Annotated in this window: 52 protein-coding genes and 17 tRNA genes (2 of these 69 only partly in view); 31 read left to right on the forward strand and 38 right to left on the reverse strand. The window is 51.2% G+C overall.

Annotated features, from left to right (window positions below; all coding sequences use genetic code 11):
• The 5 genes from flgJ to E6C74_RS00595 form a co-directional block, all read left to right on the forward strand.
• A protein-coding gene (gene flgJ, locus E6C74_RS00575; protein ID WP_136482364.1) for a flagellar assembly peptidoglycan hydrolase FlgJ crosses the window boundary here: on the forward strand, positions 1–604 show its 3' portion. It extends 332 nt beyond the left edge of the window; only the last 604 of its 936 coding nucleotides appear in the window; its start codon lies off the left edge, out of view; the stop codon is at positions 602–604.
• A gap of 236 nt (positions 605–840) precedes the next feature.
• A complete protein-coding gene (gene flgK, locus E6C74_RS00580; protein WP_136482366.1) occupies positions 841–2775 on the forward strand; it encodes a flagellar hook-associated protein FlgK in 1935 nt (644 codons plus the stop codon).
• 13 nt (positions 2776–2788) lie between these two features.
• Positions 2789–3982, forward strand: coding sequence for a flagellar hook-associated protein FlgL (flgL, locus tag E6C74_RS00585; RefSeq protein WP_136482368.1), 1194 nt, complete (start codon positions 2789–2791; stop codon positions 3980–3982).
• 535 nt (positions 3983–4517) lie between these two features.
• A complete protein-coding gene (locus tag E6C74_RS00590) occupies positions 4518–5657 on the forward strand; it encodes a flagellin (RefSeq protein ID WP_136482370.1) in 1140 nt (379 codons plus the stop codon).
• A 525-nt stretch (positions 5658–6182) separates the two neighbouring features.
• Positions 6183–7316 carry a flagellin gene (locus tag E6C74_RS00595; RefSeq protein WP_136482372.1) on the forward strand — a complete coding sequence of 378 codons (1134 nt, stop codon included), beginning with the start codon at positions 6183–6185 and terminating at the stop codon, positions 7314–7316.
• 244 nt (positions 7317–7560) lie between these two features.
• On the opposite strand, the gene E6C74_RS00600 is transcribed toward E6C74_RS00595, so the two are convergent.
• The 22 genes from E6C74_RS00600 to lolB all read right to left on the reverse strand — a co-directional run bounded on the left by E6C74_RS00600 (position 7561) and on the right by lolB (position 14402).
• A tRNA-Leu gene (locus E6C74_RS00600) sits at positions 7561–7645 on the reverse strand.
• A 49-nt stretch (positions 7646–7694) separates the two neighbouring features.
• Positions 7695–7769, reverse strand: a tRNA-Gln gene (locus tag E6C74_RS00605).
• A gap of 15 nt (positions 7770–7784) precedes the next feature.
• Positions 7785–7871, reverse strand: a tRNA-Leu gene (locus E6C74_RS00610).
• A gap of 124 nt (positions 7872–7995) precedes the next feature.
• Positions 7996–8080 (reverse strand) — tRNA-Leu (locus tag E6C74_RS00615).
• A gap of 54 nt (positions 8081–8134) precedes the next feature.
• A tRNA-Met gene (locus E6C74_RS00620) sits at positions 8135–8211 on the reverse strand.
• Positions 8212–8247: 36 nt separating this feature from the next.
• Positions 8248–8332, reverse strand: a tRNA-Leu gene (locus E6C74_RS00625).
• A gap of 49 nt (positions 8333–8381) precedes the next feature.
• Positions 8382–8456: transfer RNA gene (locus tag E6C74_RS00630), tRNA-Gln, on the reverse strand.
• 15 nt (positions 8457–8471) lie between these two features.
• Positions 8472–8558: transfer RNA gene (locus E6C74_RS00635), tRNA-Leu, on the reverse strand.
• Positions 8559–8600: 42 nt separating this feature from the next.
• Positions 8601–8675: transfer RNA gene (locus tag E6C74_RS00640), tRNA-Gln, on the reverse strand.
• 31 nt (positions 8676–8706) lie between these two features.
• Positions 8707–8791, reverse strand: a tRNA-Leu gene (locus E6C74_RS00645).
• A gap of 26 nt (positions 8792–8817) precedes the next feature.
• Positions 8818–8902, reverse strand: a tRNA-Leu gene (locus tag E6C74_RS00650).
• 46 nt (positions 8903–8948) lie between these two features.
• Positions 8949–9025 (reverse strand) — tRNA-Met (locus E6C74_RS00655).
• An 82-nt stretch (positions 9026–9107) separates the two neighbouring features.
• Positions 9108–9182 (reverse strand) — tRNA-Gln (locus tag E6C74_RS00660).
• Between the two features lie 15 nt (positions 9183–9197).
• A tRNA-Leu gene (locus tag E6C74_RS00665) sits at positions 9198–9284 on the reverse strand.
• 43 nt (positions 9285–9327) lie between these two features.
• A tRNA-Gln gene (locus E6C74_RS00670) sits at positions 9328–9402 on the reverse strand.
• Between the two features lie 30 nt (positions 9403–9432).
• Positions 9433–9517, reverse strand: a tRNA-Leu gene (locus E6C74_RS00675).
• A 53-nt stretch (positions 9518–9570) separates the two neighbouring features.
• Positions 9571–9647, reverse strand: a tRNA-Met gene (locus tag E6C74_RS00680).
• Positions 9648–9976: 329 nt separating this feature from the next.
• Positions 9977–11068, reverse strand: a complete 1092-nt coding sequence (gene ychF / locus E6C74_RS00685; protein ID WP_136482374.1) for a redox-regulated ATPase YchF — start codon at positions 11066–11068, stop codon at positions 9977–9979.
• Between the two features lie 11 nt (positions 11069–11079).
• Positions 11080–11670 (reverse strand): aminoacyl-tRNA hydrolase, encoded by a 591-nt coding sequence (pth, locus tag E6C74_RS00690; RefSeq protein ID WP_136482377.1) that lies wholly within the window; start codon positions 11668–11670, stop codon positions 11080–11082.
• A 259-nt stretch (positions 11671–11929) separates the two neighbouring features.
• A complete protein-coding gene (locus tag E6C74_RS00695; RefSeq protein WP_136482379.1) occupies positions 11930–12874 on the reverse strand; it encodes a ribose-phosphate pyrophosphokinase in 945 nt (314 codons plus the stop codon).
• Positions 12875–12903: 29 nt separating this feature from the next.
• Entirely contained in the window at positions 12904–13806 is a 903-nt protein-coding gene (ispE, locus tag E6C74_RS00700; RefSeq protein ID WP_136482381.1) for a 4-(cytidine 5'-diphospho)-2-C-methyl-D-erythritol kinase, read from the reverse strand.
• Positions 13788–14402 (reverse strand): lipoprotein insertase outer membrane protein LolB, encoded by a 615-nt coding sequence (gene lolB / locus E6C74_RS00705; RefSeq protein ID WP_136482383.1) that lies wholly within the window; start codon positions 14400–14402, stop codon positions 13788–13790. Before lolB ends, ispE begins: the two co-directional genes overlap by 19 nt.
• 174 nt (positions 14403–14576) lie before the next feature.
• Here lolB and hemA point away from each other — a divergent pair, with 174 nt between their 5' ends.
• From hemA to ybaK, 8 genes are all read left to right on the forward strand, one after another.
• Entirely contained in the window at positions 14577–15836 is a 1260-nt protein-coding gene (hemA, locus tag E6C74_RS00710) for a glutamyl-tRNA reductase (RefSeq protein ID WP_136482385.1), read from the forward strand.
• Positions 15837–15868: 32 nt separating this feature from the next.
• A complete protein-coding gene (gene prfA, locus E6C74_RS00715) occupies positions 15869–16957 on the forward strand; it encodes a peptide chain release factor 1 (RefSeq protein WP_136482387.1) in 1089 nt (362 codons plus the stop codon).
• A gap of 3 nt (positions 16958–16960) precedes the next feature.
• Positions 16961–17812: a peptide chain release factor N(5)-glutamine methyltransferase gene (gene prmC / locus E6C74_RS00720; protein ID WP_136482389.1), complete on the forward strand. Its 852-nt coding sequence runs from the start codon at positions 16961–16963 to the stop codon at positions 17810–17812.
• Positions 17813–17838: 26 nt separating this feature from the next.
• Positions 17839–18222, forward strand: coding sequence for a SirB2 family protein (locus E6C74_RS00725; protein WP_136482391.1), 384 nt, complete (start codon positions 17839–17841; stop codon positions 18220–18222).
• Between the two features lie 101 nt (positions 18223–18323).
• Positions 18324–19133, forward strand: coding sequence for a SirB1 family protein (locus tag E6C74_RS00730; RefSeq protein ID WP_136482394.1), 810 nt, complete (start codon positions 18324–18326; stop codon positions 19131–19133).
• 20 nt (positions 19134–19153) lie between these two features.
• Entirely contained in the window at positions 19154–20005 is an 852-nt protein-coding gene (gene kdsA, locus E6C74_RS00735) for a 3-deoxy-8-phosphooctulonate synthase (RefSeq protein ID WP_136482396.1), read from the forward strand.
• Between the two features lie 232 nt (positions 20006–20237).
• Positions 20238–21899 (forward strand): bifunctional UDP-sugar hydrolase/5'-nucleotidase UshA, encoded by a 1662-nt coding sequence (gene ushA / locus E6C74_RS00740; RefSeq protein ID WP_136483157.1) that lies wholly within the window; start codon positions 20238–20240, stop codon positions 21897–21899.
• Positions 21900–22108: 209 nt separating this feature from the next.
• Positions 22109–22591, forward strand: coding sequence for a Cys-tRNA(Pro) deacylase (ybaK, locus tag E6C74_RS00745; protein WP_136482398.1), 483 nt, complete (start codon positions 22109–22111; stop codon positions 22589–22591).
• Positions 22592–22680: 89 nt separating this feature from the next.
• Here the strand turns inward: ybaK and E6C74_RS00750 are convergent, their stop codons facing one another.
• On the reverse strand, positions 22681–23928 hold the full coding sequence (locus tag E6C74_RS00750) for a uracil-xanthine permease family protein (protein WP_136482400.1): 1248 nt from the start codon (positions 23926–23928) through the stop codon (positions 22681–22683).
• Between the two features lie 221 nt (positions 23929–24149).
• On the opposite strand from E6C74_RS00750, the gene E6C74_RS00755 reads away from it, so the two are divergent.
• A complete protein-coding gene (locus tag E6C74_RS00755) occupies positions 24150–25385 on the forward strand; it encodes a DUF2066 domain-containing protein (RefSeq protein ID WP_136482402.1) in 1236 nt (411 codons plus the stop codon).
• Between the two features lie 154 nt (positions 25386–25539).
• Here the strand turns inward: E6C74_RS00755 and E6C74_RS00760 are convergent, their stop codons facing one another.
• The 4 genes from E6C74_RS00760 to E6C74_RS00775 are packed head-to-tail and all read right to left on the reverse strand — an operon-like array spanning position 25540 to position 28406.
• Positions 25540–25974, reverse strand: a complete 435-nt coding sequence (locus E6C74_RS00760; RefSeq protein WP_136482403.1) for a DUF2069 domain-containing protein — start codon at positions 25972–25974, stop codon at positions 25540–25542.
• Positions 25971–26546: an NAD(P)H:quinone oxidoreductase gene (gene wrbA / locus E6C74_RS00765; protein ID WP_136482406.1), complete on the reverse strand. Its 576-nt coding sequence runs from the start codon at positions 26544–26546 to the stop codon at positions 25971–25973. Before wrbA ends, E6C74_RS00760 begins: the two co-directional genes overlap by 4 nt.
• Positions 26547–26576: 30 nt before the next feature.
• Positions 26577–26927, reverse strand: a complete 351-nt coding sequence (arsC, locus tag E6C74_RS00770; protein ID WP_136482408.1) for an arsenate reductase (glutaredoxin) — start codon at positions 26925–26927, stop codon at positions 26577–26579.
• Between the two features lie 21 nt (positions 26928–26948).
• On the reverse strand, positions 26949–28406 hold the full coding sequence (locus tag E6C74_RS00775) for a M48 family metallopeptidase (RefSeq protein WP_136482410.1): 1458 nt from the start codon (positions 28404–28406) through the stop codon (positions 26949–26951).
• A gap of 269 nt (positions 28407–28675) precedes the next feature.
• Between E6C74_RS00775 and E6C74_RS00780 the strand changes: the two genes are divergently transcribed.
• The 3 genes from E6C74_RS00780 (at position 28676) to E6C74_RS00790 (ending at position 32079) form a co-directional block, all read left to right on the forward strand.
• Entirely contained in the window at positions 28676–28912 is a 237-nt protein-coding gene (locus E6C74_RS00780; protein WP_136482412.1) for a sulfurtransferase TusA family protein, read from the forward strand.
• A complete protein-coding gene (locus E6C74_RS00785; RefSeq protein WP_136482414.1) occupies positions 28905–29978 on the forward strand; it encodes an AI-2E family transporter in 1074 nt (357 codons plus the stop codon). Before E6C74_RS00780 ends, E6C74_RS00785 begins: the two co-directional genes overlap by 8 nt.
• Before the next feature lie 229 nt (positions 29979–30207).
• Positions 30208–32079: a methyl-accepting chemotaxis protein gene (locus E6C74_RS00790; protein WP_136482416.1), complete on the forward strand. Its 1872-nt coding sequence runs from the start codon at positions 30208–30210 to the stop codon at positions 32077–32079.
• Positions 32080–32136: 57 nt separating this feature from the next.
• Here E6C74_RS00790 and bcp read toward each other — a convergent pair whose 3' ends face one another.
• A complete protein-coding gene (gene bcp / locus E6C74_RS00795) occupies positions 32137–32610 on the reverse strand; it encodes a thioredoxin-dependent thiol peroxidase (protein ID WP_136482418.1) in 474 nt (157 codons plus the stop codon).
• 22 nt (positions 32611–32632) lie between these two features.
• Positions 32633–33175, reverse strand: coding sequence for a glycine cleavage system protein R (locus E6C74_RS00800; RefSeq protein ID WP_136482420.1), 543 nt, complete (start codon positions 33173–33175; stop codon positions 32633–32635).
• A gap of 437 nt (positions 33176–33612) precedes the next feature.
• On the opposite strand from E6C74_RS00800, the gene dapA reads away from it, so the two are divergent.
• Entirely contained in the window at positions 33613–34491 is an 879-nt protein-coding gene (gene dapA, locus E6C74_RS00805) for a 4-hydroxy-tetrahydrodipicolinate synthase (RefSeq protein WP_136482422.1), read from the forward strand.
• Between the two features lie 57 nt (positions 34492–34548).
• Positions 34549–35577: an outer membrane protein assembly factor BamC gene (bamC, locus tag E6C74_RS00810; RefSeq protein ID WP_136482424.1), complete on the forward strand. Its 1029-nt coding sequence runs from the start codon at positions 34549–34551 to the stop codon at positions 35575–35577.
• Between the two features lie 77 nt (positions 35578–35654).
• Here the strand turns inward: bamC and E6C74_RS00815 are convergent, their stop codons facing one another.
• The 4 genes from E6C74_RS00815 to E6C74_RS00830 are packed head-to-tail and all read right to left on the reverse strand — an operon-like array spanning position 35655 to position 38083.
• Complete coding sequence (locus tag E6C74_RS00815) at positions 35655–35897, reverse strand: DUF2897 family protein (protein ID WP_206208368.1); 243 nt, start codon at positions 35895–35897, stop codon at positions 35655–35657.
• 4 nt (positions 35898–35901) lie between these two features.
• Positions 35902–36582: a M15 family metallopeptidase gene (locus E6C74_RS00820; RefSeq protein WP_206208369.1), complete on the reverse strand. Its 681-nt coding sequence runs from the start codon at positions 36580–36582 to the stop codon at positions 35902–35904.
• Positions 36582–37718 (reverse strand): succinyl-diaminopimelate desuccinylase, encoded by a 1137-nt coding sequence (gene dapE, locus E6C74_RS00825; protein ID WP_136482430.1) that lies wholly within the window; start codon positions 37716–37718, stop codon positions 36582–36584. The genes E6C74_RS00820 and dapE overlap by 1 nt, the downstream gene beginning before the upstream one ends.
• A 17-nt stretch (positions 37719–37735) precedes the next feature.
• Positions 37736–38083: an ArsC family reductase gene (locus E6C74_RS00830; protein ID WP_136482432.1), complete on the reverse strand. Its 348-nt coding sequence runs from the start codon at positions 38081–38083 to the stop codon at positions 37736–37738.
• A 202-nt stretch (positions 38084–38285) separates the two neighbouring features.
• On the opposite strand from E6C74_RS00830, the gene E6C74_RS00835 reads away from it, so the two are divergent.
• From E6C74_RS00835 to galK, 4 genes are all read left to right on the forward strand, one after another.
• Entirely contained in the window at positions 38286–38573 is a 288-nt protein-coding gene (locus E6C74_RS00835) for a helix-turn-helix domain-containing protein (protein ID WP_136482434.1), read from the forward strand.
• A 362-nt stretch (positions 38574–38935) separates the two neighbouring features.
• Positions 38936–39952, forward strand: coding sequence for a UDP-glucose 4-epimerase GalE (galE, locus tag E6C74_RS00840; protein ID WP_136482436.1), 1017 nt, complete (start codon positions 38936–38938; stop codon positions 39950–39952).
• Positions 39953–39981: 29 nt separating this feature from the next.
• A complete protein-coding gene (locus E6C74_RS00845) occupies positions 39982–41037 on the forward strand; it encodes a UDP-glucose--hexose-1-phosphate uridylyltransferase (RefSeq protein WP_136482438.1) in 1056 nt (351 codons plus the stop codon).
• Between the two features lie 54 nt (positions 41038–41091).
• A complete protein-coding gene (gene galK / locus E6C74_RS00850) occupies positions 41092–42252 on the forward strand; it encodes a galactokinase (RefSeq protein WP_136483159.1) in 1161 nt (386 codons plus the stop codon).
• Between the two features lie 296 nt (positions 42253–42548).
• Here galK and E6C74_RS00855 read toward each other — a convergent pair whose 3' ends face one another.
• From E6C74_RS00855 to E6C74_RS00875, 5 genes are all read right to left on the reverse strand, one after another.
• Complete coding sequence (locus tag E6C74_RS00855; RefSeq protein WP_136482440.1) at positions 42549–43559, reverse strand: substrate-binding domain-containing protein; 1011 nt, start codon at positions 43557–43559, stop codon at positions 42549–42551.
• Between the two features lie 64 nt (positions 43560–43623).
• Entirely contained in the window at positions 43624–44352 is a 729-nt protein-coding gene (locus E6C74_RS00860) for an exonuclease domain-containing protein (protein WP_136482442.1), read from the reverse strand.
• A 1-nt stretch (position 44353) separates the two neighbouring features.
• Entirely contained in the window at positions 44354–46210 is a 1857-nt protein-coding gene (locus E6C74_RS00865; protein ID WP_136482444.1) for a DUF294 nucleotidyltransferase-like domain-containing protein, read from the reverse strand.
• Between the two features lie 93 nt (positions 46211–46303).
• Positions 46304–47935, reverse strand: coding sequence for a sodium/sugar symporter (locus tag E6C74_RS00870; protein WP_136482446.1), 1632 nt, complete (start codon positions 47933–47935; stop codon positions 46304–46306).
• 337 nt (positions 47936–48272) lie between these two features.
• Positions 48273–48623: a DUF2956 domain-containing protein gene (locus E6C74_RS00875; RefSeq protein WP_136482448.1), complete on the reverse strand. Its 351-nt coding sequence runs from the start codon at positions 48621–48623 to the stop codon at positions 48273–48275.
• Positions 48624–48765: 142 nt separating this feature from the next.
• Here E6C74_RS00875 and E6C74_RS00880 point away from each other — a divergent pair, with 142 nt between their 5' ends.
• The 8 genes from E6C74_RS00880 to E6C74_RS00915 all read left to right on the forward strand — a co-directional run.
• On the forward strand, positions 48766–49230 hold the full coding sequence (locus E6C74_RS00880) for a DUF2919 domain-containing protein (RefSeq protein ID WP_136483161.1): 465 nt from the start codon (positions 48766–48768) through the stop codon (positions 49228–49230).
• Positions 49231–49361: 131 nt separating this feature from the next.
• Positions 49362–50267, forward strand: a complete 906-nt coding sequence (locus E6C74_RS00885; RefSeq protein ID WP_136482450.1) for a Dyp-type peroxidase — start codon at positions 49362–49364, stop codon at positions 50265–50267.
• 191 nt (positions 50268–50458) lie between these two features.
• Entirely contained in the window at positions 50459–51595 is a 1137-nt protein-coding gene (locus tag E6C74_RS00890; protein ID WP_136482452.1) for a flagellin, read from the forward strand.
• 362 nt (positions 51596–51957) lie between these two features.
• A complete protein-coding gene (locus E6C74_RS00895) occupies positions 51958–53091 on the forward strand; it encodes a flagellin (RefSeq protein ID WP_136482454.1) in 1134 nt (377 codons plus the stop codon).
• 229 nt (positions 53092–53320) lie between these two features.
• On the forward strand, positions 53321–54451 hold the full coding sequence (locus tag E6C74_RS00900; RefSeq protein ID WP_136482456.1) for a flagellin: 1131 nt from the start codon (positions 53321–53323) through the stop codon (positions 54449–54451).
• 68 nt (positions 54452–54519) lie between these two features.
• The gene (gene flaG / locus E6C74_RS00905; protein ID WP_136482458.1) at positions 54520–54978 is read left to right on the forward strand and encodes a flagellar protein FlaG; all 459 of its coding nucleotides are present in this window, start codon (positions 54520–54522) and stop codon (positions 54976–54978) included.
• A gap of 21 nt (positions 54979–54999) precedes the next feature.
• Positions 55000–56988: a flagellar filament capping protein FliD gene (gene fliD, locus E6C74_RS00910; protein WP_136482460.1), complete on the forward strand. Its 1989-nt coding sequence runs from the start codon at positions 55000–55002 to the stop codon at positions 56986–56988.
• 1 nt (position 56989) lies between these two features.
• Positions 56990–57072: the beginning of a flagellar protein FliT gene (locus tag E6C74_RS00915; protein WP_136482462.1), read on the forward strand. The gene runs 223 nt beyond the window's last position; only the first 83 of its 306 coding nucleotides appear in the window; the start codon lies at positions 56990–56992; its stop codon lies off the right edge, out of view.

A 57072-nucleotide genomic window follows, 5' to 3' on the forward strand; every position in this document is an offset into this window, starting at 1 on the left:
TGATCAGGGTGATAATTTTGACCAGGCGATGCGCCGTGTCGAGCGTGCCCGTGAGCAGGCGGCAATGCAACCGGCAACGGAGCCGGCGCAGGTTGCCGCAGCGGCAAGCCCGGTTGCCAGTGAGAAAGCGGATAAATTTGAATCACCGCAGTCGTTTGTCGCTTCGCTCAAGCCGTACGCGAATAAAGCGGCCAAAGCCCTGGGTATTGATGCCTCACTGCTATTGGCTCAGGCGGCACTGGAGACGGGGTGGGGGCAGAAAGTGGTCAAAAATGCGCGTGGCAGCAGCCATAACCTGTTTAACATTAAGGCTGACCGCAGCTGGCAGGGTAATAAAGTCGCGACTCAGACGCTGGAATATTACAACCATACGCCAGTGATGGAAAAAGCGGCATTTCGCTCCTACGGCACCTATCAGGACAGCTTTAATGATTATGTGCGCTTTTTAGAAAATAACCCACGTTACAATACCGCGCTGCAGCATGGCGGTAATGATGAAGCCTTCATTCGTGGTATTCATCAGGCCGGTTATGCAACGGATCCTGAGTATGCCGACAAGGTGTTGCGGGTGAAAAGCCAGATAGAGCAGATGGACGCGCTGTAAGCGTGGTTGCAATGTCGCATCGTTCCCTTATTGCTAAGCCGGCATTGTTGCCGGTTTTTTTACCGCTGCCGGATGAGCCTTCTTTGCTTTACCTTGTTACCAATCACTTATTTACCTTGTTACCAATCCCTTATTTATCTGTAGCTTAGTTCGATTTTATCTTTTGGCATACATATTGCTTTTACCTTAACAGGTGCTGTATTACTGCGGCAATTTTCTTGGTTTTTGGGGGCATTATGGCGTCTGATCTGCTGAATTTGGGTGCGCAAAGCGTACTGACAGCTCAGAGACAACTTAACACCACTGGTCATAACATTTCTAATGTTAATACAGAGGGTTACAGCCGTCAGTCTGTCATCCAAGGCACCAATACACCGCGCCAGCTTGGCGGTGAAACCTATGGTATGGGCGTGCACGTGGAAAATGTTCGCCGCTCATGGGATCAGTTTGCCGTCAAAGAGCTTAACCTTGCCACCACCGACTACTCCTTTAAACGCGACAGCGAAGAAAATCTCGATATGCTTTCCAAGCTGCTGTCGTCAGTCGCATCGAAAAAAATCCCGGAAAACCTCAATGAATGGTTTGATTCAGTCAAAAGCCTGGCAGATTCTCCCAATGATGTCGGCGCACGTAAAGTGGTGCTGGAAAAAGCGGATTTAATTACTCAGAACATGAATGACTTCCATGAGACCGTGCGGCGTCAGTTTGATGTGACGAACAAAGGGCTGGATGTCGGCATTAAACGCATTAACCAGCTTGGTCTGGAAATCCGCGATCTGCAGCGTCTGATGATGCGTACTCCGGGGCCGCACAATGACCTGATGGATCAGCACGAGAAGCTGGTTAAAGAGTTGTCTGAGTACACAAAGGTCACCGTGACGCCGCGTAAGAACGCTGAAGGGTTTAACGTTCATATCGGTAACGGTCACACTCTGGTTTCCGGTACCGAGGCCAGTCAGCTGAAGATGATTGACGGTTATCCGGATGTGAAACAGCATCGCCTGGCCATGGTGGAAGGCAACGGTATCAAGCCGATTACCGCACGCGATATCGGCGGTAAGATCGGCGCACTGATGGATATGCGTGACAAGCATATACCTGGCCTGCTGGATGAACTGGGCCGCATGGCAACTTCATTCAGTTATGAAGTCAATAAATTACAGCATCAGGGCCTGGATCTGCGCGGCGATGTCGGCAGCGATATCTTTATTGATGTGAACTCGGACGAAATAGCCAAGGCTCGCGTTGTCACTGGCAGCGATTCCCAGGCGGACATGGCGGTGTATATTCAGGACATCAGCCAGTTGCAAGGTGGCGAGTACTCACTGAGCTATAACGGGGACGATTACATCATTACCCGCCCGAACGGTGAACAGAGCACTGTGGTGCCTGTACGCGACCATATCGATCTGGATGGTTTCCGTATCCAGATCAATAACGAGCCGCGCGCCGGCGAACGGGTGATTATCCGCCCTACCCGTGACGGGGCGGCCAATCTGCGCATGGCCACCGATGATGCGTCAAAAATTGCCGCTCAGAGCTATGAAGCCTCGACCGCTTTTGCTCAGGGGACCGCCAAATTCAATATTGAGCAGGCGGGGGACGTGCGTGAATTTGAAGCTTATGTGATTCAGCCGCGCGATGGGGACGGCAATCCAAGCGGCGGCCTGCAACTGCGGGTGCAGGATAAAGCCGGCAATATCCTGGTCAACGAACCTTACCAGTTTGACGACAATCAGGAGCAACTGACCATTACTATTCCGGAACAGGAGAATGACGGGCGCGAGACCATCTTCACCCTGAGTCGTGGTGCCCTGCGTGATGATAAGTTTACCGCCAACCTGGTTCCGTCCGATGGTGACAACGGTAACCTGCGCAAAATGATTGATATTCAAAGCGATAAAACCGTGGATGACAACAACTCGACCATTATCGATGTCTACCACAATCTGAATACCGAATTTGGCCTCAAAATGTCGACCGCATCGCGTCTGACCGATGTGGCACGCTTAGAAAAAGAGTCTGCAGAATCACGGGTAGCTTCTGTCTCCGGGGTTAACCTGGATGAAGAAGCGGCCAATATGATGAAGTTTCAGCAGGCTTATATGGCATCGTCGCGCATTATGCAGGCGGCCAACGATACCTTTAACACTATTCTGGCACTGAGATAGGGGGAGCAACTGAATGTTTAATCGTATTTCCAGCTTCCACAATTATCAGTCGGTGCAAAATGATTTGCGTCGTCAGGAATCGAAAGTTCATCACAATCAGGCTCAGCTGGCTTCCGGTAAGAAGTTGTTGTCGGCGGCGGATAATCCGCTGGCGACTCACTATATCCAGAATGTGTCACAGCAGGAAGAGCAGCTGCGCCAGTACATTGATGCCATTACTCTGGTCCGTAACCGGCTTGAGCATCAGGAAGTGATTGTCTCCAACACTGAAGATTTTGCCGATAAGGCGAAACGCAACGTGATGGAAATGATCAACGGCTCACTTTCTCCTGAAGACCGGGCTGCTAAAGCCCGTGAGCTGGAGGAAATTTCGAACAACATGCTCAGCCTGGCCAATGTGCAGGACGAATCGGGTAACTATATTTTTGCCGGCACCAAGCCGACCACTCAGCCGTTCTTTCGCGATAATGCCGGCAATGTGTCGTACGCCGGAGATGATTACCAGCGCAAGATGAAGATCTCTAACAGCCTGGAAGTACCGTTTAATACTCCGGGCAGCAAGATGTTCATGGAGATTGAAAACCCGTTTGGCGATTACGCACCGGATTATCAGTTGCAGGAAGGATCAGAATTGTTGCTTGAGAGAGCGACCAACAGCGATCCGGATGACGATGGTCAATACACGCTGACCTTTGTCGATATGCAAAACGGCCAGTTCGGTTATCAACTCGAGCGCAATGGCTCTGTGGTGGCGGCAGATGATTTTTACCCGAAAACCGGTATTGAATATGAAGGGCTGACTATACACGTCAAAGGCCAGCTGACTGCCGGCGACAGCATGTCGCTGACGCCACGCGATAGCTACAGTATTTTCGATACCTTCAGAGATGCCATTGAGCTTTCTAAAGGGTCAGTGTCTGATGCTTCAACCACAGCCAAGTTGCAGCAGATGACCGAAGAATTTCATACCGCTTTTATTCATCTTAATAAACAGCGGACTGATATTGGTGCCCACCTGAGTACTCTGGATATTCAGGAAGAGCAGCATGAAGATTTTAAAATCAGCCTGGCGAAGTCGAAAAGCCAGTTTGAGGATCTCGACTACGCGGACGCGGTGATCGAGTTTAATGAGAATTCCCGTGCGCTGCAGGCTTCTCAGCAAGCTTTTGGTAAAACCAAAGATTTGACCCTGTTTAATTATATTTGATCACGCCTGGCGCTGATTAGCACGATAGGTGGTGGTTGTTCTTTATCTGCTCGCAACTGCATCGTACTTCCCTGCCATATGAGCTATGCCATATGTGCGAAGTGAGATGACAGCAGCGAAATGAAAAAGGCACGCAGGCGAAGTCGGAGGGCCGCGCTACGTCAACGCTTTACCTGATGGGCATTTTTTTGCCGCGTTGGCAGGGCAGGGGTTGCCGCCTCGGGTGGTGAATAAATAAACGGCAATGATTGTTTGCCGCTCAGGGTAATGGTTAACAGCTGATAGGCCTTTAAAGCACAAGGTGTTAATTAACTCATTGAAAAATGGGTAAATAATTTTTAATTACTTACAGGTTTTAAAGTTGGCACACAATTTGGATTGTTATTAGTAACCTTAAATTATTACCACAGTTTATAAATACGGTTCTAAAACGCGCAGTGATGCGTGTTTGGCAAGTTATTCACGGTCAGTGCTTCCAAAAGAGTCCAGCTGACCGCTTCGCATAAAGCTTGCGAACTCGATAGGAGAGCAAACTATGACCATTAACGTCAATACCAACGTGTCGGCGATGACCGCACAACGTTATCTGAATAAGTCGTCTAACGAGCTGAACACCTCGATGGAGCGTTTGTCGTCAGGTAATCGTATCAACAGTGCGAAAGATGATGCGGCCGGCCTGCAGATCTCAAACCGTCTGACAGCTCAGTCTCGCGGTCTGGATGTGGCAATGCGTAACGCCAACGATGGCATCTCAATTGCGCAGACAGCGGAAGGGGCGATGAATGAGTCTACCTCGATTCTGCAACGTATGCGTGACTTGTCACTGCAATCGGCGAACGGCACCAACTCAGACTCTGAACGTGGCGCGATTAACGAAGAAGTAAAAGCTCTGCAGGACGAATTGAACCGTATTGCTGAAACCACCTCTTTCGGTGGCCGTAAGCTGCTGAACGGCTCATTTGGTGAAGCTTCGTTCCAGATCGGCGCTAGCTCAGGTGAAGCGGTGATCATGGGCCTGACCAGCATTCGTGCTGATGACCATCGTATGGGCGGTGTGTCGTACCTTGCTGAACAAGGTAAGAGTCAGGACTGGGGTGTACCAGCGAATGCCAACACGATGCAGTTAGAGTACACCGGAGAAGACGGTGAGCCTGTGACGATTAATATCAATGCCAAAGCTGGTGATGATATTGAAGAAGTGGCGACGTACCTCAACGGCCAGACTGACATGTTTAAAGCCTCGGTTGATGATGAGGGACGTCTGCAAGTTTTTGTTGCGGAACCTAATCTGGCCTCTGGTTTGAGCATCTCTGGTGGCCTGGCCAATGAACTGGGTCTGAGTACCGATAACGGTGTTTACACCACAGTGCAGGACATTGATGTGACCTCGGTCGGTGGTTCACAAAACGCAGTCGGTATCCTGGATGCAGCACTGAAATATGTTGACGCACAGCGTGCAGATCTGGGGGCAAAGCAAAACCGTTTGAGCCACAGTATCAGCAACCTGGCTAACATCCAGGAAAACGTGGAAGCTTCGAAGAGCCGGATTAAAGATACCGACTTTGCGAAAGAAACCACGCAAATGACCAAAGCACAAATTCTGCAACAGGCAGGGACTTCGATTCTTGCCCAAGCAAAACAGTTGCCTAACTCTGCAATTTCACTATTGCAGTAAGATAGGGAGCCTTTATTTCCGGCTCAGACGTGAGCTTACGATGAAGGTCCCCTGGCAAAGTATGATAACCGGAGATTGGCAAGCTCTCTCACCTAAACCTGCTTGTTAAGCAAACGTTGTCATACACAATCTGGTAGCCAAAATGTGTTCATTTCTCTGATCTCCACATTGGCGTTGGCTTCCAACCCAGCCCCGGTTCTCTCAAAGGAAAGGGGCTTTTCTTTTGCCTGCTATTTACTCACGTCTGATTGATACCCCATTTACTTGCCCTGATGTGCACTGTGTTGCACCGTCCGTTTTTGATTAATCTTTAGCCTTTTTTGTTCGGGTTGTTTACTTTTGCGTCTTATCTCGCACTTCTTGCATCCATTGTTCGTTTTTTAACTTATTCGCTGCGTTTGTCTAAAGCTAAATTTAGCCGGGTCGCTATTAGAGATAACTTTGAGAGAACACTTTGGATTTCCGAGACGTCGGAAACCGTTCGTTAAGTTCCGCTACGTCTGAAAATCAACAGGAGATAATCTTATGGCGGTTAATGTAAATACTAATGTGTCAGCAATGACAGCTCAGCGTTATCTGAACAGTGCGACCAACGCCCAACAGGCTTCTATGGAACGTTTGTCGTCAGGTTACCGAATCAACAGCGCAAAAGATGATGCGGCCGGTCTGCAAATATCTAACCGCCTTAATGTCCAGAGCCGTGGCCTGGATGTAGCGGTGCGCAATGCCAATGACGGCATCTCGATGGCGCAGACCGCGGAAGGTGCAATGAATGAAACCACCAACATTCTGCAACGTATGCGTGATTTGTCCCTGCAATCGGCCAACGGCTCTAACTCGAAATCAGAGCGTCAGGCTATTCAGGAAGAAGTGACGGCGTTGAATGATGAACTGAACCGGATTGCGGAAACCACTTCATTTGGTGGTAACAAGCTGCTCAATGGTACCTTTGAAACCAAAGCGTTTCAGATCGGTGCTGACAGCGGTGAAGCCGTCATGCTGACCCTGAACAACATGCGCAGTGATAACCGCATGATGGGCGGCACCGGCTACCAGGCGTCACAAGGCAAAGGCAGTGACTGGGGCGTGGCAGCCGATGCGAATGATCTGACCATTACCCTCAATGACCGTTTTGGTGGTGAGCAGACCATCTCAATTAACGCCAAAGAAGGTGATGATATTGAAGAGCTGGCCACTTACATCAATGGTCAGACCGACATGGTCAAAGCCTCCGTGGATGAAGAGGGCAGGCTGCAACTGTTTGCTGACAATAACAAGGTCACCGGACCGGTGAGCTTTGGGGGGAGTCTGGCTGGCGAGTTGGGGATGCAGGATGGCCAGGCGCTGACTGTTGATACGATTGATGTTACCTCTGTAGGTGGCGCTCAGCAATCAGTGGCAGTGGTGGATGCCGCGTTGAAGTTTGTGGATAGTCACCGAGCTGAACTGGGTGCATTCCAGAACCGCTTTAACCATGCGATCAGTAACCTGGATAACATTAACGAGAATGTGAATGCGTCGAAGAGCCGTATCAAGGATACGGACTTTGCCAAAGAAACCACGGCACTGACCAAATCTCAGATCCTGGCCCAAGCTTCCGGCTCGGTGCTCGCTCAGGCAAGACAAGCGCCAAATACCGCGTTGGCGTTACTGGGATAAGTGCAGTGACTCAATAGTTGCTTCACAAACAGCTTCGTTGGCTTATGAACTGCGTATTGGCTTAGGATGGATTTAGTGAGTGGGTAGACTAATGCCTGAGCGCGTAAACTAAATCGTGAATTTGAACATGAGACAGTGACTAACAGATCCCGCTTAGGTTGGATTTTTTAGTACCCAGACAGTAGGGAAATATAGGAACGACAGATAAAACAAAACCCAGCCGAGGCTGGGTTTTGTCAATCTATGGTGCGGAAGGAGAGACTTGAACTCTCACACCTTGCGGCGCCAGAACCTAAATCTGGTGCGTCTACCAATTTCGCCACTTCCGCAACTTGATTTGTGGACAACCCGACTTGGTATATCGAATCATCGTTGTAATGGCAGGTCTACCTGGATTCGAACCAGGGAATGGCGGCATCAAAAGCCGCTGCCTTACCGCTTGGCGATAGACCTACAAGATACTAAATTTGGTGCGGAGGGAGGGACTTGAACCCTCACGTCCTAACGGACACTAGCACCTGAAGCTAGCGCGTCTACCAATTCCGCCACCACCGCAAAATTTAGTATTACTCTGTTAAGCTATCTTGTGACAACCTGCTCTGGAATACTAACCGGAACTTAAGCTGTTGTCACGCAGCTTTTTGATAATATTGAAAAGTTTTTCATATTATCGTCAACATGGTGCGGAAGAAGAGACTTGAACTCTTACACCTTGCGGCGCCAGAACCTAAATCTGGTGCGTCTACCAATTTCGCCACTTCCGCATGTTTCCTAACTACTCTCGGTTCAGATGTTCTGATCTAAAAGCGTTTAGGAAATGGTGGCTACGACGGGATTCGAACCTGTGACCCCATCATTATGAGTGATGTGCTCTAACCAGCTGAGCTACGTAGCCACTCTGTTATTCTTATGTATTAATACTTAAGAATAATGGTGCGGAAGGAGAGACTTGAACTCTCACACCTTGCGGCGCCAGAACCTAAATCTGGTGCGTCTACCAATTTCGCCACTTCCGCATCATGTTTTGTAGATAACCCGACTTGGTATATCGAATCATCGTTGTAATGGCAGGTCTACCTGGATTCGAACCAGGGAATGGCGGCATCAAAAGCCGCTGCCTTACCGCTTGGCGATAGACCTACAATCTACTGAATTTGGTGCGGAGGGAGGGACTTGAACCCTCACGTCCTAACGGACACTAGCACCTGAAGCTAGCGCGTCTACCAATTCCGCCACCACCGCAAATTCAGTATGTTGTCTGATAACCTCAGACAAGGTGTAAAATGGCAGGTCTACCTGGATTCGAACCAGGGAATGGCGGCATCAAAAGCCGCTGCCTTACCGCTTGGCGATAGACCTACAGCGGATAACGTGTCGTTATCGCAAATTATGGTGCGGAAGAAGAGACTTGAACTCTTACACCTTGCGGCGCCAGAACCTAAATCTGGTGCGTCTACCAATTTCGCCACTTCCGCAAAACAGTTTCAGAATATCGGGATGATGGTGCGGAAGGAGAGACTTGAACTCTCACACCTTACGGCGCCAGAACCTAAATCTGGTGCGTCTACCAATTTCGCCACTTCCGCGTCCCGGTATTCTAAGCCAATCAGAAAAATGATTAACTTGAATAAGTGGTGGCTACGACGGGATTCGAACCTGTGACCCCATCATTATGAGTGATGTGCTCTAACCAGCTGAGCTACGTAGCCAACAATTTTGAGCGAGAAACTATAATACAATCTCGCATTCAGTTCCAATGGTTTTTAAATCGCATTGAAATCTAAAGAATTATGGCAGGTCTACCTGGATTCGAACCAGGGAATGGCGGCATCAAAAGCCGCTGCCTTACCGCTTGGCGATAGACCTACAATCTACTGAATTTGGTGCGGAGGGAGGGACTTGAACCCTCACGTCCTAACGGACACTAGCACCTGAAGCTAGCGCGTCTACCAATTCCGCCACCACCGCAAATTCAGTATTCTGCCTGATAACCTCAGGCAAGGTGTAAAAATGGCAGGTCTACCTGGATTCGAACCAGGGAATGGCGGCATCAAAAGCCGCTGCCTTACCGCTTGGCGATAGACCTGCAGGCGATAACTTACGTTATCTTAAATAATGGTGCGGAAGGAGAGACTTGAACTCTCACACCTTGCGGCGCCAGAACCTAAATCTGGTGCGTCTACCAATTTCGCCACTTCCGCATTATTTCCTAATTACTCTTACTTAATCAAGTTAAGCGAAAGCATTTAGGAAATGGTGGCTACGACGGGATTCGAACCTGTGACCCCATCATTATGAGTGATGTGCTCTAACCAGCTGAGCTACGTAGCCAACAATTTTTCATTTTCGTTGCTCGCTTCAAAGTTGCCTTATCGCTGAGAACGGAGCGCATTATGCGGATATGGCTCAGGAGCGTCAACAGTTTTTTTGAATAAATTCCCTGAAATTGACTGTTCGGGTTATTTTTAATCAAAGAGGCGTGTTTGTGATCAAAAAGCGCTAGTAAAACAACAGATTCATTACCTTTGACCTGAGCGAATTTCTCATATTTAACAGCCGTTAAAACAAAAAAGCCAACCGCTTGGTTGGCTTTTGTTCAACTGCCTGATTTTGCCTCAGGCGAGTTGAATGTTATTTAAACGGATAGGTCAACGCAGAGCTTAAACGTTGAAGCGGAAGTGGATAACATCGCCATCTTTTACGATGTAGTCTTTACCTTCCAGACGCCATTTACCGGCTTCTTTGGCGCCACTTTCACCGTTGAATTCGATGTAGGCATCGTAACCCACAACTTCAGCACGGATGAAGCCGCGTTCGAAGTCGGTGTGGATCTTACCGGCAGCTTGCGGAGCCGTTGCGCCGACAGGGATAGTCCAGGCACGTACTTCTTTAACGCCGGCGGTAAAGTAAGTGTGCAGGTTCAGCAAATCGTAACCAGAACGGATAACCCGGTTCAGGCCCGGCTCTTCGATCCCCAGATCGGCCAGGAATTCATCACGCTCTTCTTCTTCCAGCTCAGACAACTCAGATTCGATCGCGGCACAAACCGGAACCACCACGTTGTTTTCTTTGGCGGCGAATTCACGTACAGCATCCAGGTACGGGTTATCTTCAAAACCGTCTTCCGCCACGTTAGCGATGTACATGGTCGGCTTCAGAGTCAGGAAGTTGAGGTAACCAACGGCTGCCAGCTCTTCTTTTGACAGTGTCACCGTGCGGGCAGAACCACCTTCAGTCAGTACTGGCAGCAGTTTTTCCAGTACGGTCAGCTCGAATTTTGCGTCTTTGTCGCCGCCTTTGGCACGTTTGGCCTGGCGCTGGATGGCACGCTCACAGCTGTCCAGGTCAGCCAGAGCCAGTTCCAGGTTGATCACTTCGATATCTTCAATCGGAGAGACTTTACCCGCAACGTGAACGATGTTTTCGTTCTCGAAGCAGCGTACAACGTGACCGATTGCGTCAGTTTCACGGATGTTAGCCAGGAATTTGTTCCCCAGACCTTCACCTTTTGATGCACCTGCAACCAGGCCCGCGATGTCAACGAACTCCATCGTAGTTGGCAGAATACGCTCCGGGTTAACAATGTTTGCCAGTGCGTCTAGGCGCAAATCCGGTACCGGAACGACACCTGTGTTTGGTTCGATGGTACAAAACGGGAAGTTTGCCGCCTCGATACCTGCTTTTGTGAGTGCATTAAAAAGTGTTGATTTACCAACGTTTGGTAGACCAACGATGCCACATTTAAAACCCATGACTGTAAACCTTATTCAGCTTTGAACGTGTGTAAGCGGTTTTGCGCTTTCGTTAGGCCATCTTTGATTAAGATGTCGAGACAGCGAACGGATTCGTCCACCGCTGCATCCAGACACTCCTGCTCTTTAGCCGGAGCTTTACCCAACACATAGCCTGCTACTTTATCTTTATGCCCGGGATGGCCGATGCCAATCCGCAGGCGGTAAAATTCTTTGTTATTACCCAGTTTACTGATGGTGTCTTTCAGGCCATTGTGACCGCCATGACCACCACCTTGTTTAAACTTAGCAATGCCCGGAGGAAGATCGAGCTCATCGTGCGCGATCATGATCTCTTCCGGCTTTATCTGGTAAAACTTGGCCAGTGCGGCCACGGCTTTACCGGATAAGTTCATAAAGGTCGTTGGGATCAGCAGACGCAGATCTTCGCCGTTGACGACGATTCGACCGGTTAAACCAAAGAATTTTGGTTCATTTTTGAGTACCACATTATGAATGCGCGCGAGTTCTTCGACCACCCATGCACCCGCATTGTGGCGTGTCCTGGCGTATTCTGGTCCCGGATTGGCCAGACCGACCAGTAATTTAATTGGTTGACTCAAGGCTAGGATCCCTTCGGAAACAAAAAGCGCGGTATGATAGCACAGAAAAGCGCCGTGGGGCGATACTCTGCATTTTCGTGCGCGATGCGGGTAAATGACATGATGAGTATCAACGAGACCAGGGGTATCAGTGCGATAATAATGGGTTGCTCATGAAATAAGCCGCGCCAGGCGTAAATCTCACACCGTCAGCAAACAAAAAGCGCCTCATCCGAAGATGAAGCGCTCAATTTAGAAGAGATAATCTGAGCGAAGCTACTTAGTTGAACATCGCTGAGATAGATTCTTCGTTGCTGATACGACGAATCGCTTCAGCCAGCATGGTCGACAACGTCAGTTGAGTCACTTTACCGGTCGCAGCCATCTCTTTTGACAGAGTGATTGAGTCAGTGACGATCACTTGGTCAAGCACAGAGTTTTTGATGTTCTTAGCAGCATTGCCTGAGAACACCGCGTGAGTGGCGTAGGCAAATACACGTTTCGCACCGCGCTCTTTCAGCGCTTCTGCTGCTTTACACAGAGTGCCGCCGGTATCGATCATGTCATCAACGATAACACAGTCACGACCTTCAACGTCACCGATCAGGTTCATCACTTCAGATACGTTAGCGCGTGGACGACGTTTGTCGACGATCGCGATATCGATATCGCCCAGAGCTTTTGCAGTAGCACGTGCACGTACTACGCCGCCCAGGTCAGGAGAAACGACTACCGGATCTTCCAGGCCGCGCACTTTCATATCTTCCAGCAGTACCGGTGTACCGAAGATGTTATCTACTGGTACATCGAAGAAGCCTTGGATTTGCTCTGCATGCAGGTCGATGGTTAGCACGCGGTCAACGCCGACGTTAGAAAGGAAGTCTGCAACAACTTTTGCAGTAATTGGCACACGGGATGAACGCACGCGGCGATCTTGACGAGCATAACCAAAGTAAGGGATAACAGCAGTAATACGGCCTGCTGAAGCACGGCGCATTGCATCAATCATGACCACCAACTCCATCAGGTTATCGTTGGTTGGTGCACAGGTTGATTGAATGATGAATACGTCGCTACCACGAACATTTTCGTTGATTTGTACTGCGACTTCGCCGTCAGAGAAACGGGATACAGTTGCATCACCAAGGGAAATGTAGAGACGTTCAGCAATACGTTGGGCTAGTTCAGGTGTGGCGTTACCAGCAAATAGCTTCATATCAGGCACGGTGGAAACCTCAGGGTTGCGTCCAGTTTTTAAATAGGTTGGGTGTAGGCCAATTGGTAATCAGCCAGCGTCTCTTTCAGCGGTGAAACATTGCGCCCATAGGCAATAAACGCAGAGACGTTGTCAGGTAATTTGGCAAGGACAGCTTCCGCTTCTTTCTTGCTCAAAAACTCAGCAAAAACGCAAGATCCCGTCCCAGTCAATCTTGACGGCGCGTATTGTAGCAGCCAAGAAAGTTGCTTATCAACCTCTGGGTAAAGCATTCGGACAATTTTTTCGCAATCGTTTTCGTAACCAGTGTCAACCAGCGTTGCCAGATCACGCTTGGGGGTGTCGCGCGTCAGCTGCGGATGAGTGAAAATATCCTTGGTGGCAATGCTCACATTCGGGCGAACCACCAGGTACCATTTTTGCTCAGGTTCCACCGCGACTAACTGTTCACCCACGCCTTCGGCAAAGGCGGCAAAACCGCGTACAAACACTGGTACATCTGCGCCGAGCGCTAAACCAATCTCAGCCAGTTGCTCATCACTCAGGCCGGTTTGCCATAAAAAATTCAGTGCCACCAACACGGTGGCGGCATTCGACGATCCTCCGCCGATCCCGCCGCCCATCGGCAGAACTTTGTTGAGTTCTATCTCAGCACCTAACGAACAACCGGTTGCTTGCTGCAGGGCCGTAGCCGCTTTCCAGATCAGGTTATCTGTGGTGGCCACGCCCGGCAAAAGCGGCGAAAGGTCTATCTGACCACTGTTATTGGCTCGAATAGCCAGGGTGTCACCATGGTCGAGAAACTGGAAAAGAGTTTGCAGTTCGTGATAACCGTCCGCGCGGCGGCCGGTGATGTACAAAAACAAATTCAGTTTAGCCGGTGACGGCCAATGGGTGGTTTGATCAACAATCGGGCCTTGGATCATGGGGTCAGAGTCCATTTAGATACCACCAGATTAATCGCGGTCTGGCGTTGGGTCAGTTTCAGTTTGTCCGGCAGAGGCAGGGCAGTGCTTTGCCACGGATATTCGCGGTAGCGGGCATAATCGACGTGCCAGCTGCGATTACCGGCGGTTTTGTCCAGGCTCTGCAGGGTGTTATTGCTGTTGAGCTGGTACTGATCGGCCTGAGACGGTAAGCCGAGGATCCAGTCCTGGAGCAGGTTGATCGGAATATCAAGTCCGGTCAGTTGCCAGATCAGTTGCTCTGCATTATCGGCAGTGTAGACCTGATCATCATAGGTTTCGACCCGAGCACCCTGGGCAGAAATGGTCAGGTTGAGAATCGTCTGGCCAAGAAAGTTGGTCAGGCGCAGCTGACTGCTGTCGGCCTTTTTCTGCCATTGGAAATTAAATGATTCGCGTTGTTCCGGAGAGATATAGCCCATTTTTCCGGACAGACGGAATTGCGAAATATTAGCCAATCTGGCCTGGTGTGACTGCCATTGCACTTCACTTACCGGTTCAGGGGCCATGCTACAGCCAGCCAGAATCAGTAAAAGGGCAAAGATCAGGTAAATACGTGGCTTAAAAGTCATGATTTGCTCGTTATTTATCCAGTCTGTGTAAGGGAAGCGCTTCACTATACCATTGAAATCACGCTGTCGGGAAAACAAATCCCGGTGACTCTTTTAACATGACCCTTTCAATAAACGGGCCCATCAAGTAAAATTCGGCGCCTAGTCCATTTCATATCAGAGAACCCTCGATAGATGTCCTTGCTTGCTATTGGTATCAATCACAATACGGCTTCGGTTGAATTGCGAGAAAAAGTTGCTTTTGGTCCAGACAAATTGTCTGAGGCTCTGGGGCAACTGTCGGACAGCGCCTATGTGCATGGCAGTGTTATTCTGTCGACCTGTAACCGCACCGAAATCTATTGCGATGTGAAATCGTCGAGCAAGAATAAACTGATCGAGTGGCTGTCTCAGTTTCATCAGGTTAACCCTGAAGATCTCAAACCCAGCCTTTATGTACATGAAGAGCAGGCCGCGATTCGTCACCTGATGCGGGTGTCGTGTGGTCTCGACTCTCTGGTGCTGGGTGAGCCGCAAATTCTCGGGCAGGTGAAGCAGGCTTATGCCGACTCGCGTGAAGAGCGGGCGGTAGACCCGTCACTGGAAAAGTTATTCCAAAAGGCGTTTTCTGTTGCCAAACGTGTACGTACTGAAACCGAAATCGGCGGCAGTGCCGTTTCGGTTGCGTATGCGGCGTGTACGCTGGCAAAACATATTTTTGAATCACTTTCTGATGCGACCGTCATGCTGGTCGGTGCCGGTGAAACCATTGAGCTGGTGGCCAAGCATCTCGCCAGTCACAACTGTAAACGCATTATTGTTGCGAACCGAACTCGCGAACGGGCCATGACTCTGGCTGAGCAGTTTGACGGTGAGGTTATCGCCCTGAATGAAATCCCTGAGCATCTCGCCGCGGCGGACATCGTCATCAGTTCGACCGCCAGCCCGCTGCCTATTATTGGCAAAGGGATGGTGGAGACTGCGCTGAAAGCGCGCCGTTATCAGCCGATGTTGCTGGTCGATATTGCGGTCCCGCGCGATATTGAGGCTCAGGTCGGCGATCTCAATGACGCCTATCTCTACTCAGTGGATGATTTGCAGTCTATCGTCGATAGTAATATAGAGCAGCGCAAGGTTGAGGCGATTCAGGCTGAGGCGATCGTCAGTGAAGAGAGCGCGGCCTTTATGTCGTGGATGCGCTCGTTGCAGGCGGTCGACAGTATTCGTGATTACCGGAAAGCGGCGAATGAAATTCGTGAGGATCTGCTGAGTAAAAGCTTGCAGGCCTTGGCGGCTGGTGGCGATCCGGAGAAACTGCTGACTGAATTGAGCAACAAACTGACCAATAAACTGATCCACACCCCAACGCGTGCAATGCAGGCTGCGGCCGAGCAGGGCGAACCGGGTAAACTGGCGGTAATCAGAGAAAGTCTGGGTCTTGATGACCCGCAATAATTTATCACTCCTTATTCATTAAAGAAGAAACTATGAAAGCGTCGATTTTAGTTAAGCTTGAATCCCTGGTAGAGCGTTACGAAGAAGTCCAGCATCTGCTCGGCGATCCAGCGGTGATTGGTGATCAGGACAAGTTCCGTGCTCTGTCAAAAGAGTACTCTCAGCTTGAAGAGATCACCAAGTGTTTCCAGGCTTATCAGCAGGCGCAAGATGACTTGGTGGCCGCCGAAGAGATGGCCAGAGAAGATGACGCAGAAATGCGTGAAATGGCACAGGAAGAGATCAAAGAATCGAAAGCGGCGATTGAGCGTCTCAGCGATGAGCTGCAAATCCTGCTGCTGCCAAAAGATCCTAACGATGACCGCAACTGCTTCCTGGAGATTCGTGCCGGAGCGGGCGGTGATGAAGCGGGCATTTTTGCCGGTGATCTGTTTCGTATGTACAGTAAATACGCAGAAAAGCGTGGCTGGCGTATCGAAGTGATGTCATCCAACGAAGCGGAACACGGCGGTTACAAAGAGATGATTGCCCGGGTCAGCGGTGATGGCGCCTACGGCGTGCTGAAATTTGAATCCGGCGGTCACCGCGTGCAGCGTGTACCGGCGACGGAATCTCAGGGGCGTGTGCATACCTCGGCATGTACGGTTGCGGTCATGGCGGAAGTGCCAGAAGCGGAAATCCCGGAAATTCGGACTGCGGATCTGAAAATCGACACCTTCCGCTCATCGGGCGCGGGTGGTCAGCACGTCAACACCACGGATTCTGCGATCCGGATTACCCACTTACCAACCGGTATCGTGGTTGAATGTCAGGACGAACGTTCTCAGCATAAAAACAAAGCTAAAGCGATGTCAGTGCTGGCTGCGCGTATTGCCCAGGCCGAAGAAGCGAAACGTGCCGCGGAAATTTCGGATACCCGTCGTAACCTGCTGGGTTCCGGTGACCGCAGTGATCGGATTCGGACCTACAACTATCCGCAAGGCCGTGTGTCAGATCACCGTATCAACCTGACTATCTACCGTCTGAGCGAAGTGATGGAGGGTGAACTGCAGACTCTGGTTGATCCTGTGATTCAGGAGCACCAGGCTGACCAGCTCGCCGCTCTGGCTGAGCAACACTGATTTATGTCTCTGACCATAGAAGCCGCCCTGAAGGCGGCGACTTTGCAATTGAGCGCCAGCGGCAGCGATTCGCCGGCGCTGGATGCTGCTGTGCTGCTGTGTCATGCTCTCGACAAGCCGCGATCTTATCTGCTGACCTGGCCGGATAAAGTGCTGGACAGTGACGTGCAACAAGGGTTTGAGGCCCTGCTGGCTCGGCGCAGCAGCGGTGAACCTGTGGCTTATATTCTCGGTGAGCGGGAATTCTGGTCATTGCCGCTTAAAGTTGCCCCCTCAACCCTGATCCCAAGACCGGACACCGAACGGTTGGTCGAACTGGCTCTGGACAAAGCGGTGACCCTGGAGGGGGATATTCTCGATTTGGGAACCGGGACCGGTGCAATTGCCCTGGCTCTGGCATCAGAGTTACCTCAGCGCCAGGTGGTCGGAATTGATTTACGTCCTGAGGCACAGCAGCTTGCCTGCGAAAACGGCCGCCGGTTAAATATCACCAATGTCACGTTTCTGCATGGCAGTTGGTTCTCGCCATTGGCGGCCGGTACAAAGTTTGCTTTGATTGTCTCTAACCCGCCTTATATTGATGAGCATGATCCTCATCTTGACCAGGGCGATGTGCGTTTTGAACCCAAAACGGCACTGGTCGCTGCTGATAACGGTTTAGCCGATATCAAACATATCAGTCAGGCTGCGCGGCAGCATCTGTTGCCGGGCGGCTGGCTGGCGTTTGAACACGGTTATCAGCAGGGCGCGGCTGTTCGCACCATTATGCAGGATTTAGGTTATCAGTCAGTGAGCACAGAGCTGGATTATGCCGGCAATGACCGCGTCACTCTGGGGCAATTCCCGGCTTGCTGATTACGTTGAAATAAAAGAGGAATAGAATGTACGAAGGATTAAAACATTTTCACATGCTGACCATCGCCCTCAGTGCGCTGTTGCTGACTGTACGCTATGTACTCATGATGCGCGATTCAGCTCTGTTACAACATAAGTTCCTCAAAGTGACTCCCCATGTTGTTGATACCTTTCTGTTGCTGTCCGGCATCGGTCTGATTTCCATCACAGGTTTTATTCCATTTACGGCCGCCGCGCCGTGGATGACCGACAAACTGACCTGTGTACTGGCTTATATTGCCCTGGGTCTGTTTGCTCTTAAGCTAGGTCGTACCAAGCTGATGCGCACCCTGGCCTTCTTTGGCGCACTGGGCTGGCTGGCGATTGCTGGCAAGATTGCAGTGACCAAAGTTCCGATGTTCTTTGGCTGACAGGCTGCCAGTGGTGTCTTGCCATGTCATGTAAAGGCACGCCCTTGCCGCAGGGCGTGCAGACATAACCTGAAGAAATAACCAACCGATAGAGTAGTTTGATGCTGGATTTGTGTGATGAAGATTTTGATGCGATGGAGCTGGTGGACGGTGCTCTGGCGCTGAATAAAGCCATCAATCCTGACACTCAGGTCGCCTGGGCTAAAGTGGAACTTAAGCGTCTGCTGGATGAAGCCGAGCTTGCTCTGTTGCATGAGCGTGATGAGAAACAACGCTTTGAGGCGTTTTTGCGCCTGTTTTATTTCGAGTGGGGTTTCGCCGGTGACAGCGAAGCCTACTTTGATTCCAGTAACGCTTTTATCGATAAAGTACTGGAGCGACGTAAAGGGATCCCGGTCAGTCTGGGGGCTCTGCTGCTTTATTTCGGCCGCCAGCTCGGCTTTCCGCTGCAAGGCGTGACATTCCCGACCCAGTTTATTGTTGAGCTGCACTGGCCGGATGAAGGGCCGCGTTACATCAATCCGTTTTCTGGTGAATATGTCTCGCTGCATACGCTGCAGGCGTGGTTGATTGGCCACAAAGGTCCGCTGACGAAACTGAAAACGGATCACCTCAAACCGGCCGATCACCCGACCATTATCGGTCGCTGGCTGGCGCTGGTGAAAAGTGCTCTGCTGCGTGAAGAGCACTATACTCTTGCCCTGCGATGTACCGATCTGGCCCTGACATTTGTGCCCGATGATCCGTACGAAATTCGCGATCGCGGTTTTATCTACCAGCAGCTCGATTGTCATCAGGTTGCCTTGACCGACTACCAATATTTTATTGAACAGTGCCCGGATGATCCGGCCGCAGAATTACTGAAAACTCAACTTAATGCCCTGAGTCACGATGCCGTGACCCTGCATTAAGCCTAACTAAGAGAAAAAACATGGAACAGAAAATTGTTCACGTAGGTGATATCCCGGTAGCGAACGACAAGCCGTTTACTCTGTTTGCTGGTATGAACGTACTGGAATCGCGCGATATGGCGATGCAGATCTGTGAACACTACGTAAAAGTAACTGAAAAGTTGGGCATTCCCTACGTATTCAAAGCGTCGTTTGATAAAGCGAACCGCAGTTCTGTCCACTCTTACCGCGGCCCTGGCCTGGAAGAAGGGATGAAAATCTTTCAGGAACTGAAAGATACTTTTGGGGTGAAGATCATTACTGACGTGCACACAGAAGCTCAGGCTCAGCCTGTTGCCGACGTTGTGGACGTGATCCAGTTGCCGGCGTTCCTGGCGCGTCAGACTGACCTGGTGGAAGCGATGGCGAAAACCGGTGCGGTGATTAACGTGAAGAAACCACAGTTTATGAGTCCGGGTCAGGTGGGTAACATCGTTGAGAAGTTCGCGGAATGTGGTAACGAGAAAGTGATTTTGTGTGAACGTGGTTCTTGCCACGGTTACGACAACCTGGTGGTTGACATGCTGGGCTTTGGGGTGATGAAAAAGGCGTCGAACGGCAGCCCGATCATCTTTGACGTGACTCACTCTCTGCAGATGCGCGATCCATCTGGCGCTGCTTCCGGCGGTCGCCGTGAGCAAACCGTAGAACTGGCTAAGGCTGGTCTGGCGACCGGTATTGCCGGCCTGTTTATCGAAGCGCATCCGACTCCGGATCAGGCCAAATGTGACGGCCCGTCTGCGCTGCCGCTGGACAAGCTGGAGCCATTCCTGGCCCAGATGAAAGCTCTGGATGATATGATTAAGAGCTTTGCGCATATTGATATCCGCTGATTGCTCTGCGCTGCAAATCTGAAAAACCGCCGTTTGGCGGTTTTTTTATGCGCGGCATCTCTCGAACGTACACGCTAAAACTGGCTTGAGCGCGATTTGTTGCACATACTTGGCGGATAAAGCAGATGCCTTCAGTGGGGACGGCCAGCAAGCGACAGATTTGCACCGGCGTAACATGTTTACCGCTGAAGCGTATCACCGCAGTGGAACCGTATCAGTGGAACGCATTCTCATGAAACAAGGCTTACTCGTAAAATCCGCGCTGGGAAGTGTGCTGGCCGCTGTGCTGGCGGGCTGTGCCAGTTCACCTCAGCCCGCCTGGCAGGAAGATAAAACCTACACTCTGACCATCTTGCACACCAACGATCATCATGGCCGCTTCTGGCCGAATCAGTATGGCGAATATGGCCTGGCCGCACGTAAGACTCTGATCGAACAGATCCGGGCCGAGGTGACCGCGCAGGGTGGCAGTGTGTTGCTGCTTTCCGGCGGTGATATCAATACCGGTGTGCCGGAATCAGACCTGCTGGATGCGGAGCCGGATTTTAAAGGTATGAGTGTGCTGGGTTACGATGCGATGGCGATTGGTAACCACGAATTTGATAATCCGCTGGAGGTGCTGTTTAAGCAGCAGCAATGGGCTAATTTTCCGCTGCTATCCGCCAATATTTATGATAAAGCGACCGGACAGCGTCTGTTCCAGCCGTATCAGATCATCAATAAGCAGGGGATTAAAATTGCTGTGATTGGCCTCACTACCGAAGATACCGCACTGATCGGTAATCCACAGTATATTGAGGGGCTGGAATTTCGTGATCCTAAAACCGAAGCCAAACAGCTGGTGGCTGAACTGCAGCATAGTGAACAGCCGGATGTGGTGATTGCGGTCACCCACATGGGGCACTATCAGGATGCGCAGCATGGCAGTAATGCGCCGGGCGATGTCTCCCTGGCCCGAGCTCTGCCGCATGGTGCGCTGGATATGATTATCGGCGGTCATTCGCAGGAGCCGGTGTGCATGGAAGGCCCGAATGTGATGGTGAAGAACTTTGCTCCCGGCGATGCCTGTCAGCCTGATCAGCAGAATGGCACCGATATCCTGCAGGCCTATGAATGGGGCAAATATGTCGGCCGTGCGGATTACCAGTTCCGCAATGGCGAACTCAACCGGATCAGTTATCAGTTGATCCCGGTTAACCTGACAAAAAAAGTCAGCGTGAACGGAGAGAGCAGCCGGGTTATCGCCACTCAAGCTATCGAGCCTGATCCGGCGCTGGAGGCTTTCCTGCGTCCGTATCAGGAGCAGGGCCAGGCACAGCTGAATGTCAAAATTGCCGAGACCAACGGCAAGCTGGAAGGCGATCGGGATGTGGTGCGTTTTAGGCAGACCAATCTGGGTCATCTGATTGCCACTGCGCATATGCAACGGGCAAAAGCCGATTTTGCCATCATGAACTCAGGCGGTGTGCGCGATTCGATCGCCGCCGGTGAGGTGACCTATAAAGATGTACTTCAGGTTCAGCCGTTTGGTAACTCACTCAGCTATGTCGAGATGGGCGGTGAGGAGTTGCTGGCGTATCTGAATGTCGTGGCGACCAAACCGGTCGACAGTGGTGCGTTTGCCCAATTTGCCGGTATTTCGATGACGATTGCTGATGGTCGGGTATCGAATGTGTTTATCAGTGGCAAACAGTTGCGTCTGGACGGACATTATCGCTTCAGCATTCCGAGTTATAACGCTGCGGGTGGCGACGGTTATCCGGATATTACCCGGCATCCGGGTTTTGTGAACACCGGCTTTGTTGATGCCGAGGTTTTGAAGGATTATCTGCAGGCGATGAGTCCGATTGACGTCAATCTGTATGCCCCATCCGGTGAGATTATTTATAAGTAAGGTGTGTCTATCCGCTGCCGAGGAATATTCCTGACAGTTTGACCGCAGAGATTGACGTTATGCGTGCGATCCCTTTTACTAACCGCTGAGCGGCGCAGTTGCCAGAATTTGTCAGAGCTTGCCAGAATTGAGCCGCTTTTGTGGACAGGCCGGCGGCATTAAGTCCGCCTGTTTTTGTGTTTGTTAACGGGGATAAGGACCTATTTTGCATGACTCCTGCCATTAATCTTGCCAAGAAGAAGAAAATTGCCCACACCATTCACCAGTATGAGCATGATCCCAGCCACAGCAGTTACGGACTGGAAGCGGCGCAGGCGTTAGGTCAGGATCCGAAAACCGTATTTAAAACCCTGCTGTTCTGTCTCAACGGTGAAGCCAAGAATCTGGCCGTGGCTATCCTCCCGGTTGATCAAAAGCTCAATCTCAAGCTGGCGGCCAAAGCGGCAGGCGCCAAGAAAGCAGATATGGCTGATCCGGATATCGCGCAGAAAACCACCGGCTACGTGGTCGGGGGCATCAGTCCGCTTGGCCAGAAGAAAGCGTTACCGACCTTTATTCATCGCAGTGCCGAGACCTTGCCGACCTTGTGTGTCAGTGCCGGAAAGCGCGGCCTGGAAATTGAGCTGGCCCCACAGGATTTAGCCCTGCTGACCCGGGCTAAGTTCGCGGAGTTGTGTCAGCCCGAGGGTTGAGCGGATACGCATCCAATAAAAAACGGCCTCTGCAGAGGCCGTTTTGTGGTGAATTCTTACTGAATTCGCGCTGTGTTCAGACACGCAAATTAGTTGTCTTCTTCCATCTGGGCATTATCGACCACATGGTTTTCACCCAGATCCTGTGGCAGAACCAGGTTAAGAATAATTGCCACAATTCCGCACAAGCTGACGCCCTGCAGGCTGAACTCGCCGATGCCGAAGGCCATGCCACCGATACCAAAGACCAGAGTAATCGCCACAATCACCAGGTTACGTGATTTGTGCAGGTCAACATGGTTTTTGATCAGGGTGTTGAGGCCGACCGTAGCGATTGAACCAAACAGCAGAATCATAATACCGCCCATCACCGGAACCGGGATGGTTTGCAGCAGCGCGCCCAGTTTACCGACCAGAGCCAGAATGATAGCCGTCACGGCAGCCCAGGTCATGATGACCGGGTTGAATGCTTTGGTCAGCATGACTGCACCGGTTACTTCACTGTAGGTGGTGTTTGGCGGCGCACCCAGGAAAGTCGCTGCGATGGTTGCCACTCCGTCACCTGCGATGGTGCGGTGCAGACCCGGTTTTTTGATGTAGTCTTTACCGGTCACGTTCGAAATGGCCAGCATATCACCCACGTGCTCGACCGCCGGAGCAATGGCCACCGGAATCATAAACAGGATCGCATTGATATTGAATTCAGGGAAAGTGAAGTTTGGCAGTGCAAACCAGGCAGCTTGTTGCACCGGTGCAAAGCTGACCACTCCGAAGTAGAGTGACAGTGCATAACCGGCTGCAATACCGCCACAAATCGGCAGTAGTTTAAAGAAGCCTTTGGCAAAAACACTGATGACCACAGTGACCAGCAGCGAGACACAGGAAATCCACAATGCTGCGTCGCCGTTGACCAGCTGGACTGAACCGTCGCCGGTTTTACCCAGAGCCATATTGACCGCAGCCGGAGCCAGGCCCAGACCGATGACCATGATCACCGGGCCAACCACAACCGGTGGCAGCAGTTTATGGATGATGCCAACACCGCGCACTTTAATGACCGCACCCAGAATAATGTACACCACACCCGCGGCCATCAGGCCACCCATGGTCGCCGCAATACCCCAACTTTGGATACCGTACATAATAGGAGCAATAAAAGCGAACGAAGAGGCAAGGAAGATTGGCACTGAGCGGCGGGTAATGAGTTGGAAAAGAAGGGTGCCGACACCAGCCCCGAATAGTGCAACGTTAGGATCCAGACCGGTCAGAAGCGGTACAAGAACCAGAGCACCAAATGCAACAAATAGCATTTGTGCGCCTTGAATGGCATTTTTCATCGTTTTTTCCCTGATGCTGAAACAAAATTCGCGCGATTCTATCACTTTTGCAAACGATTGCCATGCAAACTGGATCAAAGTTTTTGTGGTTTTTATCACTAAGGCGGCAAAAGTACGCTGGAGCGGGCAGAGCCAATTTGACCTGAGACAGTAGGCGCGCCTTGCCCGAAGCGGGAGAGTTGCTTATCATCAGGCTTCACGATGTGGAAGGTAGGAAGAGTATGCGTTATTTAGCTTGGTTGATGATGGGGCTGATGAGTCTGCCCGCGTTTGCCCTGACAAAAGTCAACTTGTATCAAACGGAAGTGGTACTGGATCAGCAACAGGATAACGCCGATGCTGCCGCCCGTGCCGCGGGATTGCAGCAAGTGATCATCCGCGCCAGCGGCAATAAAGATGCGGCCAGTAATAGTGTGGTGCAAAAAGCCCTCGGCCGCACGTCTCAGTATCTCAATCAAATCAGCTATGCCCAGCAGGATGACGCCAAAGTGGTGCGTATGGGCTTTAGTGCGCCTAACGTTCGTGCATTACTGACCCAGGCTCAATTACCATTCTGGCCGCAGGAGCGTGCCAATCTGCTGGTGTGGCTGGTAGAAGAGTCCGATTATGATCGCAGCATCAGCTGGGAACACAGTGATTCAGCGCTGCTTAAACACATCAGGCTTGCCGCTGCTGCCCGAGGTTTGCCATTGACGGTACCGGTGGGTGATTTTGATGATATCACCGGTGCACAGATTTCCGATTTGTGGGGGGGGTTTAGCCGGCCAATCAGCCAGGCCAGCCAGCGTTACGCTACGGATGCGGTACTTGTGGTACGCGCCCAAGGTTCTGATTTACGCTGGACCTTGTATGATCAGCAGGCCGAGAGCATGATTTCCGCACCGAAAACGCCGTTGAACGGCCAAGCATCCGGTGCGGATGCGGCGACCCAGATGGTGGATGAGCTTAGCGATTACTATGCCAAGCAGAATGCGGTTGTGGTCAATGGCGAATCATCGCAAGCTGTACTGGCGGCCTTTAAACCGATTGATGGTGCGATTGCTTTCTTTACTCTGGAAGAGCAGTTACAGCGCCTGAGTTCAGTGGCGTCACTGGACATAGTGAAAATTCAGGGCGATGAAGTCACCTTCAAGGTGAATCTGCTGACCAGTGAAGCTGAGTTTGAACAGGAAGCGCTGCGTATTGGTGCAGTCGGTAAGCGTGAAGCGCCACCAGCACCACTTGTCGCGCCTGTACCTGAGGTGACGTCACAGCCACTGAGTGATGACGCATCTGTGACTGATGAGGCAGAGATTGATGGCGCTGCGGTTCCGGCGCAGGAAAGCAGCGCCGATCCGATATCGCCAACAGACATTACTCCGGTATTGGCAGAGTCAACAGTGGCGCAAGCGCCGCTTGCTGAGCCTGAGCCGCTACTACCTGCACTGCCAGTGTTGTACTTTAGCTGGCAACAATAACCGTCGGCGGCAATAAGAATGAGCAGTGATAACAGCGGCAAATCATGTCAGCGGGAATCAGTCACGATTCGTCATCAGTAAAAAAGCGCCATTAGGCGCTTTTTTAATGTCGTCTGTCTTTACCATCAGCTGCGCTATTTGCGGTGCTGAGGCATTACTTACGTGGCTGATCAAATCGGGCCCGCTCCTGCTTTTCTACCTCTGACAAGCGGGTCAGTTTCAAGCCCAGCTCTTTACCACGGTGACGGGCGTAGAGGATATTGCCGATAAAGGCGGCAAAGGTAAGGACAAGTTCCACCGCCGCCAGCAAGCGTTCACCGTTATCGATGTACAGCAGAGTCAGGGCGTGCAAAAAGTAGAACATCAAAATGAAATTGGCCCAGGCATGCGTGTACGGTTTGCCGGCCAGGATTCCCGGCAGTGGCAGTAGCAAGGGGATCATCCAGGCGATGGCCAGGGTCAGCGCATTAATGTGCGGATGAGGCGATAGCGACAGTTGCCACAGTGCTATCCAGGCCAGCAACGCTAAATTTCCGCCCAGTGCCAGCCAGCGGAACAGCGCAGTGCGGGGAGACATGTCGACACTCATGAATTTTCCTTCAGTTGGCTTGCGATACGCGCAAGGCGTTGCCCTAAGCGTTGCGCCAGCTGGTTTTCCTCTGCGCTCAGTTTGTCCTGATGACCCGACACATGACTGGCGCCATAAGGCGTGCCGCCGGAGCTTGTGGTGTGCAGCGCCGGCTCGGAATAGGGGATGCCGAGAATCAGCATGCCGTGATGAAGTAGGGGTAATTGCATGCTTTGCTGTGTGGTTTCCTGGCCGCCATGCAAAGTGGACGAGGAAGTGAATACGCAGGCCGGTTTGTCGATGAGATCTCCGCTCAGCCACAGCGGAGTGGTTTGATCCCAGAAGTGTTTCAGGGGAGCGGCCATATTACCAAACCAGACCGGGCTGCCCATCGCCAGACCATCGCACTGCTTGAGCTCATCCAGAGTCAGGTGGGGATCTGCTCCATCGACCTGCTGCGGGCTGAGCTCCGGCACAGTGCGCAGTACGGCCTCACAGCCAGCGACCGACTCAATGCCACGTGCGACCTGACGCGCCAGCGCACGGGTGCCGCCATGGCGGCTGTAATACAGCACTACGAGTTTCAGACTCATACCTGTTCTACTCTCATACCTGTTCTACTGTCATAGAATGTCCAGTACCTGCTCCGGTGGACGCCCGTGGCGGGCTTTTCCGTTGGCAACCACGATTGGACGTTCAATCAGCTTCGGGTGTTCGGCCATGGCGGCAAACAGGTCATCATCCGATAGTGAGCTGTCAGCCAGGTTGAGTTCTTTATAGAGTTCTTCTTTGGTCCGCATCATCTCGCGCACCTGACTCAGGCCCAGCTGGGTGTACAGCTCTTTCAACTGGGCCACGCTCAGCGGCTCATCCAGGTATTTCACCACTTGTGGGTCGATGTGGTTGGCTTGCAACAGCACCAGTGTTTCACGGCTTTTGGAGCATCTCGGGTTGTGATAAATCACGACAGACATAAAAACTTCCTCTTAAGTAGGTTATTGCAGTGTCAAGAAGCGCTCTCGTTGCACCATCAACTGGTCGATACGTGCATCGTAGCGCGCCTGTTCCAAACTGCCCAGTTTCGCCAGCTGGCTGGCCTGAGTATAAAACTGAATCGCTTTGTTCCAGTTGGCTTGCAGAGCGAGGATTTCAGCCCGTGCCGCCAGCTCTTCGGCGCCGTTCCCCCCGAGGGCACTGGACTCAGATAACAGGTGCCAGCCATTGGGATCGTTGGGGTTGTCATGGGTGTAGCGCTGCAGGGTACGTATTGCCTGCGGATACTGCTCCGCTTTGATCAATGCGTTGGCATAGTTGATGACCAGCACCGGGTTATTCGGCTTCTGCTTCAGCGCGCTGCTGAGGCGTTCGACTGCCTGTGGCGCTCGGTCTGTGGCCAGATACAGGTCGGTCAGCGCATCGAGATAGAAATTATTGTTGGCATCGCTTTTGAGCAGCGAATCGAGCAGGGGCTCTGCCTCATCAAAACGGCGGCTGTCGAGATACACCAGCGCTTTGCCATAGTCAAAGGCCGGTTTGAGCTCGGGAGCCGCTTTTTTCTGCGTGCGCTCAAACCAATCCAGCGCGGCATCTGAGTCAATCCCGGCATAACGGGCAACCACGCGCGCGCGCGCCAGGTGATAATGCAGCGACGGCGGCAACTGAACCGGACTGAACTGCTGGGCACGCACCCGGCTGTCGGTGATACGATCAGCCGGCAGCGGGTGAGTCAGCAACATAGGCGGTGGTGTGCTGGCATAGCGATATTCATCGGCCAGACGACCAAAAAAGCGTGGCATGGCATTGACGTCAAAACCCGCTTTGGCCAGGGTATTGATGCCAAACCGGTCGGCTTCTTTTTCATTGGCTCGGGTGTAGTTGATCTGACTCTGAATATTACCGGCGGTCGTGGCGGTAATGGCGGCAATACCCGCTTGCGGGGCTGCGATAGCCAGCAGCAGTGAGCCAGCCAGGGCGGCAATGGTGGCCGGCGTTCGCTGGGCCTGATCTTCCATACTGCGCGCCAGGTGACGTTGGGTGACATGGGCGATTTCATGCGCCATCACCGATGCCAGTTCACTCTCAGACTGGGCATGCAGGAACAGGCCGGAATGCAGGGCCACATAACCGCCGAAAAACGCAAACGCGTTAATGTTACGATCGCGAATCATAAAAAAGGTGAACGGCGTTTTGACATCATCGCTGTTGGCGACCAGGCGGTGACCGAGCGCATCGATGTATTCGTTCAGGACCGGGTCATCGATAACCGGTTGGTTATTGCGCAGCATGCGCATGTATGCGTCACCATAGATCAGTTCCTGATCTATGGTCAGGGTTGAGCCGGCGACGGTGCCGATGTCGGGCAATTCAATGCTGTCGGCATAACTCGGCACCGGAGCGGCCAGGGCCGCTGCGAGGCAGAGACATAACAGTGAACGAGTACGTTTGACTATCATAGCTACAGGTAATACTCCAAAATCATCTCTCACTAAGACACTGTCTCATCGGAATGGTTTCCCTGCGGGCGGCCGGGACTGATACGCTGACAAGGTGCGCCGGCATGGCAGCAGCGCTGCACCTTTGACCATTAGTCAATCTTGCGCGGGTTTGCCGATTCGCTATTGCTTGGTAATGAAAGGTAACGATTTTTTCTCCGAGAGAAAAACTGGCACGCCGCGCAAAAGACTATACAATATCTCACCTATATTAAGGATTGAGCCGCAGAATGGAACCGAATATTCTCGATTTACGTCAGCAGCGCTGCCCTATGGCGTTATTACTTGCCAAACGTCACACTGTGCAGCTGGATGCTGGTGAATCGACCACCATTTTGCTGTCTGATCCAAACTCAAAACGCGATATTGAAGCCTACTTGCTCCGGCAACCGTTTACCTGCCAGAGTGACTATGCCGATGGTTATTTTTCGCTACACATAGTTAAGGAGAGAGGATCCAATGTTTGAACTGGTGAGTCGTTGGTATAAGCGACGTTTCTCCGATCCACACGCTGTCAGCCTGGTGGCGATACTGTTCTTTGGTTTTATTACCATCTATTTCTTTGGTCATCTAATTGCCCCTCTGCTGGTCGCTATTGTACTGGCTTATCTGCTGGAATGGCCGGTGATCCAATTGTGCCGAATGAAAATCCCGCGCACTCTGGCGGTGATATTAGTCATTATGCTGTTTACCGGCCTGATGTTGCTGGCGGTGTTTGGCCTGGTACCGACCATCTGGCAGCAGATCGTTAACCTGATTAACGATATTCCCAATATGTACAACGGGCTGCAAAAATTTATCGCCATGATTCCAGAGCGCTATCCGGAACTGGCCAATCTGCAAATCGTTGAATCGATTGTAACCAATGCCAAAAATAAAGCGTTGGGTATGGGCGAATCCGTGGTGAAAGGCTCTCTGGCTTCCCTGGTCAGTATTGCGACCTTAGCGGTTTACCTGATCCTGGTGCCTTTGCTGGTCTTCTTCCTGCTCAAAGACAAGCAGGAAATGTTGGGTATGGTGCGCGGCGTTCTGCCACGCAACCGTAAGCTGGCCAACAAAGTCTGGCATGAAATGAATCAGCAAATTTCCAACTATATTCGCGGTAAAGTATTGGAAATATTGATTGTGGGCAGTGTCAGCTATGTCACTTTTGCTATTCTTGACCTGCGTTATTCGGTGCTGCTCGCGGTCGCGGTCGGCCTCTCGGTGTTGATCCCGTATATCGGTGCTGCCGCAGTGACGGTTCCGGTGGCAGTGGTCGGTTTGTTCCAATGGGGAATGACGCCGCAGTTTTACTACCTGCTGATTGCTTATGGCATCATACAGGCACTGGATGGGAATGTACTGGTTCCGGTGCTGTTTTCTGAAGCGGTCAACCTGCACCCGGTTGCCATCATCGTCTCTGTGCTGGTGTTTGGTGGATTATGGGGTTTCTGGGGGGTGTTCTTTGCTATCCCGCTGGCGACTCTGGTGAAAGCGGTCTGGAATGCCCTGCCGAGTACCGAAGAAGATCCACCGGAGCAACTGAGCTGATTGCAGCACTAAATTTTGCGGCGCCCTGTCATTGTATGATGGGGCGTTAATTTATCCGGTGAATAAAATGTAAATAAAGTATTATTGATTGAACTATAACTAACGGTTAAGTTAGGCCTTAAGTTTTGTTATGGCTAGTCGATATATACACAATGATGGATCAAATAATAATAAATGACTTTTTATTGATTGCAGTTAATCGCTACAAGCTTATGAGTTGAGGGAAGATATGAGATTTAGCCAAAAAATTGTGGCCGCTTCATCGGCGCTACTGTTACTGATTATATTGCTGTTATCGATTCAGCAGCTGAGCACAGTGCGCACAGAAGTCGAGTCTTTGGTTAACAGCAGCCTGAAGGAGATGGTTGCCGGGGTAAATAACACGATTACCGCACAGATGACCAGTAAAAAGGCGCTGGCTCAGTCCACCACCGAAGTTCTGGAACTGGATCCGCAGAACCGCACTTACGTTAAAAACGTGTTGGAAAAACCGGCACTGAAAGGCAGTTTCCTGGCGGTCGGTCTTGGCTATCAAGCCGACGGCAGCGTGGTTGAAAATGACGATGGCTGGGAGCCAAGCGGCGATTATGATCCGCGTAAACGCCCTTGGTTTATGGCCGCCAAGCAAGAGCGTAAGCTAACGCTGACTGCGCCGTATGTTGATGTATCAACTAAGAAAACCATTATGTCTATCGGTACGCCGGTGTTTGACAACGGTCAGTTTGTCGGTGGCATGTTCTACGATCTTGAGCTGACCAAGCTGGCAGATCTTATCAACTCCATTAACCTTTTCGATGCCGGTTACCTGTTCATCGTTACCGCCGATGGCACCACTATCGCGCACCCGACCACGGCGAACAACGGCGAGAAGCTGAGCAGCTATCTGCCACAGGTCACCATTACTCCGGGAACGCAGGAAATAGAGATTGATGGCAATCCGTTTATGGTCAACTTCACCAAGGTGCCAAGTGAAAACTGGTACATAGGTGCGATTGTCGATGAAAATAAGGCTTACGATTCAGTGGATACGCTGCGTACTAATAGCATCATTTACACTGTGATTGGCGTATTGGTGAGTATCGTCGGCCTGACCTTGCTGATTAAGTTCCTGATGCGTCCGCTGGGTACGCTCAATGAAGCGATTAAAGATGTCGCGTCCGGTCAGGGTGATTTAACCAAACGTCTCAGTACGGACACCGATAAAGAGTTTGCTGAGCTGGCACAGGGCTTCAATACCTTTACCGAAGCACTGCAAAAGCAGATTCAGCAGTCCAAGGCGATTGGCGTAGAAATCATGCATGGTGCTGAGCAAACAATGGGAACAGTGCAGGGCTCTGCGGCGGCGATGCGCGATCAACTGCAGGAGCTTGAGCAGTTGGCGACCGCGATGCACGAGATGGCGGTGACAGCAACGGAAGTGGCCAATAACGCCCAAGGGGCCGCTTCAGCGGCGAAAGAAGCCGACGATGCGACCGTGGAAGGTTCACGTGTGGTGAGTGATACCGCCCAGTCGATTGACCGTTTGTCCGCTCATATTGAGATGGCGGTGGAAGAGGTGCGCGGTCTGGAATCGGCGACATCCAATATCGAAACCATCTTGAAAGTGATCAACGATATTGCCGATCAGACCAATTTGCTGGCGCTGAACGCGGCGATTGAAGCAGCCCGTGCCGGTGAGTCTGGCCGAGGTTTTGCTGTGGTTGCCGATGAAGTTCGGACCCTGGCGCAACGTACTCAGCAATCGACGACGGAAATCCGCAGCATGATTGAACAGTTGCAGGCGGGTGCAGGTTCCGTTTCTGTGGCGATGAAAGAGAGCAAGTCGACCGCAGAAGATGCCGTGGAAAAAGCTCAGCTGGCGGATGAAGCGCTGCAGCGTATCCGCGCGTCAATTCAGCAGATCAGTGATATGAATATGCAAATTGCTTCTGCGGCGGAAGAGCAGAGCCTGGTTGCGGAAGAGATCAACAGCAATACGGTGAAAATTAAAGATCTGTCGACTCAGGTATCGGAATCTGCGCAAGAGGCGAGTATTTCGATGCAGGCCCAGACAGAAAATGTGCGTGAGCAAGACGCCATTCTGAACAAGTTTATTGTCTGAGTGGTGTACAGCTTCACACAAAAAAAGGGCCAGTCTTGTGACTGGCCCTTTGACTATTTATGCATTTTTCTCATTGAGATAATTAAGAACAACTTCGTGATGATCTTTGGTTTTGAACTTATTAAATACATGTTCAATTGTGCCGTTTTCATCAATCAGAAAACTGATGCGGTGCAGGCCATCGTACACCTTACCCATGAATTTTTTCTCGCCCCATACGCCAAACTGTTCCGCTACGGCATGGTCTTCATCTGACAGCAGCGTGAAGTTGAGATTGTCGCGTTCAATGAATTTGCCCAGACGTTTAACCGGATCAATGCTGACACCCAGAACGACCACATTGTGCGCATCCAGTTCTGCTTTGACATCACGCATTCCTTGTGCCTGGACAGTACAGCCGGGAGTCATGGCTTTCGGGTAAAAGTAGAACAGCACTTTTTTACCGGCAAAGTCAGACAAAGAGACCGTATTACCATCCTGATCGGGAAGCGCAAAAGCCGGTGCTGGTGAGCCTGCGGTTAGTGTATTCATCATCCTTCCTTTTATTGCTTGTTCAGAGACTGTTTTTAATAAAGTTCAGCGAACCTTTGACCTGTAATTGAGCGCACACCGCATCAAAATCTTCCTGCAGTTGCATCAGATTACAATTACCGTCGACGTGCGCAGTGATCGCGAGCTGGAACTGGTCATGTTCACTTTCAAGTTTTTGCTTATCGATGGTCTGGGCACTGAGTGAGGCCATACCGATATTACGTTCGGCAAAAAACTGGGTGAACTTTTCAGTCAGCCCGGGCTTGTCATCGGACTCGACGTAAATGTCTACGATGTAAGCGTTGTTTTGGCTCACATGAGGTGAGGTACGTTTCATCATGGTGATCAGCTCCTGCTCCTGCCCCAGTAACGGCAGCAAGGTTTCCACCCGTGTGACACTGTTGGCATTGCCCGACACTAACATAATCAGGGTAAATTCGTTTCCGAACAAGGCGATACGACTGTCGATGATATTGCATCCGGCCTGAGTCACCAGTTTGATCACCTGATTACAGATGCCTGGTCGGTCGCTTCCTACTGCGGTAATTACTAAATGTTGAGTCATAGCATCACTTCGCTGAATTTTTCCGGCATGTTAACACAGTTAAAGTATAGAGAAAGCGCACCAAAACGTCTTTTTCTGTGCGACGACAAAGCGTTATTTTGACATACCCGAAAGTGATAAAAATAAACCCTCTATAACGCGACAATTATCCTTTGCATGCAGTGATTTCATGATAAAGTCGGGAAAGCAGGCATAGAGCCTTTACCAAGTTGCGGTTCGCATCGAGCGCAGAAAGGGGTGTCTTTGGGCATAAATGACCACCGTTTGACATCCGGTGGTTTGTACTGTGTATAAAGCAGAGTACAGAATAGAATGAGCCTAAAATCTGACATCTGATAAATATTCACTCATAAGGGCTATTTAAGCGCTTTGCCCCTCTTGTGTTTTTCAAGCGCCATGCAGTACCATGCAAGAGTTATCAATCTAGGGAGATAGACATGTTTTCAGGAAGTATCGTCGCGTTAATTACACCTTTTAATTCAGACGGTGAGGTCGATTATCGTAGCCTGAAAAAGCTGGTCGATTACCATATCGATGCTGGCACTGACGGAATCGTTTCTGTGGGGACGACCGGTGAATCAGCCACCCTCTCGATCGAAGAGCATGTCAAAGTTGTGGAGAAAACTGTTGAGTTTTCCGACGGGCGTATTCCGGTCATTGCGGGCACTGGTGCGAATGCAACCCACGAATCAGTGACCTTCAGCCGACTACTGAACAATACCGGCATCTCAGGTTACCTGAGTGTGACGCCGTACTACAACAAACCGACTCAGGAAGGTTTGTATCAGCATTACAAAGTGATTTCTCAGGAAACCGACGTGCCGGTTATCCTCTACAACGTACCTGGCCGTACCGCGGTTGACATGAAACCAGAAACAGTGGCTCGTGTTGCGGAACTAAAAAACATTGTCGCACTCAAAGATGCAACAGGTGATTTGAGCCGTGTTGCCCTGCACCGTGAACTGTGTGGTAAAGATTTCGATCTGCTCAGTGGTGATGACGCGACCGGCCTCGAGTTTGTAAAACTGGGTGGTCAGGGTGTCATTTCGGTGACCAACAACGTTGCAGCTGCAGACATGGCAAAAATGATGCGTCTGGCGCTGGAAGGTAAGTTTGAAGAAGCTGAAGTGATTAACCAGCGTCTGATGGCGCTGCACAAAGGTTTGTTTGTTGAGTCCAGTCCGATTCCGGTTAAATGGGCTGCTCACAAAATGGGTCTGATTGCAGAAGGTGATCTGCGTCTACCTTTAACGGAACTCTCTGAACAAGCTCGTCCACTTGTTGCCCAAGCAATGACAGAAGCCTGTATTTTCTAAGGCACTATCCAGTACAATGCCGGGGTTTTCATACCCCGGTACATTTTAGGAGTTTCAATGAAGTTATCGCGTCAGCTGGTGGTTGGGTCACTGGCTGTTTTGGTGTTGAGTGCCTGTTCAAGCAGCCCAACGCAACGCCGCCAGGCCAAAGATGATTTTGCCTATCTAGAGACCAAAGATTTTAAACAGTGGGCATTGCCTGAAGGGGCGACGCCGCAGTTTTATCCCGATTACGATATTCCTCAAGGTGATTTCAAAGGTGGTGTCGGCACTGTGGTCGATATTCGTCCGCCGCAACAGGTGCTGGAACTTATTCCAGGCGCCAGAGCCGAAAGCCAGAATGGCAAAGTCACTTTGTGGATGATCCGTAAAGATGAAGCCGATCAAGTGTGGCAGACTGCACTGACGATGATGCGTGAGCATAAAATTAAAGCGCGTCAACAATCAGACACCCAAGTTGAAACTGACTGGGTGAACTGGGTCTCGGAAGATGAAGATGCCGAAATCGGTAGCCGTTACGAACTGAGCCGGGTCGAAGCGAATAACCGTTATGGTTTCTCGGTCGCCCTGATCGACTGGCAGCAGGCTGGTGAGCGTCAGGCGGTCTCTATGACCAATAAAGAGCGTTATAGCGTGTTGATGACCAACCTGGTGACCGCTCGATACGATCAGGAAGTGCGCGCGGAAGCGGAGCGTAAAGCTCAGGCGCTGGTGAAACAGATCCCGATCTCTATGGGTGCTGACCGCAGTGGCTTCCCGGTCATTATTGCTCGCTCTCCTTATAATGTTTTGTGGCCTCGACTGCCGGAGCTGTTGCCTCGCATGGGCTTTACTCTGGAAGAACGTAATCAGTCACAAGGTACGATTAAGGCTAAATATGCCGCGCCGGACGATGAGTTCTGGCAGCAAATCGGTGTGAAACCAATGAACCTCAAGGCGGGTACTTATACCTTCCTGTTTGGTGATTTGGGTAACCGCACGTCAATCAACGTGACAGATTCAGCGGGTAAACCGGTTGAAGAAGCGCTGTTGAAAGAGATGATGCCGGTGCTGGCGGCGATTTCGGAGCGCAGTAAAACGCAATAAAGCCTTTATTGACGTTACATCGTTATAAACAACAAAAGGGACGCATCAGCGTCCCTTTTTACTGTCTTTGCACTTTATTATTGCATTTTATCACTGTGTGATCGCTTATCCTCACTGGCCGGGTCTTGAGCTGACTCGGGCTGCGCCGCTGATTCTCCGTGGCGCGCTTTATCCAGTTCATTGAGCTTGTCCAGCTCGCTTTTTGGCCGCTTTTCGCCAAACTTGACCGTATTGGCCGTCTGTTTCAATGCTGCAATATTGCCCACGAACACAAATATCACCAGCAGGGTGATAACCCAGGGATTGAGTAAGAAGTCTATCATCTCAGTCACTATCGCAAATATGGCTAATATATTGAGTGTAGATCTGATTGAGGTGTTCGCGCACCCACTGTTTCGCCAAAATGGGCGCCTGTTCTAACTGCTGATCCAGGATTTGCGGCGTGAGGGCACTCAGACATTCACGTGCGGTCGCACGGTGGCTGATATGCCAGGGTTCAAATGCCACTCCGGAACCATGCTGCTGGTAAGGGAAAAAGAAGCCGAAGCGGTGCAGGTTGCATTGCAGCCATTGATAAAAAGGCCGCTGATGGGCTTCTAAGTACTCCCAGGGCTCAAGTTGCAGCGTTTGTCCCTCAGGCAGGGCATGACGGTCAAAGACATCAAAATCACTGCCCCAATGATGACGGCTGCCGCCGGGCAGGGCGGACCAGCGCAGGATGGCCTGCGCCTTTTCACCTTGCGATAACCGCGCCGTATCTAACGGCTGATTATCGGCATCGCGGATCACCGCTTCGCCGTTCATCTTACGGTTCCAGATCGCGAGCTGACGTTCAAACGAGCGAAAACCGCTGGCAATATTGAAATTAAAGCCGGCCGCATCGGCGGCTTGTTTCAACGCCAGCAAATCGGCGCTGACCTGTGGGTGGACCAGAAAGGCTTTCTGGCCCACCACGACTTCGGTCAGGTGTGACTCGGTTTGCCCGGTCAGCTGCTCCGCGGTCATCATTGCGCGAGCAGGTTCTCGAGAGTTTTCTGATACATATCAGTCAGCTTTTCCAGATCCGCAATGTTCACGCACTCGTTGACTTTGTGGATAGTGGCGTTAACCGGACCCAGCTCCACGACCTGCGCTCCCATGCGGGCGATGAAACGGCCGTCTGAAGTCCCGCCTGTGGTCAGCAGTTGCGGCTGCTGATGGTTGACTTCACTGACCGCTTTAACCACCGCATCGCGCAGAGCACCGGTATCGGTCAGGAACGGATGACCGCTCAGTGTCCATTTCAGATCGTACTCAAGACCGTGCGCATCCAGAGTTGAGTGTACGCGACGTTTGATCTCTTCATCGCTCAGTTCGGTACTGAAACGGAAGTTGAACTGGACATTAAACTCACCCGGAATCACGTTGGAGGCGCCGGTACCGGCATGCAGATTCGGGATCTGGAAACTGGTTGGCGGGAAGTATTCATTGCCTTCATCCCAGGTGGTCGCAGCCAGTTCTGCCAGAGCAGGCAGTGCCTGATGAACCGGGTTATTGGCCAGATGCGGGTAGGCCACGTGACCCTGGATGCCTTTGACCGTCAGATCGCCGGTGATAGAGCCGCGACGGCCGTTCTTGACCACATCACCCACGTACCGCGTGCTGGATGGCTCGCCGACAATGCACATGTCGATTTTCTCGTCACGTGCCATCAGGGTGTCGACCACACGCGTGGTACCGTTGATGAATGGCCCCTCTTCGTCAGAGGTGATCAGGAAGGCGATTGAGCCTTTATGATCCGGATTTTCAGCGATGAAGCGCTCCACGGCCACCACCATACAGGCCAGTGACCCTTTCATATCCGCAGCGCCACGGCCATGCAGGTGACCGTCTATAACGGTCGGTTCGAACGGAGGCGTATGCCATTGCGCCAGCGGTCCGGCCGGTACGACGTCAGTGTGACCGGCAAAAGCAAACAGCGGCGCTTCGCTGCCGCGGCGCGCCCAGAAATTGGTGGTGTCTTCAAACACCATCATCTCAATCTCAAAACCGAGTGCTTTAAGACGTTCGATCATCACGTCCTGACATCCCGCATCGAGCGGGGTCACAGACTGGCGGCTGATTAAATCTTTTGCGAGAGCCAGAACAGGGCTGTCTGTCATCCTTGAAATCCTTGTATTTAAGAGAAAAGAGAAGCGTATTGTTCGGCTTTAAAACCGATATGGAGCTGACCATCGACACGCAGAACCGGGCGCTTGATCATCGCGGGTTGTTCAACCAGCAAAGGGACTGCGTTGTCCTGATTGAGACCATCTTTCTGTTCTTGTGTCAGTTGACGATAGGTAGTGCCACGTTTGTTGAGTACATTTTCCCAACCGAGAGCCTGACAAAATTCACTTACCAGATCAGCGTTGACGCCATCTTTACGATAGTCGTGAAACTGATAATCCACACCTTGTGCTTCCAGCCATTTACGCGCTTTTTTGATCGTGTCGCAATTGGGAATACCGTACATAGTGATGGTCATAGGAATCCTTTGAATACTGCTTATTATGAGGTTTGCCAAATCGTAACAGGAAGGCTCCCTTCTGACAAAAGTGTGATGAAACTATTTTAGTGAATTGAAAAATTATGCACTGGGCTACGGCGATTAGCGAGTTATTGATCGAACTCAACACCTTGAACTGCAAAACAGAAATAATGTGCTTAGCATAATTAGGAGGTTATCAATGGAATTGAGTCCTGTATTTGCAAGGCGCCTGTATTTAGCCTTGCTGGTGGAGAGTCTTGAGCGACCGAATGTTCCCAAACTGATTGAGAAGACTGGCTGGCCGCGGCGTACTATTCAGGATGTGATCAAAGCACTGCCGGGGATCGGCATTGAATTGATGTTCATTCAGGATGGCCGGCGTCATAACGATGGCTACTACCAACTGTCTGATTGGGGGCCGTTTGACAGCCAGTGGGTACTGGAGCGCAAAACGGCTATCGCTGCCAGCCTGGGTTTCAGTGCCTGAATACGGTCATAAGTCCGACCGACCAGGATGCGTCGTCCGCCAGGGCGGCGCATTTTTTTCATTTCCGTCATTGCCGTGTTTATGGTGTCTGTCCTGCTATGTCGTTTTTCTAATATCAGAACACTCGGATTGTGATCCGAGAAGCTAAGTAACGCCTGTTTAACGACTCTGATAACTCAGCGAGTGAAAACGCTATCTCTTTCTCTGGTTCTCTTATTTTAATGATCTCTGTTTTTCTTAAAGCCATTTTTTGCCAATTTTGTGGAAACGTTTACACCTTGAGAGCAGAGTCACAGAAAGTGCGCTTAGGTTGAGGATAAACTGCATCTTATCGTCAACAGACAACGAACAAGAGGTGACAGGTGAACGTTCTTATTACAGGTGGTATGGGATACATCGGCAGCCACACATGTGTACAGATGATAGCGGCCGGTATCACGCCGGTGATTGTCGATAACCTGTGTAATGCCAAGGCAGAAGTACTTAACCGGATAGAAGCGTTGACCGGCGTACGCCCGCGTTTCTTTGTCGGCGATATTCGCGATGAAGCGTTTTTGGATTCGGTGTTTGTCCAGACGTCAGTCAAGGCGGTGGTCCATTTCGCCGGTCTCAAAGCGGTCGGGGAATCGGTCAGCAAACCGATTGAGTATTACGACAATAATGTCAACGGCACGCTGGTTCTGCTGCGCAGTATGCGCAAAGCCGGAGTGAAAAGTCTGGTCTTCAGTTCATCGGCGACGGTGTACGGCGACCCGCAACAAGTGCCAATCACTGAATCGTCTCCGACCGGCGCCACCACCAATCCGTACGGACGCAGCAAATACATGGTGGAGCAGTGTCTGACCGATCTGTTTGCTGCTGAGCCGGGCTGGAGTATCACTCTGCTGCGTTATTTCAATCCGGTCGGTGCTCACCCGTCCGGCAGCATGGGCGAAGACCCGCAAGGAATTCCCAACAACCTGATGCCGTTTATTGCTCAGGTTGCCGTCGGGCGCCGTGACAAACTGGCGGTGTTCGGTGATGACTATGCCACGCCGGACGGTACCGGCGTGCGTGACTATATCCATGTGATGGATCTGGCCGATGGCCATATTGCCGCACTGGATAAAGTCGGTTCTGAGGCCGGATTGCATATTTTTAACCTCGGCACAGGGAAAGGGTCGAGTGTACTGGATATGGTCAATGCGTTCAGCGATGCCTGTGGTCAGCCGGTGCCTTATGAGATCTGCCCGCGTCGTCCCGGTGATATTGCCGAATGCTGGGCCAGTACCGAAAAAGCCCGTCAGCAACTGGGCTGGCAGGCAACACGCAGTGTGGCTGAAATGACCAGAGATACCTGGCGCTGGCAGTCACAAAACCCGCAAGGTTATCAGGACTAACGGCCCATACATTGTTTAGGTAAGCACAGATGACAAATCTTAAATTTAATCCGGTGGATCATCCACACCGCCGCTATAACCCTTTGACCGGACAATGGGTATTGGTCTCTCCCCATCGAGCCAAGCGTCCGTGGAGCGGTCAGGACGAAACACCGTCTACCGCCCAGTTACCGAGCTATGAGCAGCACTGTTTTCTCTGTCCGACCAACGCCCGGATTTCGGGCGATGTTAACCCGGATTATTCGGGGACTTATGTGTTCAATAATGATTTTGCAGCGTTAATGACGGATTCACCGCAAGCTCCGCAGTCGGACAGTCCGCTGTTTAAAATTCAGGGTGTGACCGGTTTGAGCCGGGTGATTTGCTTCTCACCGGATCACAGCAAAACCCTGCCAGAGCTTCCGCTGGCGGGAATTCGCGCCGTGATTGACACGTGGAATGAGCAGATTGAAGAGCTGGGTAAAGAGTACCTCTGGGTGCAGGCGTTTGAGAACAAGGGTGAAACCATGGGTTGCTCGCAGCCGCACCCGCATGGCCAGATTTGGGCCAACAGTTTCTTACCCAATGAAATTGAGCGTAAAGAAGCCCATCTTAACGCCTATTACCAGCAACATGGCACTAACCTGCTGGTGGATTATGTTCAGGCAGAGCTGGCTGACGGTTCACGCATCGTGGTGGAAACGGAACATTGGGTGGCACTGGTGCCTTACTGGGCTGCCTGGCCGTTTGAAACCATGCTGCTGCCCAAGGCCCATGTTCGCCGCATGAATGAACTGAGCGACGAGCAACGTGATGATCTGGCGCTGGCGATTAAAAAGCTCACCAGTCGTTACGATAACCTGTTCCAGTGCTCTTTCCCGTATTCAATGGGCTGGCATTATGCGCCGTTTTTCAGTGCCGGAACCGATATAGAACACTGGCAGTTACATGCACTGTTCTATCCGCCTCTGCTGCGCAGTGCCACAGTGCGCAAGTTTATGGTCGGTTATGAAATGCTGGCTGAAACCCAGCGCGATCTGACCGCGGAACAAGCGGCGCAGCGTTTGCGTGATGTCGCGGACATCCACTACAAAGAACAAGCCTGATTAGTCGGTACGGCGTGCTTTAAGGCGCCGTCCATAACCAAAGAGAATTTAATGATGTCTGATCTTAAACACACGGTAAGCGCGTCTTTCCACGCCGCGTTCGGCTGTCAGCCAAGCCATATTATTCAAGCTCCGGGACGGGTCAACCTGATCGGTGAACATACCGATTATAATGACGGCTTTGTCCTGCCGTGCGCCATCGACTATCAGACTGTCGTGGCCGCGAAAAAACGCGATGACAATGTAGTACGTGTCGTGGCCTGTGACTATGACAACCAGATGGACGAATTTACCCTTGATGGTGAAATCCGTTTTGTGGATGACAAAATGTGGGCCAATTACATCCGTGGTGTTGTGCTTTGCCTGCGCGAACGCGGCCAGATTTTCCGCGGGGTTGATCTGGCGGTCAGCGGCAACGTACCTCAGGGAGCAGGGCTGAGTTCCTCAGCGGCGCTGGAAGTGGTGATAGGTCAGACCTTTAAAGAGCTGTACCAGTTGCCGTTGTCACAAGCGGAGATCGCACTCAATGGTCAGCAGGCCGAAAACGAATTTGTCGGTTGTAACTGCGGCATTATGGACCAGCTGATTTCCGCTCAGGGCGAGGATAATCATGCGCTGCTGATTGATTGCCGCAGCCTGGAAACCGAGGCGGTTTCGATGCCGCAGGACATGGCGGTGGTGATCATTAACTCCAACAAGCAGCGCGGGCTGGTTGACAGTGAATACAACACCCGCCGTCAGCAATGTGAGCAGGCCGCGCAGTGGTTCGGCGTCAAAGCTCTGCGCGATGTCAGCCTGGAGCAGTTCAATGCCCGCAGCGCCGGGCTCGATGAAATGGTGGCCAAACGCGCCCGTCATGTGATCAGTGAAAATGCCCGCACTTTACAGGCGGCGCAGGCGCTGCGTAACGGTGATATGGTCGTTCTGGGGCAACTGATGGCCGAATCCCACGCTTCCATGCGCGATGATTTTGAAATCACCGTGAGTGAAATTGATACCCTGGTCGACATTGTAAAACAGGTGATCGGTGAGCAGGGCGGCGTACGTATGACTGGGGGTGGTTTTGGCGGCTGTGTGGTCGCGCTGGTTCCGCCGCTGCTGGTAGATAAGGTCACCAGCGCGGTTGCTGAGCGCTATCAGGCTGCGACCGGACTGAAGGAAAGTATCTATGTCTGCCAGGCTAAATCAGGGGCGGGGTTGATGGCGGTGCTGTAATCAGCACCGGTTTAAGTTGTTCTCACTGTTTTAGGTTTTCTATAGCCAGTTACCCATGGCAACATCTTGAGCATAGTCGCGTTGCCTTGTAGGGAGTGGCGCGGCGCGCGAACTGCATTTTCGGGGGAGAAAGCAGTGCGTTGTGGCAAGATTGTTGATCATGGGTTTTTTTATGATTGATCAGGCGCTGTTGCGTGCACAATCAGTACGTGGCCTGCCTGCCAGAACGAAAAAGCTCACTTTGTCAGTGAGCTTTTGGGGGAGAACTTTTCTTGGTAGGCAGCGGCGTCAGACGCTTAATCTGCCATAGTCCCTGCGACGGAATCACGTTTGACCATAGTCGGAGAGTAGCGTTTCGGACTGGTGTCCGCTTCCGCCGGCTGTTTGGCCAGGTACAGGGCGAGCTGGGCCGCATTTTCCGCCATCATCTGAATCGGATAACGTACTGTGGTCAGGCGCGGTTTAACGTAGCGCGCAATCAGTCCGTCATCAAAGCCGACAATCGAAATCTGCTGCGGAACCGCAATGCCGTTTTCTTCCATCACTGACAGGGCGCCAGCGGCCATATTGTCGTTGTAGGCGACGATGGCGCTGATCTCGAGTCCTTTACTGAGCAGATTGAGCATCGCCTGCTCACCACCTTCACTGCTCGGATCGCCATATTCAACATAGCTGTCAGGCTGGGCTAAGCCATGCTCCTGCAGCGCATCGCGATAACCGCTCAGCCGTTCGTCCACATCCGTTATCTGATGGCTGGAAGCGATAAACGCGATTTTGCTGTGTCCCTGGCGAATGAGAAAATCCGTCGCCAGATGCGCACCTTTGTGGTTGTCGAGATAGATGCAGCGCTCAGCCAGTTCGGGGATAAAACGGTTGATGATCACCATGCCCGGCGCTTCTTGGGCAAAGGCAATCAGTTCGTCATCACTCAGCGCTTTAGCGTGGATCACCAGCGCATCGCAGCGGTTGTTGATCAGCAGTTCGATAGAGCGGCGCTCATCTTCCGGGTTATGGTAACCATTACCGACCAGCAGATGCTTGCCGTGCTGGCGCGCGACCGTATCTACAGCTTTGACCAGAGTGCCGAAAAACGGATCAGACACATCCGATACCAGCACGCCCATCGTCTGGGTACTCTGACTGACCAGAGCCCGCGCGGCGGCATTGGGGCGATAGCCGAGTTCACTCATTGCTTTAGTGACAGCGTCAATCGACGCCTGACTCGCCTTCGGTGATTTATTGATCACGCGCGATACGGTGGCGACGGATACGCCGGCGGCCTTTGCTACGTCTTTGATGGTTGCCATGGGCTGTAAACCTTTCTTGTTAGCTGTTGTGGGAGCCGGGCAGGGCGCGGTTCGTGCATCAGTATTACCCGGACGCTTTCAACACGGTTTCTAATGGAACGTACTCTTTGGCATACAGACGTTTTTGTTGAGCCAGATAGAGTTCTGCAGTCGAAATAGCGTCCGACAGTGCATGATGCGCCTGATAATCGGGCAGATTATAACGTTGGCGCATTGCACTCAGTCGCCAGTCGTTAATCGCCTGGTGAGGCGCAGTGTGGGAAGCGAATTGACGGTAAGTCTGTTCGATTTTCAATGTGTCCAGCCAGATTAATGGCAACTCGGGCCAGCCTTGTAACTGAGTGAATTGCCGGATAAATTGCCGTTCAATCACGCTACCGTGCGCGAGTAATACTTTACCTTTTAACTCAGTAAATAGTACCTCAATTGCTTGCGACAGTGGTATCCCCTGTTGTTGCATTTGCGGCAGGATATGGTGAATCAGGGTCTGTTGGTGATGATTTTGTGATAACGGTTTCACTAAAAAGTACTGTGCGCCTGACAAACGGATAATGTTGTTGATGACAGGCACCCAGCCAATACTGACAATCTGGTCTCTGCTGGCATCCAGACCAGTGGTTTCAATATCCAGCGCCAGTATCGGTTGCTGGCGTACATCATAATCGGCCTGGGGCAGCGGGTGGCTCAACCAGGTTTGCAGGTATGGCGGTAGATGTGTGCTCTTATCGAGTACCTGTTGACGTTGTTGTTCCAGTTGACGCAGCAACGATGATGTTGCGATTTTGTTTAACATCTTATTGTCCGAACTTGACCCGCATTGCATCTTGTAAGCCGGAGATGATGCGGAAGGCGTCTTTGAGATGCTGGCGTTCAAAGCTGCCAAACCGGTTCGGCTGCAGCAAATTATTGACAGGACGACCACTGCGCAGCGCATCAACCTGATGCTGGTTACGCAGGTCGGTGACAAAGTGATAGATCCCCAGGCAGTCCTGATAAGAGGAGTGGCTGAGCAGCGAATGTTGCTCGGCAAATTGCAGTCGAGACAGGGTGTCCTGCATCTGACCGCCGGCACTGAGCGCATAAATACGCGCCATGTCGACCAGGCAGCTCAGAGCCGCGTGTTTGATATCGAGCGTTTTTTCTCCGCTGAGGCCATCTTTTTTAAGGACCAGATTGTTGAAGATGCCAAGCGGCGGACGAGTGCGCAGTGTGTTCGTTACCAGCGCTGCCATCAGTTTCGGATTGGCACTGATCTGCTGTTGGCGCTGGCTATCAAGGGCGGCAAACAGGCGCTGATCACCGGCGATATGACGAATTTCGATAAACACGTTTAGATTGAGCAACTGGTCATATTCCGGCGCCCGCGCCCACTTGCGGTAGTACTCCTGCCAGATGTGCAGCGGCTGACACCATTGCCGGGTCACGGCCATAAAACGACCATTACATAACGCATAGCCACATTGATCCAGCCCCTTACACACGTACATCGCCAGATGGCTGAAATAGGCTTTATCGCTCTCTGTCGCACTATCAGCAAGGATCAGGGCATTATCCTGATCGGAACCGAGATGGACTTCATGCCGGGCATGGGAGCCAGCTGCAATCCAGCTGAACGCACACGGCGCGATACCAAGATGTTGCTCAGCCAGTTCCAGCAGGCGGCAGGTAAACGCATCGTAAATCCGTGTCATAACCTGACCGATGATGTCACTAGAGACGCCGCTTTCCACTAAGGCACAAAACAGCGCATTGCGCTCAGAGCCAAGTTCACTCAGTGCCACAACCGAATCGGCCTGGCGAATCTTTTCGTTGAGAAACACGGCCTGAATACTGTGTTTCTGAATCAATTGTTGCGGGGTAATGATGCCCAGAATGGCAAAGTTATCGTCAACGACCGGAATATTCTGGATGTGATGCTGCATCATCAACTCAGTGGCATTCAAGACCAGATCGCGGCTGTTTACCGCGTAGAGGTGCGTGGTCATGATAGAAGATATCGGTTGCTGTACATCCCAGCCCTGGGCTACGACCCGTTTGGTCATATCTTTATCTGTCACCAGGCCAATCAGTTTTTGCTGTTCATCGACAATCGCCGCACATGAGCTGCGCAGTTCGTTACGCATCCGGTGTGCAACCTGCTGAATCGTGGTGTCTGGTGAAACAATCGCAATCTTTGGGTCGAGCAACTGACTGACCGGCTCGAGAAAAATAGTGTCAGCGCTATCGGTGACCGGCCGATGGATTGAGTGGGCAAGACGGGTGGGGATATTTGGCGCAAGCTGGGCAATCACTTGTGGGTAGTCCGCCACTTTTTGCAGCAAAGACGAATAATCAATCCGGTACAGCAGCGTATGTTCCAGCGCCACAACATGGTACTCAGGTTGGTGGTTTTGGCTGAGACCAAATATGTCATCACTGCCAAGACGTGAACGCAGGCTGCCATCCTGATAACGTTGTTCAATCACGCCAGCCCTGATCAGGTACAGGAATTGTTGCTGTGCGGATTGCTGCGAATCCAGGTATTCATTTTTTCCCAGATAAAGGATTTCGACCGAATGCGCTATTTGATTGACGGTTTCAGCCTTGAGCTGGCTGAATGGTGACATGGATTGCAGAAAAGTAACGATATTCGGCAGTAACTCTTGATGCATATCTGGCTCACTGAGTGCGGATTGATAAAACGGATGAAGCCCCGCCGTCGGGCGGGGCTTGATGTCATAACCTTAGGTCATGTCTGACTAGATTTACCAGAAAATGGTGTACAGCACAGCCAGTGCAATCATGATGGCATAGGCGGCAATATTGAAGTTTTTACCGGTGGCAAACATCGATGACGTTAGTGTGATGCCTTTTGGATCGTCATCATTAGCCGAGGTACTCAGGCTGGTGAGTGCGATGACCACCATAGTGAACAGCAGGGTGTACAGCATCTGGTCCATGAATGGCATGTTGAGAGGCATGAATTTCAGGAACAGAGCAAACGGAATGGAAAGTACCACACCTGTGATTGCGCCCTTGCTGGTGGTTTTTTTCCAGAACAGACCCAGCAGGAACACCGCCAGAATGCCCGGGCTGACCAGACCAGTGTACTCCTGGATATACTGGAATGCCTGGCCGATACCGCCTAGCATAGGCGCGACCATACAAGCAATAACTAAAGCGACCACTGCAGTGATACGGCCGACGTTAACCAATTTGTGGTCACCGGTTTGTGGTGCAATGTACTCTTTGTAAATGTCCATGGTGAAGATGGTGGCGGTTGAGTTCAGCATCGAGGCCAGTGACGACACGATGGCTGCAGCCAGAGCTGCAAAGACCACACCTTTCAGACCCACCGGCAGGAACTGGGTCAGCCATGGGTAGGCTTTATCCGCGTGAGCGGCATTTGGCATATTGTTGGTCGCCATCTCGCCCATGCTCGCCATCAGTTCCGGTGAGTTAGTAATCACGTAGGCCGCGATGCCCGGAATAACCACTAAAAATGGCACAATCAGTTTCAGAAATGCGGCGAACAGAATCCCTTTTTGCGCTTCAGGTACCGATTTAGCTGCCAGCGTGCGCTGGATAATGTATTGGTTAAAGCCCCAGTAATACAGGTTCGCTACCCACAGACCACCGATCAGTACGGCAATACCCGGCAGGTTCATGTACTGCGGATTGCTTTGGTCGAGGATCATTTCAAAGTGACCAGGTGCTGCGTCAATCATGGTCGACAGACCGCTGAACCAGCCGTTGTCACCGCCGATAAAGCCCACTGCCATGTAAGTCGTCAGCAAACCGCCCAGTACCAGGAAGAACACCTGAATGACATCGGTCCAGACCACGGCTGACAGACCGCCATAGATAGAATAGACCAGAGCAAACAGTGCCAGACCCAGGATGGAGTACATCAGCGGAATACCTAGGATGGTTTCCAGTGCCAGGCCACCCAGATAAAGCACTGAGGTCAGGTTGACGAAGACGTAGAGGGCAATCCAGAACACCGCCAGAATGGTTTTAAGGTTTTTATTAAAACGTTGTTCAACAAATTCCGGGATGGTGTAAATGCCTTTATCGATGAAAATTGGCAGGAAGTATTTACCGACGATGATCAGGGTTAACGCGGCCATCCACTCGTAAGAAGCAATCGCCAGGCCAATAGAAAAGCCAGAGCCGGACATACCGATAAACTGTTCAGCAGAGATGTTAGCGGCAATCAGCGAGGCACCGACGGCCCACCAAGGCAGTGATTTACCGGCCAGGAAGTAATCTTCAGTACTTTTTGCCACGCCTTTTTTATCGCGGGATACCCAGAGACCGACAGCGATGATGATGGCAACGTAGATGGCAAAAACCATGATGTCTATAAAGCTCAGACCATTTTGTATATGGGACATTTTTTGTTCCTAATGATAATTATGTTTCACGCCGCAACTGTAAACGTTTCCATATAATATGGATGCTAGCTTAATCACATTTTGATAAAGAGAGTTATAACAAGAAAAATTACGATAAAAAGTGGGGCCGAAATAGCATGATGTCAGAATAAAAATAATAAATTCTTATAGATAACAAGGCTATTGTGGCGGAGTAGGTGTAATGGTCGACAGGAACAATCTATCGTTATAGTTATCGATATGTTGGTATCGTTTACATTGATGTCGTTTGCAGGTGGTGTCGTTTACATGTGGAGGATGAGCAGGAGAGGCCCGATTGTGCTTCTCCCGGCAGACATTAAGCGAGGGTGATATAGAGTGCAAAACCGATCCAACTCACTATCAGCAGTATCCATGGTAGTCTGGTTTGCCATGCAGGTGATGAAGATGTGGTATTAAGCGACGGTTCTGAATCGATGTTATTGTCATCGCTTTGAGCTGACTGCTTGCTTTTCAGCGCTTTTTTGCGTGCCCGATAAGCCTGGCGCTGTTTCTCTTTTTGTTCTTTCTTATACAGGGCAATGCCTTTTTCGATACCTTGGGCAATCAGCTTGGTTTGCTCTTTGGTTTGGCCGGGCTTTTGTGTCGCCCTGGCAATTTTATTGGCGTCGTCCTGAGTTTGCGGCGACGCGACGATTTTGTTTTTCATTTCAGCCGTCCTATCAGTTTTCACCAAGGGTAACATGAAGCTTGGTTGGCACCAAAAGTAGCGCTTGCATATAGCTATTTGAAATCATTGCGCTAAAGTGGAAGGCAATAACATGAAGTTGCTAAGTGGTACAGGGCGAGCAGTGCGTTACGCGATTGAACAATATGATACACATGGTTACCTGAAGGCACCGGTCTGGCTATGGCTGGGCTGGATATTTCTGGCCCGGGCCTGGCTGGTGTTTGTGATGGCAGGCGTCAGCCGCAGCAGTGGTTCTGATATTCTGGCCTGGGTCTATCCGAATTCGGCCACCCTGTATCTTGGTTTGCTGTCTGGCTTGCCCGGTCTGGCACTGATGTGGCTGATTGGCCTGCGCCATCAGCAGCGGACAAAAATTAACGCTTTGGTGCGTAACGGGCGCTGGCTGACGATACTGACGGTGCTTGTACAGTCAATCCAGGTGGGATACCACACGTATTTGCAACACGGTATTTTTCATTGGGCGAATGCCCTGACCTTATTGATTCTGTTATGGTTAGTTCTGTATCTGCTGCGCAGTCGCCGGGTAAAAGACTGCTTTTGTGAACCGATAGACGCTAATCGATAACCGCGCCGGACACGTACAAACCAGCACTTATTTTTAGGATAAGCACAGCGGCGCCGGGATTGGCACGCAGCACTGAGTGGGCTTGTCTGATGATTGAATACACTGAGCAAAAACAAAAGTGAGGACTTAATATGTCAACGCCACAGTCGGCTATTTTGCCGGAAGCGAAACCCTTCGCACTGTACAGTCTTTTGAAAATTAAGCAAAACTACGCTCAGGTTCTTGAGCAGTTGCAGGCTTTACCTGCGCTGGTGGAGGAACTGAACGCAACGCAGCCAGGCGCGGAATTGAGCTTGTCTATCGCATTCAGTAAGGCGTTCTGGCAACAGCTGGAAACGCCGATGCCGGGAGAATTAATTGATTTTTCTCCGCTGGGAGAAGGCGCAACTCAGGCACCGGCAACCGATGTCGATGTGCTGATTCATTGTCACAGCCTGCGTCACGACCTGCTGTTTTACGTGATGCGCCAATGTCTGGAGCAGGTGGCGGAAGATGTCGAGGTGGTCGATGAAACCTATGGCTTCCGTTATCTGGACTCCAGAGACATGACCGGTTTTATTGACGGCACAGAAAACCCGAAACAGGAGCAGCGCCGTGAAGTCGCCATCATACCCGATGGTGAATTTGCCGGGGGCAGCTATGTGTTGGTGCAGCGTTTTGTCCACAACCTGCCGGCCTGGAATCGCCTGAATGTGTCCGCGCAGGAAAAGGTCATTGGTCGAACCAAAGTCGACTCAGTCGAGCTGGATAATGTGCCAGCCGCTTCCCATGTCGGCCGGGTGGATATTAAAGAGCAGGGTAAAGGGCTGAAAATTGTGCGCCACAGCCTGCCTTATGGCAGTGCCAGCAGTGAACATGGTCTGCTGTTTATTGCTTACTGCAACACACTGCACAATATTAAGACTATGCTCGACAGCATGTATGGGGTAACCGATGGCAAAACCGATCAGCTGTTGCGCTTTACTCAGGCCGTCACAGGTGCTTATTTCTTTGCGCCGTCTGAGGCGATGTTGCAGTCACTCAGTCTGAAAGCCTGAACGAGCGCAAAGGTTTTTATTGGTCAGGATTGAGTTCAAGCCAGGCTTTGCCTGGCTTTTTCTTTATCTCGTTGCTGCTTAAAGTAACATCTGGTCTGAGTGAGCTAAATCTGCTAGCGGCACTAAAGTTTAATGCCGGTCTGCCGATAGAGCTTGCATACACGATACTCAGCACAGGGTGCCTTCACTGCATGGCGATTACGGTCAACACCAATATCTCAGCGCTTATAGCCCAGCGGCATTTGACCAGCGCGACCGATATGCTCAATCAGTCAATGGAGCGGTTGTCTTCTGGAAACAGAATCAACAGCGCCAAAGATGATGCGGCAGGTTTGCAGATCTCCAATCGACTCAAAGCGCAAATGAGTGGGCTGGATGTGGCGGTACGTAATGCTAATGACGGCATTTCAATCATGCAGACTGCCGAAGGCGCGATGCAGGAAACCACCAATCTTCTGCAGCGAATGCGGGATTTGTCTTTGCAATCGGCTAACGGGTCAAACAATAAACAGGATCGAGTCGCTTTACAGGAAGAAATGGGCGCTTTGAATGATGAACTGAACCGAATCGCTGAAACGACCTCTTTTGGTGGGCGAAAATTGCTCAACGGTTCTTTCGGTCAGGCGTCCTTCCAGATTGGTGCCTCATCCGGCGAAGCGGTGCAGTTATCGCTGAAGAGCATGCGCTCTGATGACATTAATATGGGGGGTTTCAGTTATGTTGCCGCTGGGATGGCAGATAAAGACTGGCGGACCGGTAATGGCCGAAATGAGCTGAACATCTCCTACCTTAATGCGCGTGGTCAGCAAGAGCAGATCACCCTCCAGGCCCGCAATGGCGATGACATTGAACAGCTGGCTACCTACATTAATGGTCAGACCGATAAGGTCTCGGCATCGGTTAATGACAAAGGACAGTTACAGATTTTCATGGCCGGTAAAGAAACGGCAGGCACTTTGTCTTTCAGCGGCAGTCTGGCCGATGAGCTGCAGATGAACCTGCAAGGTTATGAAGCGGTTGATAATCTTGATATTACTTCGGTTGGCGGTGCGCAGCGCGCTGTGTCGGTGCTGGATACTGCCATGCAGTATGTCGACAGCCATCGCTCTGAACTGGGGGCGCTGCAGAACCGTTTTGGTCATGCCATTAACAATCTGGATAATGTGCATGAGAATCTTGCTGCATCCAACAGTCGGATTAAAGATACCGACTACGCCAAAGAAACCACTCAAATGATTAAGCAGCAGATCCTGCAGCAGGTTAGTACCACGATTCTGGCCCAGGCACGCAATCAGCCCAATATCGCCCTGACTCTGCTGGGTAACTAGTATTCTGTTAGCTGTTACTTAGCAAGAGGCTTGTTCCTATCTCATGTTCATCATCGCCTCAGATAATGAATAGGTGTGATACAACGAATAGGCCTTGTTACAACCAATAAGTTTTATTGGTAAGCCGAACCAAGCAGTATCGACAAGCGCTTGAAAAGCTTTAGTGAAAAACGCAATTTTTTAGCTCTTTTTGTAGTTTCGTCACTTTTAATCCGCTAAAGCAGTTTTTTTCAAAAAAATCTTAAAATCGACCTAAAGCTTTTCAAACCCACGCCGTTAAAGAAAGTAACTTTGAGAGAACTACTTGGTTTTCCGAGACGTCGGAAACCGGAAATATCGGAAAATCAATTGGAGATACCACTATGGCAGTAAATGTAAATACCAACGTATCAGCGATGACCGCGCAACGTTACCTGAACAGTGCAACCAGTGCTCAGCAAACCTCAATGGAGCGTCTGTCTTCTGGTTCACGCATCAACAGCGCCAAAGATGATGCGGCTGGTCTGCAAATTTCAAACCGTCTGAATGTACAAAGCCGCGGTCTGGATGTCGCGGTACGTAACGCCAACGATGGTATTTCGATGGCGCAGACAGCAGAAGGTGCGATGAACGAAACCACCAATATCCTGCAACGTATGCGTGACCTGTCTCTGCAATCTGCTAACGGTTCGAACTCTAAATCAGACCGTGTCGCGATTCAGGAAGAAGTTACAGCACTGAATGATGAGCTGAACCGTATCGCAGAAACCACGTCTTTCGGTGGTAACAAACTGCTGAACGGCACCTTCGAAACCAAAGCATTTCAGATTGGTGCGGATAACGGTGAAGCGGTGATGCTGACCCTGAAAGATATGCGCAGTGATAACCGTATGATGGGTGGTACCAGCTACCAGGCAGCCAATGCTAAAGACCAGGACTGGACAGTCGCTGATGGTTCAAATGACCTGAGCATCACGCTGAACGATGCGCAAGGTACAGAGCAGACCATCAACATCAGCGCGAAAGCGGGTGATGATATCGAAGAGCTGGCGACTTACATCAACGGTCAGACTGACATGGTCAAAGCGTCGGTAAACGAAGATGGTCAGCTGCAAGTGTTCACGGACAACAACAAAGTGTCTGGCCCTGTTTCCTTCAGCGGCGGTCTGGCTGGTGAACTGGGTATGGGTGACGGTCAGCAAGTGACAGTCGACAACATCGACGTAACCAGCGTAGGTGGTGCTCAGGAATCGGTTGCTATCGTTGATGCTGCCCTGAAATATGTTGATAGCCACCGCGCAGAGCTGGGTGCATTCCAGAACCGCTTCGGTCACGCTATCAATAACCTGGACAACATTAACGAAAACGTGAATGCGTCTAAGAGCCGTATCAAAGACACCGATTTCGCGAAAGAATCGACGGCAATGACGAAGGCACAGATTCTGTCTCAGGCTTCAAGCTCAATTCTGGCTCAAGCCAAACAGACTCCGCAAGCGGCACTAAGTCTGCTGGGCTAATCGCCTCCAAGAACAAAAAATCCAGCTTCGGCTGGATTTTTTTATGCCTGATTTTTGTGTTCTTGGTCACGTTTTATTCATAAATGGACAATTGTTGGAAAAAAGGTCGCAGTTCGGCCTAAAGGATGTTGAGTGGTCGCCGTTAAAGGATACGAGAGAAATGAGGTGCGTGGACGAGAGGTGAGAGACTCGAAAACGCGCCAACTATTCCGCCTTAGGAGATCACAATATGGCAATTAATGTAAGTACCAACGTCTCGGCGATGACCGCCCAGCGTTATCTGAACGGTGCAGCTGACGGTGCCCAGAAGTCGATGGAACGTCTGTCTTCCGGTTACCGTATCAACAGCGCTAAAGACGACGCGGCGGGGCTGCAGATCTCAAACCGACTGAGTTCACAAAGCCGTGGTTTGGATATGGCTGTACGTAACGCAAATGATGGTATCTCAATCGCGCAAACCGCTGAAGGTGCGATGAACGAGAGCACCAACATTCTGCAACGTATGCGTGACCTGGCATTGCAATCCTCAAACGGCTCTAACTCAGGTTCTGAGCGTCAGGCAATTCAAGAAGAAGTGTCGGCGCTGAATGATGAGCTGAACCGTATTGCGGAAACCACTTCATTTGGTGGTAACAAACTACTAAACGGTACTTTTGGTAATAAATCATTCCAGATTGGCGCAGATTCCGGTGAAGCGGTAAATCTGAGCATGGGCAACTTGCGTTCTGATACCATGGCAATGGGCGGTAAATCTTACCGTGCAGCAGAAGGGAAAGCCGCGGACTGGACAGTGGGTGATGCCACTGAGCTGACTCTGAGCTATACCGATCGTCAGGGTGAGGCGCGCAATGTGACCATCAACGCTAAACAGGGTGATGATTTAGAAGAAGTAGCGACTTACATTAACGGTCAGAATGATGATGTAAAAGCGTCTGTCGGCGAAGATGGTAAACTGCAACTGTTTGCTGCTACTCAGAAGGTAAACGGTGAGGTCACTATCGGCGGTGATCTTGGCTCTGAGATTGGCTTTGCGGCTGGTCAGGATGTGACAGTGAAAGATATCGATGTGACCAGTGTGGCCGGCTCGCAAGAAGCGGTCGCGTTGCTGGATGGCGCATTGAAATCGGTTGACAGTCAGCGTGCTTCTCTGGGTGCATTCCAAAACCGTTTTAACCATGCAATCAGTAACCTTGATAACATCAATGAGAACGTGAACGCGTCTCGTAGCCGTATCAAAGATACTGACTATGCACGTGAAACGACGGCGATGACCAAGTCACAGATCCTGCAACAAGCGAGTACGTCGGTACTGGCGCAGGCGAGACAGGCACCATCTGCAGCTCTTAGCCTGCTGGGTTAATCCTGGCAGCTGGGAGCTTTAGGTCGTCGTTCTCTTAACGACGGCTGATAAGGTGGAGGGAGATTGTTATGGACGGACCATCCTATACATCGAACGTCCAGCCTTACGGCTCGCAGAGTGGCATTAAATTTGCTTCAGAAAACGATAGCGTGAAAGGCGCTTCTGATTCGAAAGATGACTACCGCATGGTTCAGCGTGGCGATAATACTGCACGTTTGGCACAGCAGACACAACGAGGTCAGGACCAGGCATTGGCAAGCGCCGTTGAGCAATCCCGTGAACAACAGCGGGTCAGCGAGGAGCAACGTGCTAAGATTGTTGAACAGATGAATGAATTTGTTGATTCGTTCAACAAGGGGCTGGCATTCAGGGTGGATGAAGAATCAGGGCGGGATGTTGTGACGATTTATGAGGCCTCAACCGGCGACATAATACGTCAGATTCCAGATGAAGAAATGCTTGAGGTTTTACGACGCCTGTCGCAGGGACAGAGCCCGACATCGGGCCTGTTACTGACCAAGGTGTAATCGTTTTTTTGAGGTGAAATAATGAGTTTAGGCCCAATGGGAATGAACACTGGTTTTGATATTAATTCAGTGGTCAGCGGAATTGTCAATGCAGAGCGTGCTCCCAAGCAGCAAAGCATTGACAACAAGCGCACTGAAATTGATACCAGTATCAGTGCCTATGGCAGACTCAGAGAGTCGCTGGATACCATGCGTAACCTGATGACGAATTTTCGTCAGCAGGAGGCTTTTGCCGTGCGCAAAGTCGATACAAGCGACGACAAGGTGGTATCTGCGACCGCATCCACAGACGCAATCGCAGGCAGATACGCAGTCGATGTGCTGCAGCTTGCCCAAAGTCATAAACTGGCATCAGCGGTATTACCGGAAGATGCCAGGTTTGGCCCGGGTAAGCTGCAGATTTCTCTTGGTGATCAATCATTTAGTGTCGATGTACGTGGTCGATCCCGATTGATTGATGTCGTACGTGGCATTAACGACGAGGACCGTAACCCAGGAGTTCGTGCTTCGGTCATCAATGACGTTGACGGGCCGCGTTTGATTGTCGCTTCAAATTTATCCGGTGCGAATCACCGCATTAGTATTCGCGCTGATGCCCCATCCGGGGATGCGTTGCATCGCCTGGAATACAAAACGTTAGAAGATCGGGTCAAAGATCTGGAATCAGCACGCGCCAAAGCACAGCAGCTGATTGCCCCTCTGACACCCGAGCAGCAAAAAGTTGCCGCTCAAGTTGCCGATCGGATTGGCGAGGCGGCACGAAATGTCGATCAGGCCATGTCAGAACACGTCAATTCTGCTGCACAAAGCACAGGTCAAAGTTCTGATTCAGATGAGCTGTCCGAAGACGCAGTCCGTGCAGCGGCACAAGCCGGCACGGATGCCAACCGTTATCTGAGACCACAAGACAGAATTCCGGGCTGGACTGAAACGGCTTCGGGGACTTTACTCGATTCCTATTCAGAGCCGGAAGCTGAGTTAGACAGTACGGCGCAGGAAAAATCATCGCAAGTGCCGGGCTGGAGCAACACTGCCTCCGGTACGCTCACGGATTCTTATGTTACGCCGCAAGAGGCTCAGGCTCGTCTCGATGCCCAACTAGCCCGTGAACAGGCTGCCATTGACGCAGCCGTGCAAAGCGGCAATATGACGCCACAAGAAGCTAAGCAAGCTGCTCGCGCGAAACTGCCGGAAGCAGAGCGCGAACGTCTCGAGCAACTCGAACAGGCGCAGCAGGAACTGAAAGCGGCGCAAGATTCATTCGATGGTTATTCAGGAATGATTCAGGTTCAGGCCGGGCAGGACTCCATGGTGATGCTGGACGGTGTCGCTAAGTTGTCGAGTGAAAACAACGTGATTGAAAATGCCATTGACGGGGTTGATTTAACCCTGAGTGGTAAAACCAATCCGGGTGATCGACCGGCTGAAATCGATATTGAATATGACCGTGACAGTGTGCGTCAGGATATCGAACAATTTGTCGCAGCGTATAACCAGTTTTTTGCGGTCAGCCAGGATCTGAGCAGTGTTGATCCCACGACCGGGAAGGCGGGGCCTCTGGCCGGTGACAGTGTGGTGCGCAGCGCGCATTCACGTTTACGCTCGGTGTTTTCATCGCCGGTAGAAGGTGCTCCGCAAGATATTCGTAGCCTGACTGAGTTTGGTATTACGACGACCCGTCAGGGAACACTGGAGATCAATCATGACATGCTCGATCGCCAGCTGAACAATAACTTCACTCGTCTGGGCGAGTTTTTTGGCGGCAACCAGGGATTCGCACGCAAAGTAGAAGATGCGATTCAGAGTATGACCGGGGTGACCGGTTCGATTCGCACTCGTGAGCGTAGCCTTGGTGAGCAGGACAGACGCCTGATGGATGACCAGGCGGCATTAGATCGCCGCATGGATAATTTACAGCAGCGCACCCATGCGCGCTTCTCTGCCATGCAGGATGCAACCAGCAACATGCAGTCCCAGCTGTCGAGCATGATGAGTATGTTAGGTCAGTAACATGGATGATGAGCTGCAAGTTTTACGTGATCTGGATCACCAATTAAAGCAGAGTCTTTCAGAGCAAGACATTAACACTGAAGA

It is taken from the genome of Vibrio sp. H11, from assembly GCF_004804295.1.
Classification (GTDB): Bacteria; Pseudomonadota; Gammaproteobacteria; order Enterobacterales; family Vibrionaceae; genus Vibrio; species Vibrio ostreae.

What these genes read in the sequence shown, in the direction of transcription:
- flgK (WP_136482366.1), top strand. Translation starts at nt 841, where the DNA reads ATGGCGTCTGATCTGCTGAATTTGGGTGCGCAAAGCGTACTGACAGCT.
- flgL (WP_136482368.1), top strand. Translation starts at nt 2,789, where the DNA reads ATGTTTAATCGTATTTCCAGCTTCCACAATTATCAGTCGGTGCAAAAT.
- E6C74_RS00590 (WP_136482370.1), top strand. Translation starts at nt 4,518, where the DNA reads ATGACCATTAACGTCAATACCAACGTGTCGGCGATGACCGCACAACGT.
- E6C74_RS00595 (WP_136482372.1), top strand. Translation starts at nt 6,183, where the DNA reads ATGGCGGTTAATGTAAATACTAATGTGTCAGCAATGACAGCTCAGCGT.
- ychF (WP_136482374.1), bottom strand. Translation starts at nt 11,068, where the DNA reads ATGGGTTTTAAATGTGGCATCGTTGGTCTACCAAACGTTGGTAAATCA.
- ispE (WP_136482381.1), bottom strand. Translation starts at nt 13,806, where the DNA reads ATGGACTCTGACCCCATGATCCAAGGCCCGATTGTTGATCAAACCACC.
- lolB (WP_136482383.1), bottom strand. Translation starts at nt 14,402, where the DNA reads ATGACTTTTAAGCCACGTATTTACCTGATCTTTGCCCTTTTACTGATT.
- hemA (WP_136482385.1), top strand. Translation starts at nt 14,577, where the DNA reads ATGTCCTTGCTTGCTATTGGTATCAATCACAATACGGCTTCGGTTGAA.
- prfA (WP_136482387.1), top strand. Translation starts at nt 15,869, where the DNA reads ATGAAAGCGTCGATTTTAGTTAAGCTTGAATCCCTGGTAGAGCGTTAC.
- prmC (WP_136482389.1), top strand. Translation starts at nt 16,961, where the DNA reads ATGTCTCTGACCATAGAAGCCGCCCTGAAGGCGGCGACTTTGCAATTG.
- E6C74_RS00725 (WP_136482391.1), top strand. Translation starts at nt 17,839, where the DNA reads ATGTACGAAGGATTAAAACATTTTCACATGCTGACCATCGCCCTCAGT.
- E6C74_RS00730 (WP_136482394.1), top strand. Translation starts at nt 18,324, where the DNA reads ATGCTGGATTTGTGTGATGAAGATTTTGATGCGATGGAGCTGGTGGAC.
- kdsA (WP_136482396.1), top strand. Translation starts at nt 19,154, where the DNA reads ATGGAACAGAAAATTGTTCACGTAGGTGATATCCCGGTAGCGAACGAC.
- ushA (WP_136483157.1), top strand. Translation starts at nt 20,238, where the DNA reads ATGAAACAAGGCTTACTCGTAAAATCCGCGCTGGGAAGTGTGCTGGCC.
- ybaK (WP_136482398.1), top strand. Translation starts at nt 22,109, where the DNA reads ATGACTCCTGCCATTAATCTTGCCAAGAAGAAGAAAATTGCCCACACC.
- E6C74_RS00750 (WP_136482400.1), bottom strand. Translation starts at nt 23,928, where the DNA reads ATGAAAAATGCCATTCAAGGCGCACAAATGCTATTTGTTGCATTTGGT.
- E6C74_RS00755 (WP_136482402.1), top strand. Translation starts at nt 24,150, where the DNA reads ATGCGTTATTTAGCTTGGTTGATGATGGGGCTGATGAGTCTGCCCGCG.
- E6C74_RS00760 (WP_136482403.1), bottom strand. Translation starts at nt 25,974, where the DNA reads ATGAGTGTCGACATGTCTCCCCGCACTGCGCTGTTCCGCTGGCTGGCA.
- wrbA (WP_136482406.1), bottom strand. Translation starts at nt 26,546, where the DNA reads ATGAGTCTGAAACTCGTAGTGCTGTATTACAGCCGCCATGGCGGCACC.
- arsC (WP_136482408.1), bottom strand. Translation starts at nt 26,927, where the DNA reads ATGTCTGTCGTGATTTATCACAACCCGAGATGCTCCAAAAGCCGTGAA.
- E6C74_RS00775 (WP_136482410.1), bottom strand. Translation starts at nt 28,406, where the DNA reads ATGATAGTCAAACGTACTCGTTCACTGTTATGTCTCTGCCTCGCAGCG.
- E6C74_RS00780 (WP_136482412.1), top strand. Translation starts at nt 28,676, where the DNA reads ATGGAACCGAATATTCTCGATTTACGTCAGCAGCGCTGCCCTATGGCG.
- E6C74_RS00785 (WP_136482414.1), top strand. Translation starts at nt 28,905, where the DNA reads ATGTTTGAACTGGTGAGTCGTTGGTATAAGCGACGTTTCTCCGATCCA.
- E6C74_RS00790 (WP_136482416.1), top strand. Translation starts at nt 30,208, where the DNA reads ATGAGATTTAGCCAAAAAATTGTGGCCGCTTCATCGGCGCTACTGTTA.
- bcp (WP_136482418.1), bottom strand. Translation starts at nt 32,610, where the DNA reads ATGAATACACTAACCGCAGGCTCACCAGCACCGGCTTTTGCGCTTCCC.
- E6C74_RS00800 (WP_136482420.1), bottom strand. Translation starts at nt 33,175, where the DNA reads ATGACTCAACATTTAGTAATTACCGCAGTAGGAAGCGACCGACCAGGC.
- dapA (WP_136482422.1), top strand. Translation starts at nt 33,613, where the DNA reads ATGTTTTCAGGAAGTATCGTCGCGTTAATTACACCTTTTAATTCAGAC.
- bamC (WP_136482424.1), top strand. Translation starts at nt 34,549, where the DNA reads ATGAAGTTATCGCGTCAGCTGGTGGTTGGGTCACTGGCTGTTTTGGTG.
- E6C74_RS00820 (WP_206208369.1), bottom strand. Translation starts at nt 36,582, where the DNA reads ATGACCGCGGAGCAGCTGACCGGGCAAACCGAGTCACACCTGACCGAA.
- dapE (WP_136482430.1), bottom strand. Translation starts at nt 37,718, where the DNA reads ATGACAGACAGCCCTGTTCTGGCTCTCGCAAAAGATTTAATCAGCCGC.
- E6C74_RS00830 (WP_136482432.1), bottom strand. Translation starts at nt 38,083, where the DNA reads ATGACCATCACTATGTACGGTATTCCCAATTGCGACACGATCAAAAAA.
- E6C74_RS00835 (WP_136482434.1), top strand. Translation starts at nt 38,286, where the DNA reads ATGGAATTGAGTCCTGTATTTGCAAGGCGCCTGTATTTAGCCTTGCTG.
- E6C74_RS00845 (WP_136482438.1), top strand. Translation starts at nt 39,982, where the DNA reads ATGACAAATCTTAAATTTAATCCGGTGGATCATCCACACCGCCGCTAT.
- galK (WP_136483159.1), top strand. Translation starts at nt 41,092, where the DNA reads ATGTCTGATCTTAAACACACGGTAAGCGCGTCTTTCCACGCCGCGTTC.
- E6C74_RS00855 (WP_136482440.1), bottom strand. Translation starts at nt 43,559, where the DNA reads ATGGCAACCATCAAAGACGTAGCAAAGGCCGCCGGCGTATCCGTCGCC.
- E6C74_RS00860 (WP_136482442.1), bottom strand. Translation starts at nt 44,352, where the DNA reads ATGTTAAACAAAATCGCAACATCATCGTTGCTGCGTCAACTGGAACAA.
- E6C74_RS00865 (WP_136482444.1), bottom strand. Translation starts at nt 46,210, where the DNA reads ATGCATCAAGAGTTACTGCCGAATATCGTTACTTTTCTGCAATCCATG.
- E6C74_RS00870 (WP_136482446.1), bottom strand. Translation starts at nt 47,935, where the DNA reads ATGTCCCATATACAAAATGGTCTGAGCTTTATAGACATCATGGTTTTT.
- E6C74_RS00875 (WP_136482448.1), bottom strand. Translation starts at nt 48,623, where the DNA reads ATGAAAAACAAAATCGTCGCGTCGCCGCAAACTCAGGACGACGCCAAT.
- E6C74_RS00885 (WP_136482450.1), top strand. Translation starts at nt 49,362, where the DNA reads ATGTCAACGCCACAGTCGGCTATTTTGCCGGAAGCGAAACCCTTCGCA.
- E6C74_RS00890 (WP_136482452.1), top strand. Translation starts at nt 50,459, where the DNA reads ATGGCGATTACGGTCAACACCAATATCTCAGCGCTTATAGCCCAGCGG.
- E6C74_RS00895 (WP_136482454.1), top strand. Translation starts at nt 51,958, where the DNA reads ATGGCAGTAAATGTAAATACCAACGTATCAGCGATGACCGCGCAACGT.
- E6C74_RS00900 (WP_136482456.1), top strand. Translation starts at nt 53,321, where the DNA reads ATGGCAATTAATGTAAGTACCAACGTCTCGGCGATGACCGCCCAGCGT.
- flaG (WP_136482458.1), top strand. Translation starts at nt 54,520, where the DNA reads ATGGACGGACCATCCTATACATCGAACGTCCAGCCTTACGGCTCGCAG.
- fliD (WP_136482460.1), top strand. Translation starts at nt 55,000, where the DNA reads ATGAGTTTAGGCCCAATGGGAATGAACACTGGTTTTGATATTAATTCA.